The 56,617-nt window shown below is 67.2% G+C and carries 54 protein-coding genes (2 of these 54 cut by a window edge); 32 read left to right on the top strand and 22 right to left on the bottom strand.

The window, feature by feature from the left end:
- Window positions 1–578: the 3' portion of an FAD-binding oxidoreductase gene (locus ACIBK2_RS30650; RefSeq protein ID WP_357382029.1), read on the top strand. The gene continues 700 nt to the left of window position 1, outside the view; the window shows 578 of its 1,278 coding nt (coding positions 701–1,278); the start codon falls outside the window, past its left edge; the stop codon is at window positions 576–578.
- A gap of 342 nt (window positions 579–920) precedes the next feature.
- A complete protein-coding gene (locus ACIBK2_RS30655) occupies window positions 921–1,745 on the top strand; it encodes an SDR family NAD(P)-dependent oxidoreductase (RefSeq protein ID WP_396972137.1) in 825 nt (274 codons plus the stop codon).
- A 203-nt stretch (window positions 1,746–1,948) separates the two neighbouring features.
- On the opposite strand, the gene ACIBK2_RS30660 is transcribed toward ACIBK2_RS30655, so the two are convergent.
- Together ACIBK2_RS30660 and ACIBK2_RS30665 are read right to left on the bottom strand one after the other, a co-directional pair.
- Window positions 1,949–2,365 (bottom strand): cytochrome c oxidase subunit 4, encoded by a 417-nt coding sequence (locus ACIBK2_RS30660; RefSeq protein ID WP_396972139.1) that lies wholly within the window; start codon window positions 2,363–2,365, stop codon window positions 1,949–1,951.
- A gap of 14 nt (window positions 2,366–2,379) precedes the next feature.
- On the bottom strand, window positions 2,380–3,486 hold the full coding sequence (locus tag ACIBK2_RS30665; RefSeq protein WP_396972141.1) for a cytochrome c oxidase subunit II: 1,107 nt from the start codon (window positions 3,484–3,486) through the stop codon (window positions 2,380–2,382).
- Window positions 3,487–3,897: 411 nt separating this feature from the next.
- On the opposite strand from ACIBK2_RS30665, the gene asnB reads away from it, so the two are divergent.
- Entirely contained in the window at window positions 3,898–5,841 is a 1,944-nt protein-coding gene (gene asnB / locus ACIBK2_RS30670) for an asparagine synthase (glutamine-hydrolyzing) (RefSeq protein WP_396972143.1), read from the top strand.
- A gap of 223 nt (window positions 5,842–6,064) precedes the next feature.
- Here asnB and ACIBK2_RS30675 read toward each other — a convergent pair whose 3' ends face one another.
- Complete coding sequence (locus ACIBK2_RS30675) at window positions 6,065–7,033, bottom strand: carbohydrate kinase family protein (protein ID WP_396972146.1); 969 nt, start codon at window positions 7,031–7,033, stop codon at window positions 6,065–6,067.
- A gap of 373 nt (window positions 7,034–7,406) precedes the next feature.
- Window positions 7,407–7,763: an iron-sulfur cluster assembly accessory protein gene (locus ACIBK2_RS30680; protein WP_069165132.1), complete on the bottom strand. Its 357-nt coding sequence runs from the start codon at window positions 7,761–7,763 to the stop codon at window positions 7,407–7,409.
- Between the two features lie 258 nt (window positions 7,764–8,021).
- Here ACIBK2_RS30680 and ACIBK2_RS30685 point away from each other — a divergent pair, with 258 nt between their 5' ends.
- Window positions 8,022–8,630 carry a DUF3043 domain-containing protein gene (locus ACIBK2_RS30685; protein ID WP_396972508.1) on the top strand — a complete coding sequence of 203 codons (609 nt, stop codon included), beginning with the start codon at window positions 8,022–8,024 and terminating at the stop codon, window positions 8,628–8,630.
- Between the two features lie 280 nt (window positions 8,631–8,910).
- On the opposite strand, the gene ACIBK2_RS30690 is transcribed toward ACIBK2_RS30685, so the two are convergent.
- Window positions 8,911–9,069 carry a hypothetical protein gene (locus tag ACIBK2_RS30690; protein WP_396972148.1) on the bottom strand — a complete coding sequence of 53 codons (159 nt, stop codon included), beginning with the start codon at window positions 9,067–9,069 and terminating at the stop codon, window positions 8,911–8,913.
- Window positions 9,070–9,154: 85 nt separating this feature from the next.
- On the opposite strand from ACIBK2_RS30690, the gene ACIBK2_RS30695 reads away from it, so the two are divergent.
- From ACIBK2_RS30695 to ACIBK2_RS30715, 5 genes are all read left to right on the top strand, one after another.
- A complete protein-coding gene (locus ACIBK2_RS30695) occupies window positions 9,155–10,126 on the top strand; it encodes a helix-turn-helix domain-containing protein (protein ID WP_396972150.1) in 972 nt (323 codons plus the stop codon).
- A gap of 151 nt (window positions 10,127–10,277) precedes the next feature.
- Window positions 10,278–10,832, top strand: coding sequence for a bifunctional adenosylcobinamide kinase/adenosylcobinamide-phosphate guanylyltransferase (gene cobU / locus ACIBK2_RS30700; RefSeq protein ID WP_396972152.1), 555 nt, complete (start codon window positions 10,278–10,280; stop codon window positions 10,830–10,832).
- Window positions 10,833–11,146: 314 nt separating this feature from the next.
- A complete protein-coding gene (cobT, locus tag ACIBK2_RS30705) occupies window positions 11,147–12,271 on the top strand; it encodes a nicotinate-nucleotide--dimethylbenzimidazole phosphoribosyltransferase (protein WP_396972154.1) in 1,125 nt (374 codons plus the stop codon).
- 400 nt (window positions 12,272–12,671) lie between these two features.
- On the top strand, window positions 12,672–13,418 hold the full coding sequence (locus ACIBK2_RS30710) for an adenosylcobinamide-GDP ribazoletransferase (protein WP_396972156.1): 747 nt from the start codon (window positions 12,672–12,674) through the stop codon (window positions 13,416–13,418).
- 161 nt (window positions 13,419–13,579) lie between these two features.
- A complete protein-coding gene (locus ACIBK2_RS30715) occupies window positions 13,580–14,293 on the top strand; it encodes an MBL fold metallo-hydrolase (RefSeq protein WP_396972158.1) in 714 nt (237 codons plus the stop codon).
- A 40-nt stretch (window positions 14,294–14,333) separates the two neighbouring features.
- Here the strand turns inward: ACIBK2_RS30715 and ACIBK2_RS30720 are convergent, their stop codons facing one another.
- The 3 genes from ACIBK2_RS30720 to ACIBK2_RS30730 form a co-directional block, all read right to left on the bottom strand.
- Complete coding sequence (locus ACIBK2_RS30720; RefSeq protein ID WP_379287010.1) at window positions 14,334–15,431, bottom strand: branched-chain amino acid aminotransferase; 1,098 nt, start codon at window positions 15,429–15,431, stop codon at window positions 14,334–14,336.
- Between the two features lie 645 nt (window positions 15,432–16,076).
- Window positions 16,077–17,177, bottom strand: coding sequence for a glycine cleavage system aminomethyltransferase GcvT (gcvT, locus tag ACIBK2_RS30725; RefSeq protein WP_379287009.1), 1,101 nt, complete (start codon window positions 17,175–17,177; stop codon window positions 16,077–16,079).
- Window positions 17,178–17,415: 238 nt separating this feature from the next.
- Complete coding sequence (locus ACIBK2_RS30730) at window positions 17,416–18,021, bottom strand: GNAT family N-acetyltransferase (protein WP_396972160.1); 606 nt, start codon at window positions 18,019–18,021, stop codon at window positions 17,416–17,418.
- A 108-nt stretch (window positions 18,022–18,129) separates the two neighbouring features.
- On the opposite strand from ACIBK2_RS30730, the gene ACIBK2_RS30735 reads away from it, so the two are divergent.
- Window positions 18,130–18,930 carry a TetR family transcriptional regulator gene (locus ACIBK2_RS30735; RefSeq protein WP_396972162.1) on the top strand — a complete coding sequence of 267 codons (801 nt, stop codon included), beginning with the start codon at window positions 18,130–18,132 and terminating at the stop codon, window positions 18,928–18,930.
- The gene (locus ACIBK2_RS30740; RefSeq protein WP_396972164.1) at window positions 18,927–20,438 is read left to right on the top strand and encodes a leucyl aminopeptidase; all 1,512 of its coding nucleotides are present in this window, start codon (window positions 18,927–18,929) and stop codon (window positions 20,436–20,438) included. Before ACIBK2_RS30735 ends, ACIBK2_RS30740 begins: the two co-directional genes overlap by 4 nt.
- 113 nt (window positions 20,439–20,551) lie before the next feature.
- Here the strand turns inward: ACIBK2_RS30740 and ACIBK2_RS30745 are convergent, their stop codons facing one another.
- A complete protein-coding gene (locus tag ACIBK2_RS30745; RefSeq protein WP_396972166.1) occupies window positions 20,552–20,914 on the bottom strand; it encodes an oxidoreductase in 363 nt (120 codons plus the stop codon).
- A gap of 261 nt (window positions 20,915–21,175) precedes the next feature.
- Here ACIBK2_RS30745 and sucB point away from each other — a divergent pair, with 261 nt between their 5' ends.
- The 8 genes from sucB (at window position 21,176) to ACIBK2_RS30785 (ending at window position 31,529) form a co-directional block, all read left to right on the top strand.
- Window positions 21,176–22,951, top strand: a complete 1,776-nt coding sequence (gene sucB, locus ACIBK2_RS30750; RefSeq protein WP_396972168.1) for a 2-oxoglutarate dehydrogenase, E2 component, dihydrolipoamide succinyltransferase — start codon at window positions 21,176–21,178, stop codon at window positions 22,949–22,951.
- Between the two features lie 13 nt (window positions 22,952–22,964).
- Entirely contained in the window at window positions 22,965–23,873 is a 909-nt protein-coding gene (locus ACIBK2_RS30755) for a TIGR01777 family oxidoreductase (protein WP_396972170.1), read from the top strand.
- On the top strand, window positions 23,870–24,403 hold the full coding sequence (locus ACIBK2_RS30760) for a GNAT family N-acetyltransferase (protein WP_396972172.1): 534 nt from the start codon (window positions 23,870–23,872) through the stop codon (window positions 24,401–24,403). Before ACIBK2_RS30755 ends, ACIBK2_RS30760 begins: the two co-directional genes overlap by 4 nt.
- Before the next feature lie 324 nt (window positions 24,404–24,727).
- Window positions 24,728–25,459 carry a lipoyl(octanoyl) transferase LipB gene (lipB, locus tag ACIBK2_RS30765; RefSeq protein WP_396972175.1) on the top strand — a complete coding sequence of 244 codons (732 nt, stop codon included), beginning with the start codon at window positions 24,728–24,730 and terminating at the stop codon, window positions 25,457–25,459.
- A 24-nt stretch (window positions 25,460–25,483) separates the two neighbouring features.
- On the top strand, window positions 25,484–26,500 hold the full coding sequence (gene lipA / locus ACIBK2_RS30770; protein WP_396972177.1) for a lipoyl synthase: 1,017 nt from the start codon (window positions 25,484–25,486) through the stop codon (window positions 26,498–26,500).
- Between the two features lie 138 nt (window positions 26,501–26,638).
- The gene (locus ACIBK2_RS30775) at window positions 26,639–28,195 is read left to right on the top strand and encodes a serine hydrolase domain-containing protein (protein ID WP_396972179.1); all 1,557 of its coding nucleotides are present in this window, start codon (window positions 26,639–26,641) and stop codon (window positions 28,193–28,195) included.
- Window positions 28,196–28,341: 146 nt separating this feature from the next.
- Window positions 28,342–29,952 (top strand): restriction endonuclease, encoded by a 1,611-nt coding sequence (locus ACIBK2_RS30780; RefSeq protein WP_396972181.1) that lies wholly within the window; start codon window positions 28,342–28,344, stop codon window positions 29,950–29,952.
- Window positions 29,953–29,999: 47 nt separating this feature from the next.
- On the top strand, window positions 30,000–31,529 hold the full coding sequence (locus ACIBK2_RS30785; RefSeq protein ID WP_396972183.1) for a serine hydrolase domain-containing protein: 1,530 nt from the start codon (window positions 30,000–30,002) through the stop codon (window positions 31,527–31,529).
- A gap of 17 nt (window positions 31,530–31,546) precedes the next feature.
- Here ACIBK2_RS30785 and ACIBK2_RS30790 read toward each other — a convergent pair whose 3' ends face one another.
- Window positions 31,547–32,884 (bottom strand): MFS transporter, encoded by a 1,338-nt coding sequence (locus ACIBK2_RS30790; protein ID WP_396972185.1) that lies wholly within the window; start codon window positions 32,882–32,884, stop codon window positions 31,547–31,549.
- Between the two features lie 174 nt (window positions 32,885–33,058).
- Here ACIBK2_RS30790 and ACIBK2_RS30795 point away from each other — a divergent pair, with 174 nt between their 5' ends.
- Window positions 33,059–33,469: a RidA family protein gene (locus ACIBK2_RS30795; RefSeq protein WP_396972187.1), complete on the top strand. Its 411-nt coding sequence runs from the start codon at window positions 33,059–33,061 to the stop codon at window positions 33,467–33,469.
- A gap of 135 nt (window positions 33,470–33,604) precedes the next feature.
- Window positions 33,605–35,809, top strand: a complete 2,205-nt coding sequence (locus ACIBK2_RS30800) for an elongation factor G-like protein EF-G2 (protein ID WP_396972189.1) — start codon at window positions 33,605–33,607, stop codon at window positions 35,807–35,809.
- A 56-nt stretch (window positions 35,810–35,865) separates the two neighbouring features.
- Here the strand turns inward: ACIBK2_RS30800 and ACIBK2_RS30805 are convergent, their stop codons facing one another.
- The 4 genes from ACIBK2_RS30805 to glnA all read right to left on the bottom strand — a co-directional run bounded on the left by ACIBK2_RS30805 (window position 35,866) and on the right by glnA (window position 39,235).
- Window positions 35,866–36,702 (bottom strand): tyrosine-protein phosphatase, encoded by an 837-nt coding sequence (locus ACIBK2_RS30805; RefSeq protein WP_396972191.1) that lies wholly within the window; start codon window positions 36,700–36,702, stop codon window positions 35,866–35,868.
- A 276-nt stretch (window positions 36,703–36,978) separates the two neighbouring features.
- Window positions 36,979–37,419, bottom strand: coding sequence for a DNA-binding protein (locus ACIBK2_RS30810; protein ID WP_396972193.1), 441 nt, complete (start codon window positions 37,417–37,419; stop codon window positions 36,979–36,981).
- Window positions 37,401–37,688, bottom strand: a complete 288-nt coding sequence (locus ACIBK2_RS30815) for a hypothetical protein (RefSeq protein ID WP_396972195.1) — start codon at window positions 37,686–37,688, stop codon at window positions 37,401–37,403. Before ACIBK2_RS30815 ends, ACIBK2_RS30810 begins: the two co-directional genes overlap by 19 nt.
- A gap of 110 nt (window positions 37,689–37,798) precedes the next feature.
- Window positions 37,799–39,235, bottom strand: a complete 1,437-nt coding sequence (glnA, locus tag ACIBK2_RS30820; protein ID WP_396972197.1) for a type I glutamate--ammonia ligase — start codon at window positions 39,233–39,235, stop codon at window positions 37,799–37,801.
- 251 nt (window positions 39,236–39,486) lie between these two features.
- Here glnA and ACIBK2_RS30825 point away from each other — a divergent pair, with 251 nt between their 5' ends.
- Window positions 39,487–39,942, top strand: coding sequence for an RDD family protein (locus ACIBK2_RS30825; protein WP_379286980.1), 456 nt, complete (start codon window positions 39,487–39,489; stop codon window positions 39,940–39,942).
- Window positions 39,943–40,042: 100 nt separating this feature from the next.
- The gene (locus tag ACIBK2_RS30830) at window positions 40,043–40,411 is read left to right on the top strand and encodes a YrdB family protein (RefSeq protein WP_396972200.1); all 369 of its coding nucleotides are present in this window, start codon (window positions 40,043–40,045) and stop codon (window positions 40,409–40,411) included.
- Window positions 40,412–40,585: 174 nt separating this feature from the next.
- Here the strand turns inward: ACIBK2_RS30830 and ACIBK2_RS30835 are convergent, their stop codons facing one another.
- Together ACIBK2_RS30835 and ACIBK2_RS30840 are read right to left on the bottom strand one after the other, a co-directional pair.
- Entirely contained in the window at window positions 40,586–41,320 is a 735-nt protein-coding gene (locus tag ACIBK2_RS30835; protein WP_357382115.1) for a DUF4191 domain-containing protein, read from the bottom strand.
- Between the two features lie 77 nt (window positions 41,321–41,397).
- Complete coding sequence (locus tag ACIBK2_RS30840) at window positions 41,398–41,847, bottom strand: TY-Chap domain-containing protein (protein ID WP_396972202.1); 450 nt, start codon at window positions 41,845–41,847, stop codon at window positions 41,398–41,400.
- Between the two features lie 519 nt (window positions 41,848–42,366).
- Here ACIBK2_RS30840 and ACIBK2_RS30845 point away from each other — a divergent pair.
- Together ACIBK2_RS30845 and ACIBK2_RS30850 are read left to right on the top strand one after the other, a co-directional pair.
- Window positions 42,367–43,089: a DUF2334 domain-containing protein gene (locus ACIBK2_RS30845; protein WP_396972204.1), complete on the top strand. Its 723-nt coding sequence runs from the start codon at window positions 42,367–42,369 to the stop codon at window positions 43,087–43,089.
- Window positions 43,090–43,264: 175 nt separating this feature from the next.
- Window positions 43,265–44,377 (top strand): glycosyltransferase, encoded by a 1,113-nt coding sequence (locus ACIBK2_RS30850; RefSeq protein ID WP_396972206.1) that lies wholly within the window; start codon window positions 43,265–43,267, stop codon window positions 44,375–44,377.
- Window positions 44,378–44,425: 48 nt separating this feature from the next.
- Here the strand turns inward: ACIBK2_RS30850 and ACIBK2_RS30855 are convergent, their stop codons facing one another.
- On the bottom strand, window positions 44,426–45,361 hold the full coding sequence (locus ACIBK2_RS30855; RefSeq protein WP_396972208.1) for a DMT family transporter: 936 nt from the start codon (window positions 45,359–45,361) through the stop codon (window positions 44,426–44,428).
- A gap of 185 nt (window positions 45,362–45,546) precedes the next feature.
- Between ACIBK2_RS30855 and ACIBK2_RS30860 the strand changes: the two genes are divergently transcribed.
- From ACIBK2_RS30860 to ACIBK2_RS30875, 4 genes are read left to right on the top strand one after another with little or no spacing between them, the layout of a single operon-like run.
- The gene (locus ACIBK2_RS30860) at window positions 45,547–47,217 is read left to right on the top strand and encodes a CocE/NonD family hydrolase (protein WP_396972210.1); all 1,671 of its coding nucleotides are present in this window, start codon (window positions 45,547–45,549) and stop codon (window positions 47,215–47,217) included.
- A complete protein-coding gene (locus ACIBK2_RS30865; RefSeq protein WP_396972213.1) occupies window positions 47,214–48,590 on the top strand; it encodes a M20/M25/M40 family metallo-hydrolase in 1,377 nt (458 codons plus the stop codon). Before ACIBK2_RS30860 ends, ACIBK2_RS30865 begins: the two co-directional genes overlap by 4 nt.
- Entirely contained in the window at window positions 48,587–49,645 is a 1,059-nt protein-coding gene (locus ACIBK2_RS30870) for an alpha/beta fold hydrolase (protein WP_396972215.1), read from the top strand. Before ACIBK2_RS30865 ends, ACIBK2_RS30870 begins: the two co-directional genes overlap by 4 nt.
- Window positions 49,646–49,654: 9 nt before the next feature.
- Entirely contained in the window at window positions 49,655–50,107 is a 453-nt protein-coding gene (locus tag ACIBK2_RS30875; RefSeq protein ID WP_396972217.1) for a 6,7-dimethyl-8-ribityllumazine synthase, read from the top strand.
- Window positions 50,108–50,256: 149 nt separating this feature from the next.
- Here the strand turns inward: ACIBK2_RS30875 and ACIBK2_RS30880 are convergent, their stop codons facing one another.
- On the bottom strand, window positions 50,257–51,201 hold the full coding sequence (locus ACIBK2_RS30880; RefSeq protein WP_396972219.1) for an endonuclease/exonuclease/phosphatase family protein: 945 nt from the start codon (window positions 51,199–51,201) through the stop codon (window positions 50,257–50,259).
- Between the two features lie 114 nt (window positions 51,202–51,315).
- Here ACIBK2_RS30880 and ACIBK2_RS30885 point away from each other — a divergent pair, with 114 nt between their 5' ends.
- The gene (locus ACIBK2_RS30885) at window positions 51,316–51,594 is read left to right on the top strand and encodes a hypothetical protein (protein WP_396972221.1); all 279 of its coding nucleotides are present in this window, start codon (window positions 51,316–51,318) and stop codon (window positions 51,592–51,594) included.
- 68 nt (window positions 51,595–51,662) lie between these two features.
- On the opposite strand, the gene ACIBK2_RS30890 is transcribed toward ACIBK2_RS30885, so the two are convergent.
- Both ACIBK2_RS30890 and ACIBK2_RS30895 read right to left on the bottom strand, forming a co-directional pair.
- On the bottom strand, window positions 51,663–52,304 hold the full coding sequence (locus ACIBK2_RS30890) for a cysteine hydrolase (RefSeq protein WP_396972223.1): 642 nt from the start codon (window positions 52,302–52,304) through the stop codon (window positions 51,663–51,665).
- Window positions 52,305–52,314: 10 nt separating this feature from the next.
- The gene (locus ACIBK2_RS30895) at window positions 52,315–52,641 is read right to left on the bottom strand and encodes a hypothetical protein (protein WP_069165855.1); all 327 of its coding nucleotides are present in this window, start codon (window positions 52,639–52,641) and stop codon (window positions 52,315–52,317) included.
- 111 nt (window positions 52,642–52,752) lie between these two features.
- Here ACIBK2_RS30895 and ACIBK2_RS30900 point away from each other — a divergent pair, with 111 nt between their 5' ends.
- Complete coding sequence (locus ACIBK2_RS30900) at window positions 52,753–53,106, top strand: winged helix-turn-helix transcriptional regulator (RefSeq protein WP_379286948.1); 354 nt, start codon at window positions 52,753–52,755, stop codon at window positions 53,104–53,106.
- A gap of 58 nt (window positions 53,107–53,164) precedes the next feature.
- On the opposite strand, the gene ACIBK2_RS30905 is transcribed toward ACIBK2_RS30900, so the two are convergent.
- Entirely contained in the window at window positions 53,165–53,806 is a 642-nt protein-coding gene (locus ACIBK2_RS30905) for an FMN-dependent NADH-azoreductase (RefSeq protein ID WP_396972226.1), read from the bottom strand.
- 178 nt (window positions 53,807–53,984) lie between these two features.
- Here ACIBK2_RS30905 and ACIBK2_RS30910 point away from each other — a divergent pair, with 178 nt between their 5' ends.
- On the top strand, window positions 53,985–54,395 hold the full coding sequence (locus ACIBK2_RS30910) for a winged helix-turn-helix transcriptional regulator (protein WP_396972228.1): 411 nt from the start codon (window positions 53,985–53,987) through the stop codon (window positions 54,393–54,395).
- A gap of 149 nt (window positions 54,396–54,544) precedes the next feature.
- On the opposite strand, the gene ACIBK2_RS30915 is transcribed toward ACIBK2_RS30910, so the two are convergent.
- On the bottom strand, window positions 54,545–56,617 hold the 3' portion of the coding sequence (locus tag ACIBK2_RS30915) for a bifunctional [glutamine synthetase] adenylyltransferase/[glutamine synthetase]-adenylyl-L-tyrosine phosphorylase (RefSeq protein ID WP_396972230.1). It continues 939 nt past the right edge of the window; 2,073 of the gene's 3,012 nt are visible here — the last part of the coding sequence; its start codon lies off the right edge, out of view; it ends in the stop codon at window positions 54,545–54,547.

Here is a 56,617-nt window from a genome sequence, read left to right on the forward strand (position 1 = left end):
TGCAGTTGGGCACCGTGCGGTTCGGGCAGTGGTCGACGCTGCACCCCACCGCGCCGACCCGTTCGGTGCGGGCGCGACGCGAGGTGGGCTCGCGTGCGCGGAAGTCGCTGGGCGTCATCGCCTCCGCCGCCAGCGGCCCCGCGGGCATGCCGCTGCGTAATGCCGCCGCAGGCGCGGTGCTGTTCGCGCCGAAGGTGCAAACCCTGCGCGACGCCGAATACCTCGCCGACACCGCCCTCAGCTCGTCCGAGCGCGGACCCGCCTACCGGGTCGGCATTTTCGCGCCGCTGTCGAGCTACACGTCGGTGTTCTACCGCCTGCACGACCTGTTCGCCGGCCACCGCGAGCGCACCGGCTGCTTCACCGTCATCTCCGCGATGACCTACGGCGTCCGCTCCCGCTACCTGCGCTCCGAGTCCGCCGCCCGCGGCCTCTCCCCCGAAGACCACGGCCTGATCACCTTCACCAGCCGCCTCCGCCCCGCCGCCCTCCCCTCAGAACTGTTGCGCGACATAGTCTCCGGGATCGACGAGATCTGCCGCTCGGAGAACGCACTGCGCTACGAGTCGGAGGAGTAACCCCCTCCGCCCGCCCCGGCCCGAAGTCACTGCCAAAGATCTGCACTCTCACTCGGGATCGGCACTGACTTTAGGGCCCTATTCCGAGTGCCGATCCCGAGACAGAGTGCAGATCTTGGGGATACCGGCTCGGGGAGGGGCGGACGACGGCCTGGGTGCGGATTGTGGGGCGAGAGCTTGCTAGGGCATTTGGCGAACGGCTCCGTCAAATGGGCGGCAAACTCTATACTGTGACCGGCCGTGCATGGTCGCCAGAAGGTAGCGGCGGCATGTGGGTTCGGCACTGTCAGTGTGGTGCCGTGCGTGTGTTCAGCCCGTCCGCTTGTGAAGGTTGCTGTGCCGATGCCCGAATTTCGTGCTGTCCCGGTTGGATTCGTAGATCGTAAGCGGCACCGTCCGCCGGATCGAGCCCTGATCGGACAGCGCGTGCTGATCACCGATGCCGGCTCCGACATCGGCCGGGCCACCGCGAATGTGCTTGCCGCCCAAGGTGCCCAACTACTCTTGGTCGCGCGCGGCAGCGATGAGCTCATCAGCGCCTGCGAGGAGATCCGTTCGGACGGCGGCATCGCGGACTGGAATCGTTGCGACATCTCGGCACTCGGCGATGTCGATCAGCTCGTCACCTGGGTGCTCGGCGAATTCGGCACCGTCGACGTGCTGATCAACACCGCCGGTCGGCCGACCCGCAGACCGGTGACCCAGTCGCTGAACCGCTTCCGCGATTACCAGCAAATGATGGCCACCAACTACTTCGGCCCACTCCGCCTCACCCTCGGCCTACTACCCGCGATGCTGCGCTCCGGCTCGGGCCACGTCATCAACGTCGGCCCCTGGAACGCACACACCGGCGCCGCACCGAATTTCGCCTCCTACGCCAGCGCCCAAGCCGCCTGGACCACCTTCGGCCAATGCGCCGACGCCGAACTCGCCCCCCACGGCATCCAGGTAACCGCCGTCCACTACCCCGCCTTCCGCACCACCCCCGACTCGGCCACCTCCAGCGAAGAGTCCGCCCTAGAAGCCGACCAAACCGCCCACCACATCGAATCCGCCATCCACGCCAGATCCCCCCGCCTCGAACCCCGCTTCACCCGCACCCTCTACGCCCTAGCCGGCGTAGCCCCCCGCTCCACCGCCCGCCTAATGCACGCCTTCGGCATCTAACCGCCGAAGCCCCGCCCCCCACACCACGATCCGAATCCCGCGCAGGCGCTCTACGCACTCGTCCACCATCCCACTTGACGCACGTTGCATGCTCTTGACGTCTGCTACAGCATGCGTAAAGAGCACGCAACCTACGTCAAGTGCTGCTGGAACGACGAAAGCCCCCTCCGGCGGATGGCGGAGGGGGCTTTCGGGGTGCTGGGTCAGTGCTTTTCGGGGCCCAGGTAGTACTCGAAGACGAGGCCTGCGGCGGCGATGAGGATGCAGACTACGCCGAGGCCGATCAGCCAGAACTGGAAGAAGGCCAGGCCGAGGGCGGTGATGGCACCGGCACCGGCGAGGCTGATGGGCCAGAAGCTGCCGGGCGAGAAGAAGCCCAGATCGCCTGCGCCGTCGACGATCTCGGCGTCTTCGTAGTCTTCGGGGCGCAGGTCGAGGCGACGTGCGACGAAGCGGAAGTAGGTGCCGATGATCAGCGACAGGCCTGCGGTCAGCACCGTGGCGGTGGTACCGGCCCATTCCACGCCGGTGCGGGATACGCCGGTGAAGTAGCCGTAGACAATCGCGACGATGATGAAGAACACCGTCAGCAGTTCGAAAATCCGCGCTTCGATCTTCATATCAGATCAGTCCCTTACTTTGCCTCGGCCGCGGTCTTGGTCGTGCGATCGGTGTTGAACGGCCGGGTCGACGTGGCGACCGGCGATTCACCGATGGACTGCAGCGCTTCGGCGTTGGTCTGGCCCTTCTTGCGCGCATCCATGTACTTGGTGAACTTCTCCGGTGTAACCGCACGTACCTCGAAGTTCATCATCGAGTGGAACGTGCCGCACATCTCCGCGCAGCGGCCGACGAACGCACCTTCCTTCTCGATCTTGGTGATCTGGAAGATGTTGTCCGAATGGTTTTCCTTCGGATTCGGCATCACGTCGCGCTTGAACAGGAACTCCGGCACCCAGAACGCGTGCACCACGTCGGCGGCGGCGAGCTGGAATTCGATCACCTTGTTGGTCGGCAGCACCAGGACCGGCACCTCGGTGCTGGAACCGTAGGTCTCGACCTTGTCGTAGTGCAGGTAGGACAGGATGTCGTGCGCGGGCAGGCCGTTGTGCATCGGGCCCGGCTGCGGGTGACCGTCCTCGGTCCGTTCCTTGTACTCCTCGAGCTGCTCCTGGTTCGCGGCCTCACGAGTGGTGTCGATGCCGTCGTACTTGGCGCCATCCTTGAAGTCGACGCCGCGATAACCGAACTTCCAGTTCCACTGGAAGGCGGTCACGTCGACGGTGACGTCGGGATTGTCGACCTTCTCGTGCACGAAGTTCTGCACGACGACGGTGAAGTAGAACAGCACCGCGATGATGACGAACGGCACCGCCGTGTAGGTCAGCTCCAGCGGCACGTTGTAGCCGGTCTGCCGGGGAAACTCCGGGGAGTCGGCCTTCTTGCGGTGGAAGGCGACGGTCCAGAAGGTCAGACCCCACACCAGCACACCCATCACCAGGGCGGCCAGGACCGACCAGGTCCACAGCTCCCGCATCCGGGTGGCCTGCGGCGTGATGCCCGAGGGCCAGCCGAACCGCAGCCAAACATTGTCGATCGAGCAGCCCGAGACGAGCACCGCGGTAATCCCGAGGGACACCGCCAGCCCGGCCCGCCGAAGGATCCGTCCCCGGGCGGGACGTGCCCCGATCTCTTCGCTCGCCTTGTGCGCCACGCTCACGCCTTCCTGGTCGCCACACATTCCGACATTTGCACCGCCTGGGCTGCGACCGCCCTGGCGATACGTTCTAAGCACATGATCAGGCCGGTCCCCGGTCGAGCGCGTACGCCGCCTGAGAATGGCCTGAGTACTACGCAGCGTAGACCAAACGGGCGCCCTGTTTGTCGTCGGGTCGCATTCGACACTCCGCGCATCGCGCGCACCCGCGCATCCGTCCGCAAAAGCCCTGGACAGGGTGCGCGGTACGCGCGCGACGCGCGTGTGCGGCATACTCGGACACAACATTTCGGCCGCTGTGCTCACCGCGAGATCAGGCCCCGGCACCCACCGGAACAACCGCTCGCGGCAGACGCTGCGCACCGCCCCCGCAAGACTTTCGGACACGCCGATTTTCGGCCGTGTCCCGACCGGAGAAACGAGGTTGCCGACGCCGTGTGTGGACTGCTCGGGTTTCTGACATCTGACGAGGCAGCGCCTGGCGTGGTGGAGCAGGTGTACGACGCACTGCACTGCCTGCGACACCGCGGTCCCGACGACCGCGGCACCTGGCACGACGATCACCTGATCTTCGGGTTCAACCGCCTCGCGCTCATCGACCTGGAGCACTCGCATCAGCCGCTGCGCTGGGGTCCCCCGGAAAACCGGGAGCGCTACGCGCTGACCTTCAACGGCGAGATCTACAACTACCTCGAGCTGCGCAAGGAACTGGCCGAGGCGCACGGCGCCGAATTCGCCGACGGCTCGATCTTCTTCACCGAGGGCGACGGCGAGGCCATCGTCGCCGCGTTCCACTACTGGGGTCCGGAAGCCGTGCACAAGCTGCGCGGCATGTTCGCGTTCGCGATCTGGGACACCGAGACCAACGAGCTGTTCCTGGCGCGGGACCCGTTCGGCATCAAGCCGCTGTTCCTGGCCACCGGTCCCGGCGGCACGGCGTTCGGCAGCGAGAAGAAGAGCCTGCTGGCGCTGCTGTCCCCGCTCGGGTTGAGCGATGAGCTCGACCCGCGCGCACTGGAGCACTACACGGTGCTGCAGTACGTGCCGGAAGCGGAGACGCTGCACAAGGACATCAGGCGGCTGGAATCGGGCACCTACGCGACGGTCCGTCCGAGCGAGGCGCCGAAGACCACCCGGTACTTCCATCCGCAGTTCAAGGTCCGGCCCTTCGCGCCGGGCTCGGCGCCCGCTCGCTACCGCGAGATCGCCGAGGCGATGGAGGACTCGGTCGCCAAGCACATGCGCGCGGACGTCACCGTCGGCTCGTTCCTGTCCGGCGGCATCGACTCCACCGCCGTCGCGGCGCTGGCGATGCGGCACAACCCGAAGCTGATCACCTTCACCAGCTGCTTCGAACGCGAGGGCTACTCCGAGGCCGACGTCGCCGCCGAGACCGCCGCAGCGATCGGCGCCAGGCACATCATCAAGACCGTCTCCCCCGCCGAGTTCGCCGCCGCGATTCCCGAAATCGTCTGGTACCTCGACGATCCCGTGGCCGACCCGGCGCTGGTCCCGCTGTACTTCGTGGCGAAGGAAGCGCGCAAGCACGTCAAGGTGGTGCTGTCCGGCGAGGGTGCCGACGAGTTGTTCGGTGGATACACGATCTACCGGGAACCGTTGTCGCTCAAGCCCTTCGAGTACCTGCCCGGCGGGCTGCGCAAGCTGGCTGGCAAGCTTTCCGACCGTATTCCGGACGGCACCCGCGGCAAGAGCCTGCTACACCGCGGCTCGCTCAGCCTGGAGGAGCGCTACTACGGCAACGCGCGCAGCTTCAGCGACGCCCAATTGCGTTCCGTGCTACGCGAATTCCGGCCCGAGTGGACCCATCAGGACGTGACCGCGCCGATCTACGCGCAGTCGCGCGGCTGGGACCCGGTGGCGCGCATGCAGCACCTGGACCTGTTCACCTGGCTGCGCGGCGACATCCTGGTCAAGGCCGACAAGATCACCATGGCCAACTCGCTCGAATTGCGCGTGCCGTTCCTGGATTCCGAGGTGCTCAAGGTCGCCGAGGGGCTGCCGTTCGAGCAGAAGATCACCAAGGAAACCACGAAATACGCACTGCGCCAGGCCCTCGAGGGCATCGTGCCGCCGCATGTGCTGCACCGCGCCAAGCTCGGCTTCCCGGTCCCGCTGCGGCACTGGCTGCGCGGCACCGAACTCTACGACTGGGCCCACCAGCAGATCCTCGAATCACAGACCGACCACCTGCTGAACAAGGCCGCGATCAGCGACATGCTCGTCGCCCACCGCGCAGGAACCTCGGACCACAGCCGCCGGTTGTGGACCCTGCTTGTCTTCATGGTGTGGCACGGCATCTTCGTCGAGGACCGCATCAAGCCGGAAATCCAGGAGCCGGTCTACCCGGTCTCGCTGTAAGCCGACGCAAAAGTGCCCCTCACCGAAAGGTCGAGGGCACTTCGCCTCTGATGCCATCCCAGCGGAGTGCGCCACCGGTCGGCCGCGAACCGTGCTCGCGCGCACGCTTTCGCACGCCGCGCACGAAATTGCTGGCTAACTCGTGCGCGGGCCGCGAGTAGATGCGCGGCGTGCAGCAGGCCACGACGCCGCGGCAGCACAGCCTGTGCGCGGCAGCGTCAGCTCAGAGCAGGGGTTTGATTTCGGCGGCGGCTTCGGCGCCGTAGGCACCGGCGAGGCGCTCGAGGGCGGTCTCCTTGTTGAGGGTCCACTCCTGGGTGCCCATGGTTTCCAGGACCAGGACGGCGATGAGGGAGCCGAGCTGGGCGGAGCGCTCCAGGCTGAGGCCCGCGGTGTGGCCGGTGAGGAAACCGGCGCGGAACGCGTCGCCGACGCCGGTGGGCTCGACCTTGGTGGTCTCCGGGACGACGCCGACGGTGAGTTCGGTGCCGTCCTTGTCGACGATGTGCACACCGTCGGCGCCGAGCGTGGTCACCCGGATGCCGACGCGCTGGGCGATCTCGGCCTCGCTGAGACCGGTCTTCTGCAGCAGCAGCGCCCACTCGTACTTGTTGGTGAAAAGGTATGCGGCGCCGTCGATCAGCTGCACGGCCTGCTCACCGTCGAGGCGGGCCAGCTGCTGGGACGGGTCTGCGGCGAACGGGATGCCGAGCTCACGGCACTGGGCGGTGTGCACCAGCATCGCGTCGGGGTCGTTGGCGCCGACCAGCACCAGATCCAGCGAATGCGTCTTGGCGAGTTCGCCGATGGCGATGTCGCGGGCCTCGCTCATCGCGCCCGGGTAGAACGAGGCGATCTGGGCCATGTCGTCGTCGGTGGTGCAGACGAAACGCGCGGTATGCGCGCGCTCGGAGATCAGCACGCCGGAACAGTCGACGCCGTGCGATTCCAGCCACTGGCGGTACTCGGCGAAATCGGCGCCCACGGCACCGACGAGCAGGGGCGTGCGGTTCAAAAGGCCCATGGCGTAGGCGATGTTGCCTGCGACGCCACCGCGGCGGATCTGCAGATCGTCGACGAGGAAGCTGAGCGACACGTGATCGAGTTGATCGGCCAGCAGTGCGTCACGGAACCGTCCGGGAAAACGCATGAGATGGTCGGTGGCAATGGACGCGGAAACGGCGATGGACACGAGGCTGGCCCTTCAACGGTAGGCGGCAGGCGGTGCAGACCGGGAACGGAAGTCCCAGCATCACCGTACCAATGTTGAACGAAGGCTCGGCCCCCCTCAACGGGGGGACACGGTCGGCGAGATGCCCGGCGGCGCGCGATCGTTGGGCCGCGATGCCGATCTCAGTAGGTCGTCTAACCGCCAAATCCTTACGAAATCCGACGCCTTCGCACTGGCCGGGCCGCTCGGTCCACAGCGGCCGTTCGCCAATCGACCACGGCGCTATCGCGGACACGCCCGCCCAGGAAAACGCGCAAACCCCACGTGAAAACTTCTCACGTGGGGCCGGGCTGTTACGCGGTGAACCCGCTTACGACGAGTCGGACGGGTTCGGTCAGTTGAACGAATCGCCGCAGGCGCAGGAGCCGGTGGCGTTCGGGTTGTCGATGGTGAAGCCCTGCTTTTCGATGGTGTCGACGAAGTCGATGGAGGCACCCTGGATGTACGGGGCGCTCATCCGGTCGACGGCCAGCTTGACGCCGCTGAACTCGACAACGATGTCGCCGTCGAGCGAGCGATCGTCGAAGAAGAGCTGGTACCGCAGGCCGGCACAGCCGCCGGGCTGCACGGCGATCCGCAGCGCCAGGTCGTCGCGACCCTCCTGGTCCAGCAGCGCCTTCGCCTTGCTGGCGGCAGCGTCGGTCAGCACGGCACCGTGAGTTTCGGTGGCGGTCTCGTTCTGCACAGTCATGAACTCTCCTCGAGGAACCTGTCGTCGACCCGTGAACAGCGCACGGGTCGTGTCGGTCAACACCACTCGGCGGGCTGCTATTCCCCATCTTGCCACCACCGCGCCCGCAGGAACACGCAACCTACGTGACCCGGCACACCTGCGCGAATCGGACCGCATTTCCCGCCGCGTATTCCATCGAATAGCCTGGTCGATGTGAAATTGTTCCGTCGCGGCGAGTCCAGCACCACCGACGCGGCCGCCGATCAGACGGCGGTCGTGGACGGCGGCTCGGCCGCGGGCACCACTCGCACGGCGGTCACCGCCACCGCGAGCAAGGGCCGTCCCACCCCGAAACGCCGTGACGCACAAGGCAAGCGACGCGGCCCGATCGCGCCGGCACCGCTCACCGCGAAGGAGGCCCGCGCCCGGCGCAAGGCCACTCGCGGCAGCAAGGAGGAGCGCAAACAAGCCTCCGCCGAGCGCAAGGCGGCCGTCCAGGATCGGCGCACGCGCATGCTCGCCGGCGAGGACAAGTACCTGTTGCCCCGCGATCAGGGGCCGGTGCGTGCGTTCGTCCGCGACATCGTGGACGGTCGGCGCAACCTGGTCGGCCTGTTCATGCCGATGGCGCTCGTGCTGATCCTGTCGATGTTCGTGGCGCCCGCGCTGCAGACGATCGTCACGCTGGCGATGCTGGTGATGATGTTCTTCATGATCGCCGAGGGTTTCCTGCTCGGGCGGATCGTGAACGGGCGGGTCAGGGAGCGTTTCCCGGACTCCGAAGACACCGGTTACAAGCTCGGGTGGTACGCGTTCGTGCGTGCGTCGCAGATCCGGAAGATGCGGGCGCCGAAGCCTCAGGTCAGTCCGGGCGTCGCTATTTAGTTCGTCTGTCGCGGGTCGATGTGGGCCCGATCAGTCAGCGCGGCGGCTGAGACTGCGTTAACCGCCATTGACAGCCGCCCGACCGATTCAGGCTGTTGGCACTGTTGACACCTCAGCCGGTTGCCCCGACCTGAGTTGAGTGGGGATTGCCTGCCCGCCCGATTTCAACAGTCGGTTCCGCGCAGCTGATCGTTCAGCGTGGATCGGCGTCCCCTGAACATGATTGCGGCCCGGCTCGTGGACACGAGCCGGGCCGCTGCCGGTTGCGGGGACATCGGGGTCAGATGTTGGTGGTTCGGCCGTGCATCGCCGACAGGTCGGCCTGCAGACGCTGGACGTCGCGATCGATGATGTTGGACGAGCCCGCGGGTGCGTTGTAGTGCGTCACGAAGGTGGCGAAAGCGACGATGACTGCCAGGGTGATCAAGAAAGTAATCATGGCAGTAATTTTGCGCTCGATGAGTTACCGCCGAAAGTGGCTGAACTGCCACTGTTCGTAAAGATTCAGCCAGTACACTGGACGCATGCTGTCGAAGGTTGCGGTCGTGCTGTCCGACCACATGGCCATGTTCGAATTCGGGGTGGTCTGTGAGGTTTTCGGCCTCGACCGAACCGCCGACGGGCTGCCCGCGTTCGACTTCAAGGTGTGCAGTGCCACGCCGGGCAAGCCGCTGCACTCCAGGACACCCGGCATCACGGTCACCCCGGAGTACGGCCTCGACGAGCTCGCCAAGGCGGATCTGGTCGCCATTCCGGCCGCCTCGTCGAAAAACGGGTTCGATCCGCGCATCATCGACGCCGTCCGCGACGCCTCGGCGGCGGGCGCGATCGTGCTGACCGTCTGTTCGGGCGCGTTCCTCGCCGGTGCGGCCGGCCTGCTCGACGGCCGCAAATGCACCACCCACTGGACCTACGTCGACGAGCTCGCCGCGATGTACCCCGAGGCGACCGTCGATCCCGACGTGCTGTTCGTCGACGCGGGCAACCTGATCACCAGCGCGGGCACCGCCGCCGGCATCGACGCCTGCCTGCACCTGGTGCGCCGCGAACTCGGCAGCGCGGTGGCCAACGCGATCGCGCGCCGCATGGTCGTGCCGCCCCAGCGCGACGGCGGGCAGCGTCAGTTCATCGAGCGGCCGGTCGCCACCTGCACCTCCGACAGCCTCATCCCGACCCTGGAGTGGATGAACGCCAACCTCGACCTCCCGCACACCATCGAAGACCTGGCCGCGCGCTCGACCATGTCCACCCGCACCTTCGCCCGCCGCTTCGCCGCCGAAACCGGAACCACCCCGGTGAAATGGCTGACCAACCAGCGCGTCCTGCTCACCAAACAGCTGCTCGAGGAAACCGACCTCGGACTCGAGCAAATCGCCGCCCGCGCGGGCTTCGGCTCCGGCGCGCTGCTGCGGCACCACTTCCAACGCCTCGTCGGCATCGCACCCACCGAATACCGTCGCCGCTTCGGCGCGGAAATGGTCGAAACCCCCGCCTGACCGCACCCCGTGTCGGGATCCGCATCCCGGGAAGGCGTGCGGCCGTTGCCGACCGGACATCGTTCAAGATCATCGGGAACTGATGCTGTTGGCCTCGGCGTTGCCTGCACCAGTTCCTCATGATCATGAACGGCGTTGATACCGTGCAGACGTGTCGCACAGTGTCTCGTCGGTTGAGCCGCGCCGGACCCTCGTCCTCGGCGGCGCTCGGTCCGGTAAGTCGGGTTATGCCGAGGAGTTGGCCGCGAAGGCGCCCGGGCCGGTCCGCTATCTGGCGACCTCGATTCCCGATCCCGCCGACCTGGACTTCGCCGAACGCATCGCCACCCACCGCGACCGCAGGCCCGCCGACTGGACCGTGCTCGAAAGTGCCGACCCGGCAGCCGTTCTCGGCGCTCCGGGACCGGAGGGCACCACGCTGATCGATGACATCGGCACCTGGCTCACCGCGCGCATCGACGCCCGCGACGCCTGGGAATCCCCGCGCGGCACCGTCGCACCCGACGCCGACGCCCTGGTCGCCGCCGTCGCCGCCTACCCACACCGCCTGGTCATCGTGAGCCCCGAGGTCGGCATGGGCATCATCCCCGCCACCCGCTCCGGCCGCCTGTTCCGTGACGAGATCGGCACCCTGAACCAACGCCTCGCCCAAGCCTGCGACGAAGCATTCCTCGTCGTAGCCGGACTCCCCCTGCGCCTCAAGTGAATCCGCGCGGACACCTACCCGTCGCACCGGTCCGCCCGGCCCAAGTAGTCATCACTTCGCACAGCAGCTCTCCTCCTCACACAGGAACTGAACAGCTGTCGGGTTATCAGGCCGACGTGCCCAGCGGCTGGAGGCGGCCGGGGGTGGCGCTCACACCCACGCGGCACTTCGGACCAGTCCGCACTGGGCGCGACGGCGCACGTGGGCGACAACACCGGCGGGTTGGGGCGGGTGATGTGCGGGGCGAGGGGCTCGGCGGGCAAGATTGAGCGGCGTATGAGTGTTTGGACCGTCCTGACCGGAAAGGCTCGACAGTGACACACGGATTTGGACCGGTGACGCCACCTGACGCACAGGTTCGGGCGGCGGCCGAGCAGCGGCAGGCGCAGTTGACCAAACCCGGTGGGGCGCTCGGTCGGTTGGAGGAGCTCGGCAACTGGGTGGCGGCCTGTCAGGGTGTGTGCCCGCCGAAGCAGTTCGAGCGGGCCAGGGTGGTGGTGTTCGCCGGGGATCATGGCGTTGCGCGACACGGGGTTTCGGCGTATCCGAGTGAGGTCACCGCGCAGATGGTGGCGAACTTCCTCGGTGGCGGTGCGGCGGTGAACGCGCTCGCCGTGGTCGCGGGTGCCACCGTTCGGGTCGCGGATATTTCCGTCGACGGCGAGACCGATTCGCTCATCGCCAAACACAAGGTGCGCCGCTCCAGCGGGTCGATCGACCGCGAGGACGCGCTCACCGCCGAGGAGGTCGAGGCGGCACTCGCCGCGGGTAAGGCGATCGCCGACGAGGAGATCGACGCGGGCGCCGACATCCTCATCGCGGGCGATATGGGCATCGGCAACACCACTCCCGCCACGGCCCTCATCGCGACGCTCACCGACACCGAACCCGTTGCCGCCGTTGGCCGCGGCACCGGCGTCGACGACGCGGGCTGGGCGCGTAAGGTCGCCGCGATCCGCGACGCCATGCGCCGGGCTCGTCCGATCGTCAAGGACCCGGTCGAACTGTTGCGCGTCGCGGCGGGCGCCGACTTCGCGGCGATGGCAGCGTTTCTCGCTCAGGCCGCCGCACGCCGGACGCCGGTTATTCTCGACGGTGTGGTCGTCACGGCCGCCGCGCTGGTCGCCGAGGACCTGGCCGCGGGTGCCTCCGCCTGGTGGCTGGCGGGCCATCGCTCCACCGAACCCGCCCACAACCTGGCCCTGCAGCGCCTGCGCCTGGAACCGCTGCTCGATCTGCACATGCGCCTCGGTGAAGCGTCCGGCGCCCTCACCGCCCTGCCGATCCTGCGCGCCGCGGTCGCCACCCTCGCGGAGATGTCCACCTTCGCCGAAGCGGGCGTCAGCACCGCCGACACCGACACCGCCGAAAACACGGAACTCACTGTCCCGGCGGACAACCCGGACACTCCCCCGGCCACGCCGGACTTGCGGAAATGAGCGACCGGCCGTCGCTGGTCGAAACGCGCGCCCCCCGGGTCGGCGCGCCCATCGGCGACGGCCATGGCGGTTCCCTTGCGATACAGCGTCTTTCCACGTCGGCTTGGCTGCCATCGAACTCGAACTGGCTGCCATCGAACCAGCGCGACACTTCGCTGCCGCCGATCGGACCGCTGACGACTTCGCCGTGCGGCACAGCCACATTCGACGCGCCGGGAGGGGCCCGGCCATCTCGATCGACCAGGACGAGTGGATCGTTCGCCGCTTCGATAGTTGGCTCGCGCATAACAGCACCACCGGTGGCGGATGCGACTCTGCGGGGCTATTCGGCTGCGGTACAACGTGTTCCGAACGCCGTGCGATACGGCGTTGTGGAGCAGTACAACTCGGGCCCGCAGGGATGAACGGGCTGCGGCTCGCGGTGTCCTGGCTCACCGTCCTCCCGGTGCGTGGGCCGGAGAGTGTTGATCGGGCGGCGGCCGGGCGGGCAATTGCGTTGGCGCCGTTGGTCGGTGGGCTGCTCGGTGCGGGGGCGGCCGGGATGCTGTGGGTGCTGGTCTTGGCGGGAGCGAGTTCGGTGCTGGCCGGGCTGCTGGTGGTCGGGGCACTCGCGTTGATCACGCGGGGTATGCATCTGGACGGGCTCGCCGACACGATGGACGGGCTCGGCAGTTACGGTCCGCCCGAGCGCGCCAGGGAGATCATGAAGAGCGGTGGCGCGGGCCCCTTCGGTGTCGCCGCCATCGTGTTCGCCATTGGCGTCCAAGCGTTTTCGTTCGCGGCACTGGCCGAGGCGGACCGCTGGTTCGCTGTCGCCCTCGCGATCACCGTCGGCCGCGTCGCGGTAGTTCTCGCCTGCCGCACCGGAATCAACGCCGCGCCCGACGCCAACTTCGGCGCCCTCGTCGCAGGCACCCAGCCCCCACTCACCGCCGCTGCCTGGTCCATCGCCGCCCTCGCCGCCGCCCTCTTCGCCACCCCCGACCGCTGGCAAGGCCCCCTCGCCATCCTCCTCGCCCTGGCCGCATCGGCCGTCCTCGTCCGCCACTGCGTCCGCCGATTCGACGGCCTCTCCGGCGACACCCTCGGCGCCACCATCGAACTCACTGTCTCCCTCACCGCCGCCACCCTGTCCTTCTGCCTCTGAGCGGAACTTGTCAGCGGGACGCCACAATCGGCCTGCCGTTGAGCTTGGTCAGCCCCGAGTGGACAGATGTCCAGGTTCACGAGGGGTACGGACTTCGGCGCAGCAAACTATTTGCGGCGGCGGCGCGCGGATCGTCTGGGTCGGGCAATAAGGTGTGCGGTATGTCTTCTGAGCGCCTGTATTTTCGCCAGCTGTTGTCGGGGAGGGATTACGCCGTCGGCGATCCGATTGCGACGCAGATGCGGAATTTCGCGTATCTGATCGGCGATCAGGAAACCGGCGAGTGCTTGGTGGTCGATCCGGCGTACGCGGCGGGCGATCTGGTCGATATCGCCGAGGGCGACGGGCTACGGCTGACCGGGGTGCTCGCGACCCATCACCATCCGGACCATGTGGGCGGAACCATGCTCGGGTTCACTCTGGGCGGGGTGCGGGAATTGCTCGAAAAGACAAGCGTCCCAGTGCATATCAACGCGCAGGAGCTCTCCTGGGTGGCCAACGTCACCGGCATCGCGCCGAGCGAACTCACCGGCCACGAACACGGTGACAAGGTCAGCGTCGGCGCCTTCGACATCGAATTGCTGCACACCCCGGGGCACACGCCCGGCAGCCAATGCTTCCTGTTCGACGACCGCCTCATCGCAGGCGACACCCTGTTCGTCGACGGCTGTGGCCGCACCGACTTCCCCGGCGGCAACTCCGACGAAATGTTCCGCAGCCTGCGCTATTTAGCCGAATTGTCCGGCGACCCGGTCGTCTACCCCGGCCACTGGTATTCGGAGGAGCCTTACGCCCCGCTCTCCACTGTCCGGGACAAAAACTACGTGCTGCGCCCCAAAACCCTCGACGAGTGGCACGTTTTCATGCCCAGCTGAGCTCGAGTGGCACACCATGGCGGGTGTGCCACTCGATTGATCACATGCCGCGCATCCACCCGTGGATGTCGGCGAAGGTGCCGCGCTGGATGCCGGTGAGGGTGTCGCGCAGTGCCATGGTGACCTCGCCGGGCTCGCCGCCGCCGATGGTGAACTCGCCCTCGGCGGAGCGGACCCAGCCGACGGGGGTGATCACCGCGGCGGTGCCGCACGCGAAAACCTCGGTGATTTCACCGGATTCGGCACCCTTGCGCCATTCCTCGACCGACACCTTGCGCTCCTCGACCGGGTATCCGGAGTCGGCGGCGAGGGTGAGCAGCGAGTCGCGGGTGATGCCGGGCAGCAGCGAACCGGACAGTTCCGGGGTGACCAGGCGTGCCTCGGAGCCGGAGCCGAAGACGAAGAACAGGTTGTTGGTGCCCATCTCCTCGACGTAGCGGCGCTCGCACGCGTCCAGCCAGACCACCTGATCGCAGCCCTTTTCGGTCGCCTCCGCCTGCGCGAGCAGCGACGCGGCGTAGTTGCCCGCGACCTTGGCCTCGCCGGTGCCGCCGGGTGCGGCGCGCACGTACTCGGTCGACAACCACACCCGCACCGGCTTCACGCCGCGCGGGAAGTAGGCGCCGGCCGGGGAGGCCATCAGCAGGTACTTGTAGCCGGCGGCGGGCTTCACGCCGAGCCCGGCCTCGGTGGCGAACATGAAGGGGCGCAGGTACAGCGAGTCCTCGCCGCCCGCGGCGGGCACCCAGTCGCGATCCACCTCGAGCAGCTGACGCACGGATTCGATGAACAGTTCCTCCGGCAGTTCGGCCATCGCCATCCGGCGGGCGGACCTGCGGAACCGGGCGGCGTTCGCGTCGATGCGGAAACACGCGACGCTGCCGTCGCTGTGCCGGTACGCCTTCAGTCCCTCGAAGATGGCCTGCCCGTAGTGGAAGACCATGGTCGCGGGGTCGAGGGCCAGCGGGCCGTACGGTTCGACGCGCGCGTTGGTCCACTCGCCGTCGGTGTAGTCGATCGAAACCATGTGATCGGTGAAGAACCGCCCGAACCCGGGCGCCGCCAGTACCTCTTGTACCCGCTGCGCCGGGGCGGGCGCGGGATGCGGGACACGGGCAAACTGTGCAGCAACGGTCATGCGGTCGATCCTAACCAAGCCACTTTCCAGCTTCGCGGCCGATCGCCCCCCACACCGCAAAACTTCCCGCCACCCCAACCACTCGCGCACCAATATGCACCCCGCGCCCCAATTCGCCCCAGGAAATCGCGCCGACCGATACGCACCCTGCCCACTCGCAACCGCGCCACGCCGCGACTTGCCGCGCGACACGCCGTGTCGCGCGAGAGGACCACTGATGTGGCTCGCCGCGCACGTTCCGCGATCCGGCGCACTGACTCGCCGCACGACACACCGTGCCTTCCACAAGAACGTGCGCGCGGACCGAGGCTCTGCTGGGTTCGCCCAGCGGAGGCCCTCTGCAAACACGGTTCTCGTACAGGGCCTGATCATTGCCAACTAAGCCCACACCGCGCGATGCGTTCTCGCGTGAGGGCCACCAATCGCGCTCGCCGCGCACGTTCTGCGATCCCGCGCGCCGACTTGCCGCGCGACACGGCATGTCTCGCGCAACAATGCGCGCGCGGACAGGGCTGCTGCACCGCCAGCGCGGTTCGCACGGCGGAAGACCCCTGCGATACCACTAGCGCGGTGGTCGCAGAGGGCCTCTGTCCGTGCCGATGACGCACGCCGCGCGATGAATCCGCTCGCGCGGGCGACGGTGGTCTACTTCGTGTTCGTCTCCACGAACGGCGGGCGGATTACCTCGCAGCGGAGGCGGCGGCCTCGGACGTCCACCTCGACCTCGGTGCCGGGCTCGATGCCCGCTTCGGTGTCGAGGAGGGCGAGGGCGATGCCGATCTTGAGGGTGGGCGAGAAGGTGCCGGAGGTGGTTTCGCCGATCGGCTCGCCGTCACGCAGGACGTTCTGTCCTTGGCGCAGCACGCCGCGGTCGAGTGCCTTGAGGCCCAACAGGGTTCGGCGCGGGCCGGCCGACTTCTCCTGCTCCAGTGCGGCTTTGCCCCAGAACTCCGGCTTCTTCCAGCCGACGGCCCAACCCGTGCGGGCCTGGACCGGCGAGATCTCCAGGGACAGTTCGTGGCCGTGCAGTGGGTAGCCCATCTCAGTGCGCAGGGTGTCGCGGGCGCCGAGGCCGGCGGCCTGACCGTCGGCGGCACGCACCTGCGCGACGAGGGCGCGGAACAGCGGCTCGGCGTCGGCCCACCGAGGCAGCAGTTCGTAGCCGTGCTCACCGGTGTAGCCGGTGCGGCAGACGCGCACCGGGCGGCCGTCCCATTCGGCGTCGGCGTAGGCCATGTATTCCATCTCGGTCGGCAGGCCGAGCGCGGCGAGCACCTCGGTCGAGCGGGGGCCCTGCACGGCGAAGACGCCGTACTCGCGGTGCTCGTCGGTCACCGTGATGCCCTCGGGCGCCACCTTCTGCAGCTCCGCGACCACCGACGCGGTGTTGGCGGCATTGGGCACCAGGAAGATTTCGTCGTCGCTCACGTAGTAGGCGATCAGGTCGTCGATCACACCACCGTCGGGCGCGCAGCACAGCGTGTACTGCGCCTTGCCCGGCCGGATCCGGCCGAGGTCGTTGGTGAGCGCCGAATTCACGAACGCCGCCGCGCCCGCACCACGCACCGTCGCCTTGCCGAGATGGCTCACATCGAACAGGCCGACCGTGGTGCGGACCGACTGATGTTCGGCCACCGTCCCCTCGTACGAGACGGGCATCTCCCACCCGCCGAACGGTGCGAAAGTCGCCCCCAGCTCGACGTGTACACCATGGATAGGGCCTTGCAGCAGGTTCGAGTCGGTCACCCGGCGAGCTTATCCGCCGACCCCCAACTCCGGGCCCACTCCCTCCCGCCCACCGTCTGACCCTCCAGACGATCCCCCTCCCCGCACCCCCGCCAGCATCGAATCCAACCGTCCCGAGAATCACCGCCGCCCCATCGAGTCCAACCCCAGCCGGACCCCTCGCAGCCCCTCGCCGAACGGGTCATGGTGGAGCGCATTTTCCGCCACCATGACCCGTTCAACGCGACTCACGATCCGGTTAGCCGCGGAACCACATCGGACGCAACGTCGGTCCACCTTCGGGCAGGTCGTGGGTTGTGCCGGTTTGGGCGAAACCCATGCGGGTGTACAGGCGGGCGGAGCGGTCGGTGCTTGCTTCTAGGTAGGCCGGGACGCCTGCGGAGGAGGCCGCCTTCGTCTGGTTTGCGAGGATCGCGGCGCCTGCTCCCTTGCCGCGATGCTCCGGCACTGTGACGATCACCTGCAGATACCGATGTGGGAGTTCGTGGGGATGTGTGTGTGCGAGTAGGTCGGTGACCACGGTCATCCGCTGTAGCGGGCGTACGTCGGGCGCACCGTCGGCTGCAGCACGTGCCGCGTGCAGGTCGCTCGCGAAACGGTCTACCGAGTCCACGTGCTGCCAGATCGACACCGCCCAGATGTCCGAGTCCGCGCCTGCGAGCCAGATCTCGTCGTCACGCAGCGCGCGGTCGATCATTTCGGGGACGTAGAGCGGACCGAACTGTTCGAAGGGATGTCCCTCGAGCACCCAGGCCGTCACCGCCTCGTCGGGGCAGGCGAGGCTGAACGCCTCGATCACCGCGTCGCGATCTTGCTTGCCCGCCTGTCGAACCGTGATCTCCATCGCTGACCCTCTCGTTGTGAACGCTGTGTGTGATTGCCAAGGTAGGCAGGTCAAGGCAGTACAGCTACCATTTCGTCACACCTGTTCGTGTGTCGAAATGGAGACGACATGGCCTGCGGAATCTGCGGCGGCGCGCTCGCCCAACCGTCGCGCGGCCGCAAACGCCGGTACTGCTCACGCGCCTGCCAGGCCCGCGCCTATCGAGCCCGCCGCGACGAAGTGACCCCGGCGCCACGCACCGCGCGTCCGGCCAGGCTGACCACGATCGGCATCCTGCGCGCCGCCGTCGACCTGGCCGATCGCGACGGACTCGACGGCCTTTCCATGCGCCGACTGGCCAGCGAACTCGGCGCGGCGACCGCGGGCCTGTACCGCCACTTCCCCGATCGCGAGGCGCTGCTGGAAGGCATGGCCGAACTCGTGCTCGCCGAAATCCGCCCGCCCGCAACCGAACTCACCGACTGGCGGGCCAAGCTCAGCTACGAGGCACACGAGGAGTGGCAGCTGTACCAGCGTCACCCGTGGATGCTGCCGATCCTCGCGCGCACCCGCCCGCCGCTCGGCCCCGCGCTCGCCGACATCCTCGAACGTTCCTTCGCCGCGCTCGACCACCGCGGCCTGACCCGCGAGTCGATGCTCGCGATCTATCTGTCGTTCTCCGGTTTGGTGCAGGGCCTGGCACTGCTGACGAATTCCGAACGCGCCGACCGCCTGCGCGGCACCGGCGTCCCGGAGCTGCCCGCCGACCTCCCCGAGCTGCTCGACCCGGCCCTGCGCCCCGTCCTGCATCGGCTGTTCTCGGACGGCCCGCCGGGCCCCGACCTGGACTTGGACCGAATCCTCGACGCCGGACTCGCACTGCTCCTCGACGGAATCGCGATCGGACTGCCCAGTAGCCTGAGCCCATGACCGCTGTTGCAGATCGTCCACTAGGACCGGAACTCGCCCGCACGCAGACCATCAGCACGGACACCGATGTGCTCGTCCTCGGATTGACGTCATCCGAGAACGGCCCGGCCATCGTGCCCGAGGACCTGTTCGGCGACGTGCTCACCGCGGAGGTCCGTGCGGAACTGCTCGATCAGCTCGGCGCGGTCGGCGCGAAGGGCAAGTCCGAGGAACTGACCAGGGTGCCCGCCCCGGCCGGCCTGGACGGCGTGACCAGCGTGCTCGCCGTCGGCCTCGGCGCCGCCGAGAAGATCGACGCCGAGCAGGTCCGTCGCTCGGCCGGTGTCGCGGCCCGCGCGCTGTCCGGTACCGAGCTCGTGGTGACCACGCTGTCCGGCGTCGACCTCGGTGCCGCCGCCGAAGGTTTCTACTTGGGCGCGTACACCTTTACGCCCTTCAAGTCGGACAAGTCCGCGCCGAAGCCGGACGAGCGCCCGGTGGCGAGGGTCGAATTGCTGGTGCCCGAGCCGGAATTCGGCGAGGAGGAACTGTTCCGTGCCCAGCTGATCGCCGAAGCCGTCGCCACGGCAAGGGATTTCACCAACACTCCGCCCAGCCACCTCTACCCCGCCGAATTCGCCTCCCGCGCGCAGGAATTGGCGGAGGCCGCCGGGCTCGAGGTCGAGGTACTCGACGAAAATGCCCTGGACGCAGGCGGTTACGGCGGTGTGCTCGGCGTAGGCAAGGGTTCGTCGCGGCCGCCGCGGCTGGTCCGGATCAGCTATGCGGGCGGCCCGAAGAAGGTCGCGCTGGTCGGCAAGGGCATCACCTTCGACACCGGCGGCATCTCCATCAAGCCCGCGCAGAACATGGAGAACATGACCTCGGACATGGCCGGTGCCGCCGCGGTCGTGGCCACCGTGCTGCTCGCCGCGCGGCTGAGCCTGCCGGTCACGGTCACCGCGACCGTGCCGATGGCGGAGAACATGCCGTCGTCCACCGCGCAGCGCCCCGGTGACGTGCTCACCCAGTACGGCGGCACCACCGTCGAGGTGATCAACACCGACGCCGAGGGCCGCCTCATCCTGGCCGACGCGATCGTGCGGGCCGGCGAGGACGAGCCCGACTACCTGATCGACGTGGCCACCCTCACCGGCGCGCAGATGGTCGCGCTCGGCACCCGCACGCCCGGCGTGATGGGCACCGAGGCGTTCCGCGACCGGGTCGCCGCCATCTCTCGCGAGATCGGCGAGAACGGCTGGGCCATGCCGCTGCCCACCGAACTGCGCGCCGATCTGAACTCGAAGATCGCCGACCTGGCCAACGTCGCCCCGCACCGCTGGGGCGGCATGCTCTCGGCCGGACTGTTCCTGAAGGAGTTCGTCCCCGAGGGCGTGCAGTGGGCCCACCTCGACGTCGCGGGCCCGGCCTACAACACCGGCGGCCCGTTCGGCTACATCGGCAAGGGCGGCACCGGCGTCCCGGTCCGCACCCTGATCGCCGTCATCGAGGACATCGCCGCGGAGTGACACTCGCGTGCGCCGTCCGAAGCGATTTCGGACGGCGCACGCGTGCGTTTTCGCGCACGTCAAATCAGGACATCTGCGACACAAAACCGGGGTCGCTCGACGGTAGCCAGGGGCTATAAATCGCGGAGATCGGCCTCGAACGCGCGCTGACGTTCGATGCGTTTGCGAGCGTCGTAGTCCCGCATCCGCTGTGGATATCCGGTCTTGGCGACGTCATAAACGGGGATCCGCAAATCCTTGGCAAGCCGCTGCGCCCCGCGCTCGCCGACGATCCGGCGCGTCCATTCACCGTCTGCGGCGATCAACACGACAGTGACATCGGTCACCGTTGTTTTCGGCTCCAAATAACCTTCGACGCCGACGTGGGTGCGCACCCACTCGGCCAGATAACGGGCATCCTCGCTACCCCCGGAACCCGCACGTACCGCGCTACCACCCCGGGTCGCGCCGCCTCGGAAACGATCCAGCAAACCCAACGACGCGCACCTCCTTTCCAACCCCGATGCATCGTGCGCACCGGTCCCTCTATCTTGCCAGCTCCGGGAAGTTCACTGCCCTTGTGCTACGCGCCGTGCGGTCGAGTGCAAGGATGGATCGCGGTACAAGAACCACACAGATCTCCGGTGCCACGCACAATGATCGGTGGCTTTCGGACTCGCGCCGCAACCCGCGACGGGGGTCCGCCGAGAGATCAACTGTTGTAGAAACCCGTCGAGCAGTCAGAGGAGTCAGAGGACATGGCCTTCTCCGTCCAGATGCCAGCTCTTGGTGAGAGCGTCACCGAGGGAACGGTCACCCGGTGGCTGAAGCAGGAAGGAGACACGGTCGAGGTCGACGAGCCGCTGCTCGAGGTCTCCACCGACAAGGTCGACACGGAGATCCCGTCCCCGCAGGCGGGCGTGCTGTCGAAGATCGTCGCCCAAGAAGATGATGTGGTCGAGGTCGGTGGTGAGCTCGGCGTGATCAGCGATGCCGGCGAGGCGCCCGAGCCGAGCTCGGCTCCCGCCCCCGAAGCCGCTGCCGCGCCCGCGCAGGAAGCTCCCGCCGAGGAAGCCCCGGCCGCCGAGCCCGAGCCTGCCGCTCAGGAAGAAGCACCCGCCGCCGAAGCCGCGCCCGAGTCGTCGGGCGAGGGCACCTCGGTCAAGATGCCCGAACTGGGCGAGTCGGTCACCGAGGGCACCGTCACCCGGTGGCTCAAGGCCGTCGGCGACGACGTAGCCGTTGACGAGCCGTTGCTCGAGGTCTCCACCGACAAGGTCGACACCGAAATCCCTTCGCCGGTGGCGGGCAAGCTGCTCGAGATCACCGCGCAGGAAGACGATGTCGTCGCTGTGGGTGGACAGCTCGGCGTGATCGGCAGCGGTTCTCCCGCGGCCGCGGCACCGGCCCCCAAGGCGCCGGCGCCCGCCCCCGCACCCAAGCCCGAGCCGAAGCCGGAACCCAAGCCCGAACCGCAGCAGGCCGCCGCGCCCGCACCGGCACCGGCACCGGCACCGGCACCGAAGGCTCCTGCCGCACCGGCCCCGGCCGCCAAGGCTCCCGAGTCGGATTCCAGCGGCAACGGCGCGACCCCGTACGTCACCCCGCTTGTCCGCAAGCTGGCCGACGAGAACGGCGTCGACCTGTCCGCGCTCACCGGTTCCGGTGTCGGCGGACGCATCCGCAAGCAGGACGTGCTCGCCGCCGCGGAAGCCAAGAAGGCACCGGCTCCGGCCGCCGCCGCACCGGCCGCCGCACCCGCGGCCAAGGCCAAGGCCGCCCCCGCGGCCGCGAGCCCGCAGCTGGCCCACCTGCGCGGCACCGTGCAGAAGGCCAGCCGCATCCGCCAGATCACCGCGACCAAGACCCTGGAATCGCTGCGCACCACCGCACAGCTCACCCAGGTGCACGAGGCCGACGTCACCAAGATCGCGGCGCTGCGCACCCAGGCCAAGGCGGCGTTCAAGGAGCGCGAGGGTGTCAACCTGACGTTCCTGCCGTTCTTCGCCAAGGCCGTCGTCGAGGCGCTCGGCGTGCACCCGAACGTCAACGCCAGCTACGACGATTCGACCAAGGAACTCACCTACCACGCCGCGGTGCACCTCGGCATCGCCGTGGACACCGAGCAGGGCCTGCTCTCCCCGGTGATCCACAACGCGAGCGACCTGTCGCTGGCCGGCCTGGCTCGCGCCATCGCCGACATCGCCAACCGCGCGCGCAACGGTGGCCTCAAGCCGGACGAGTTGGCCGGTGGCACGTTCACCATCACCAACATCGGCAGCCAGGGCGCCCTGTTCGACACCCCGATCCTGCTGCCGCCGCAGGCGGGCATGCTCGGCACGGGTGCGATCGTCAAGCGCCCGGTGGTGGTCAAGGACGACACCGGCAGCGAGTCCATCGGCGTGCGTTCGATGTGCTACCTCCCGCTCACCTACGACCACCGCCTGATCGACGGCGCGGACGCGGGTCGCTTCCTCACCACGATCCGGCACCGGCTCGAGGAGGCCGCGTTCGAGGCCGACCTCGGGCTCTAACCGTCGTGCTCGCATGAAGGTCGTGATCGCCGGTTCGTCCGGGTTGATCGGGACAGCGCTCGTCGCGGCTCTGCGCCGCGACGGGCACGAGGTCGCCCGCCTGGTTCGCAGGCGGGCGGCGGGGCCGGACGAGTTCACCTGGGATCCGGTCCGGGCCGAACTGGACGAGCGGGCGTTGCGCGGTGCGGACGCGGTGGTCAACCTGTGCGGCGCGAGCATCGGGCGCCGCCGCTGGAACGGCAGTTTCAAGCAGGAACTGCGCGACAGCCGGATCACGCCGACCGACGTGCTGGCCGCGGCGGTCGTCAAGGCGAGCGTGCCGACGCTGCTGAATGCCAGCGGCGTGCACTTCTACGGTGGCGACACCGGCGACCGGGTAGTCGACGAAACCTCGCCCGCCGGTTCGGGTTTCCTCGGCACGCTCTGTCGCGACTGGGAGGCCGCGACCCGACCGGCCGCCGACGCGGGCGTGCGAACCGTCCTGTTGCGCAGCGCCGTCGTACTGTCCCGGCACGGCGGCCTGCTCAGCATGCTGCACCCGCTGTATTCGCTCGGCCTCGGCGGACGCCTCGGCAGCGGACGGCAGTACACGCCGTGGATCTCGCTGGCCGACGAGATCGGCGCGATCGTCTTCACCCTCGGCACCGACACTCTCGCCGGGCCGCTCAACGTCGTCGGCCCGGCGCCGGTCACCAACGCCGAATTCAGCCGTGCGCTCGGACGTTCCGTGCACCGGCCCACCCCGCTGGTGGTTCCCGCGTTCGCGTTGCGGGCACTCATCGGCGAGTTCGCGCAGGAGGCGATCCTGCACGGACCGCGCGCAATACCCACGGCCCTCGAGGAGGCGGGCTACGAGTTCCAGCACCCGACCATCGGCGCCGCACTGGCCGCGATGGTGGGACAACCCGGAGACGATCGATGACCGACCAGCTCGACACCCGCCCCACCCTCATCCGGGACGCGCACCGCGACGACCTGTCCGCGATCCTGGACATCCACAACGCGAATATCGCCACCTCGACCGCGATCTGGGATCTCGAGCAGGTCGGCCTCGACGAACGCCTCGCCTGGTTCGAGACGCGCACCGCGGCGAACTTGCCGATCCTCGTCGCCGAGATCGACGGCGTGGTCGCCGGATACGCCAGCTACGGTCCGTGGCGGCCCAAGGCGGGTTACCGCTTCACCGTGGAGAATTCGGTGTACGTCGACGAGCGGTTCCAGCGCCGCGGCATCGCGACCGCCCTGCTCACCGAGCTGCTCGAACGGGCACGACAGTCGGGTCACGTGCACGCGGTCATCGCGGGCATCGAATCCGGCAACACCGGCTCGATCCAATTGCATGAACGCTTCGGCTTCCGCATCATCGGCGAGTTCCCCGAAGTCGGCCACAAGTTCGGCCGCTGGATGAACCTGACCCTCATGCAGCTGACGTTGCCCGTCCACGCCCACTAGTACCCGGCCGAATCCACATTCAGCGGCACCGTGGCGCGGGCCTTCTCGACGCTTGCCGACACCTATGTGCCACTGAATGTGGATCGCTGACGGGCGGGCCCTCGATGTCCCACACACAGCGGGCAGCGATTCCGTGCCCGGGGAAATCGAGAGATGCACGGCTATCAGGCTCTCGCAGCGTGCAATCGGCGTGCGCCTGACGACGAGAGGCACGATCGACGGTTGACGCCCACCGACCCGGTCGACGGCAGTCCCGCTAACCTGTGGCACTCCCCACAGAGCGCAGCTGGAATAGAAGTGCCCGTCCGGCGTACCGTCGAGCACGTGAACGACACGCGCACCACGGCGTCCGCCCGATTCGATACGACCCCGATCGTGGTCGAGGATCTCGGACTCATCGACTACCACAACGCCTGGGAACTGCAGCGAACCATCGCCGCGGAGCGGGCCGACGGCATCGGATCCGATCGCCTGCTGCTGCTCGAGCACCCTGCGGTCTACACCGCGGGCCGCCGGACCGAGGCCGAGGATCTGCCGATCGACGGCAGCCCGGTGGTCGAGGTGGACCGCGGCGGCAAGATCACCTGGCACGGCCCGGGCCAGCTGGTCGGCTACCCGATCGTACGGCTCGCCGAGCCGGTCGACGTCGTGCATTACGTGCGGCGCCTCGAGGAAGCCCTCATCACCGTCTGCACCGACCTCGGCCTGAACTGCGGCCGGATCGAGGGCCGCTCCGGTGTCTGGCTGCCCGCGACCGACGTGTTCGCCGAGCGCAAGATCGCCGCGATCGGCGTGCGCGTGCAGCGCGGCGTTGCCCTGCACGGCATCTCGCTCAACTGCAACTCCGCCATGGACGGCTTCCAGGCGATCATCCCCTGCGGCATACGCGATGCCGGCGTCACCACGCTGTCGCGCGAGTTGGGCCGCGAGTTCACGGTCGCCGAGGCCAAGCCGCTCGTCGCCGATGCCATCGCCAGGGCGCTCAACGGCGAACTGCCGGTAACCGCTCACGATATTGCGCGCGTCACACCAGCAGGAGGGGCCGCGAACGCCTGATCGGGTAGGCGTAATGTCGATCTAGTGACCTCAGCTTCAGCACCGGCAGGACGCAAACTGCTACGCATCGAGGCGCGCAACGCGGAGACCCCGATCGAGCGCAAACCTCAATGGATTCGTACCAAGGCCAAGATGGGCCCGGAGTATTCCGAGCTCAAGGGCCTGGTCAAACGCGAGGGCTTGCACACGGTGTGCGAGGAGGCGGGCTGTCCCAACATCTTCGAATGCTGGGAAGACCGTGAGGCCACCTTCCTGATCGGCGGCGAGCAGTGCACCCGCCGCTGCGACTTCTGCCAGATCGACACCGGCAAACCGGCCGCACTCGATCGGGACGAGCCGCGCCGGGTCGCCGAGAGCGTGCAGGCGATGGGTCTGCGCTACTCGACCATCACCGGCGTCGCCCGCGACGACCTGGAAGACGGCGGTGCCTGGCTCTACGCCGAAACCGTGCGCGCCATCAAGCAACTCAACCCGAGCACCGGCGTCGAGCTGCTCATCCCCGACTTCAACGCCGTGCCCGACCAGCTGGCCGAGGTGTTCTCCTCGCGCCCGGAGGTGTTGGCGCACAACCTGGAAACGGTGCCGCGCATCTTCAAGCGCATCCGCCCCGCGTTCCGCTATGAGCGTTCCCTCTCGGTGCTCACCGCCGCGCGTGAGGCGGGTCTGGTCACCAAGTCCAACCTGATCCTCGGCATGGGCGAGACCCCCGAAGAGGTCACCCAGGCGATGCGCGACCTGCACGAGGCAGGCTGCGACATCCTCACCATCACCCAGTACCTGCGCCCCTCCCCCCGCCACCACCCGGTGGACCGCTGGGTGAAGCCGCAGGAATTCGTCGACCACTCGAAGATGGCCGAGGAAATCGGCTTCGCGGGCGTGATGGCCGGACCGCTGGTCCGCTCGTCCTACCGCGCGGGTCGCCTCTACAGCCAGGCCATGACCCACCACGGTCGCGAGATCGCGCCCGCCATGGCGCATCTCGCCGAGGGTGGCGCGGCATCCCAGGAAGCGTCATCCGTCCTGGCCCGCTTCGGCAACTGACCACGGTTCGTATACCGGGCGTGCTCTCGAGTGCGCCCGGTACGTGGGTTGGTGGACCCACCGATCGTCGTAAACGCGCCCGGTAGTTCGGCCGATATACAGATGTGCAGATCCACAGAACACCGGGGGGATCGAAATATGCTCGGCCGTAATATCTTCGCTCGGCTCACGCGCGCCGGTGCCGGTGCGCTCGCCGTGGCGGTGGTCACCACCGTGCTGGTCGGCTGTACGACCGATAAAGAGTGCGGGCCCCGTGACAGCTGCGCCATCGTCATGCTTCCGGCAGATGCGCAGAGCAAGATCGATGAAATCGTTCGCAAGAACATCGACGCCGGCCTGATCCCCGGTGCGCTGGTCTCAGTGAACGCCCCCGATCGCGGCATCTACACGAAGGCGTACGGCGTCGCCGATCTCGCCACCGGACGCCCGATGACGGTCGACGATCACGTCCGAATCGGCAGCGTCACCAAGACATTCACCGCCACCGCAGTCCTTCGGGCCGCCGACGAAGGCAAACTCTCCCTCGACGACACGCTGGGCAAATACGTCCCCGACGTACCCAACGGCGACATCATCACCCTGCGGGATCTGCTCGGCATGCGCGGCGGCGTCTGGGATCTGGTGGGCGACACCGATTTCGCCGCTCAGGTGGTGGCGAAGACTCCGGGCGAATGGCATGACGGCGACCGGCTGCGCGCGCTCGCCGCGCATCCAGAGAAGGCGAAACCGCCACGCACCAGTACCGAATACTCCAACTCCGAATACTTCCTGCTCGGTCTGGTGCTGGAGAAGGTGCTCGGCAAGCCGGTCCACGAGGTCCTCGACGAACTCGCACAGGCCCACGGCCTGCACGAAACCACCTACCCCGCCGACGCCACCCTGCCGACGCCGGCCAGCGAGGGCTACAGCTACTTCGACGAGACCGCCACGAACGTCACCGCCCGCAACACCCCGGCGATCTTCGGCGCCGCGGGCTCGATGGTGTCGACCATCTCCGACCTCACCGCATACGCGCCCCTACTCGCCAACGGCGACCTGCTGAAACCTGAAACGCTTCAGGCCAGACAGCAATTCACCAGCGGAACCGCGGGCGGTGGCCCCGTCAACTACGGCCTCGGACTACAGCGGTTCGGCCCGTGGCTCGGCCACACCGGCGGCGTGCTCGGCTACACCACCCACGTCGCATACCTGCCGGACCATCGGGCAACTATCGCGGTAGCGGTCAACCAATACACCATCCCACCAACGCTCCTGCGGATCAGCGCATCCGACATCTGGGCAGCCATCGTCGAGCAGCTGTTCCCCGACTCGCTCCCCGGCGACCAGCCGACACCGCCGACTCCACCCCTGGCCCTCCCCGACTCCGCGAGCCTCGCCACCCAACTCCAGCAGGCGTTCGACACACAGCTCCCCGCCACACAGAAAACGTTGCGTATCGCAGCCGACGACAAAGACCCCGAACTGATCACCAAACTGGCGAAGGTCTACGCCGGATACCCGATGACCTTCCAGGTGGACAAACTCACCGACCTGGACGGCACCACTCTTCTCGCGACCACAACAGTCACCGCCGCCGACGGCAAACGCCGCATGGTGATCCCTTTCACCGCCCGCGACAACACCTGGCGTCTCGACACCAGCTGGGTCTGTGAATCTCTCCTACTCGGCGGCGAATCCTCCCCCGCCTGCAGCTGACCCACCGAGTCCTCGCATGTCCCCTACCTTTCCGCTGGATATGCGAAGACCCAAGCATTTGTGCGAAGACTGCGCACCGGCCGCGGAAATCGATTTACCGTTGACGAACACGATCAAGAACTTGGGGCAGGCGTGAGGGGGCGGCTGTGGGTTCGAAGGGTTTCTTCCACGAGATTCAACGGCAGCGGCGGCTGGCCGCGCAGGAGGCGCTGCGCCGCGAACGTGCGATAGAACGCGACCGCAAACAGGCCGAGCGGGCGCAGGCCGCCTACGAGAAGCAGCTCCGGCTCGAATACACGCAGACCCGCAAGGCGGGGGTCGAAGCGCTCAATCGAAATCTGGCTCAGTGGATCGAGCAGGTCACGAGCATCTTGGTCGAGGGGGTGCACTACTCGCCGTGGATCGATCTGGACGCCGACCGCACCACGCCCGCGCTGCCACCACTAGATCTCGGGCAGTATGCACATCCGTGTCCTGCCCCACAGTGGACCGCACCATCCGAACCTGGTCGCCTGTCACGAATGTTCGGCGGCGAAGACAAGTATCTGGCCCGTGTCGAGGAAGAGCGGGCGCGCTTCGACGCGGCGATCATGGAGCACGCGCGCCAAGAACAGCATCGCCAGGAACAGGTCGCGCGACTGACCGCGGCACATGCCGACGAAATCGCCCGGATCGAACAGCGGGCGGCTGAGCGGAACGCGGTCGTAGACGCCCGCGCCGCCGGTCTCGAAGCCCGCAACCCACCGGAGGTGGAATGGCTCGCCGGCCGGGTACTGGCCCGGACTCCCCTTCCTGACACGTTTCCGCGGGCAACGGAATTCGCCTTCGATCCGCGCCGCGAACTGCTCGCGGTGCGATTCGAACTGCCGGGGCACGATGTGATCCCGTCCGATCGCGAATTCAAGTACATCGCAAACAAAGACGAGCAACGGGCGGTGCCGCGAACCAAGGCTCAGCTCGACGAGCTGTACCGCGAAGTAATCGCCCAGACGACGCTCCTGTGCGTCCGCGATCTTCTCGGCGCCGACCCCGCCCTGCACTCGGTCCATTTCGACGGCTATGTCCGCCAACACAATCCGGCCACCGGAGAAATGGACGACCCGACCATCGTCAGTACCTCCGTCGAACGTGCCCAGCTACCACCGGACACCAACCTGATGAATGTCGCACCGCAGGTGTGCCTGCGCAGCTTCGACACCCTCATCTCGGGCCATCCATACGAGGTCGAGCCGATCGCCTCGACACTCGACTTCGACTGGAACCGTTACCGATTCGTCAAGGAGTTCGACGCGGCGGCCACGCTCGACTCCCGGCCCGACCTGATGGACATGACACCGACCCAGTTCGAGCATCTGGTGCGTCAGATATTTCAGGCGCAGGGCGCCGAGGGCTGGACAACCCAGCAATCCAACGACGACGGTGTCGACGCCGTCATTGCCAAACGCACGCCGCTCATCGGCGGCCTGGCCATCGTGCAGGCCAAGCAATATCGAAACGTCATCGGCGTCAACCACGTCCGCGAGCTCGCCGGTGCGATGGAAGAGAAGAAGGCGGGCTGGGGCATCCTCATCACCACCTCGTGGTTCACCACCGGATGCGAGCGCAAGGCCCGCGAACACGGCCGGATGGAACTCATCGACGGCCAGCAACTGGTCCATCTGATCGAGGAGCATCTGCACAAGCGCGTGCTCATCGGCATTCAAAAGCGTCCGCGCAGAAGGGGACCCGTGGCACCGCAAGGTCCAGTGGTCTCCTGAATCCACTGCGATACTCTGGTGCGCAGGTTCGCAGGGGGGAGCGAAACATGCTCGGCAGCAGTGGGCTCGGCCGGTTCGCGCGAGGCTGTGCCGTTGGTCTGGTGTTCGTCTCGCTGGCAACGACGATCGCGGGGTGCGGGTCCAGGGTCGATGCGCCCGCCTTGTCGGCGCCGGTGACGAGCGAGATCGACGAGCTTGTTCGCAGGCAGATGGAGGCGGGGCTCATTCCCGGAGTGCTTGTCGCGGTGCGAGATCCGGAACAGGGCAGCTTCACCAAGGCCTACGGCCGCGCCGATGTGCGCGCCGAACGCGCGATGACCGTCGACGACCACGTCCGGATCGGTAGTGTCACCAAGTCGTTCACCGCGACCGCGGTCCTTCGAGCCGCCGACGAGGGCAAGCTCTCGCTCGACGATCCGTTGAGCAGGTACGTGCCGACCGTGCCCAATGCGGAGAACATCACTGTCCGGGACCTACTCGGTATGCGGGGCGGCGTCTGGGGTGTGGACGACGACAACGACTTCGCGTCGCAGCTCTATTCGAAGACACCCGCCGAATGGCACGACGGCGATCGAGTGCGTTCGCTCATCGCTCATCCTGAGCGAGCACGCCCGCCACGAACCCGCACCGAATACTCCAACTCCGAATACTTCCTGCTGGGTCTGGTGCTGGAAAAAGTCACCGGCAGGCCGGTACCCGACGTACTCACCGGTGTCGCGACCGCGCACGGCCTGCACGAGACGACATATCCGGCCGACGCCACCATGCCCAGTCCGGCAGCCCGCGGCTACACCTACTTCGACGAGACCCCGACCGATGTCACCGCACGCACAGGCCCGGCAATTTTCGGCGCGGCGGGCTCAATGGTGTCGACGATCTCGGACCTGGCCCAGTACGCCTCGCTACTCGCTCGCGGTGATCTGTTGAAGCCCGAAACTCTCCGGACCCGAACGCAGTTCACGTCCGGCACGTTCGGGCGAGATCCGATCGACTACGGCCTCGGACTCATGCGATGGGGTACCTGGCTGGGGCACAGCGGATCCGTGCTCGGGTACACCACCCAGGTTGCCTACCTGCCTGAGCGTGGGGCAAGCATCGCGGTTGCCGTGAACCAGCACACCATGCCCCCGGCGTTGCTGCGGTTCAACGCGTTTTCACTGTGGCTGGCGATCGCGCGATATCTCTACCCTGATTCGTTGGGCGGCAACGTCACTTCTACTGTTCCGTCGCCTCCCTTACCCATCCCCGAAAACTTGACTACGCAACTACAGCAAGCATTCGACCCCGCGATTCCGCTCGTCCAGAAAAGCCTGCGGGTGATGGATGACGACAAGGACCCTGAGCTGATCACTCGCCTCGCGTCGACCTTGGCCACGCACCCGATGACATTTCAGGTGGACCGAGTCACCCAACTCGCCGACGACACGCTGTTCGCGACTACAACCGCGACCTTCGCCGGCGGCAAACGACCGATGGTGATCCCCTTTTCCGCCCGCGACAACACCTGGCGCCTGGCCACCAGCTGGGTCTGCGAATCCCTCCTGCTAGGCGGCGAATCCTCCCCCGCTTGCAGCTGATCGGTCAGCGGCGGCACTTACTCCTTCTTCAACGAGACCGAATCCTCCTGCGCACCAACGCTGGTCCGTCTCCACAGCACCAGCGCGCCGATCGCCGAGCCGACCATCGCGAACCCGACAACCCACAGTCCCGCGCGCTGTGATCCGGTCCAATCCTTCAGTCCGCCAGTGATATACGGTGCGGCGAAGCCGCTGATGTTGCCGATCGAGTTGATCAGGGCGATACCGCCCGCGGCGGCGGCGCCGGTGAGGAAGGCGCTGGGGAGGGCCCAGAAGGTGGGGAGGGCGGCGAGAACGCCGACGGCGCAGACGGTTACGGCGGCCATAGCGGCGATCGGATTCCCGAGGTAGAGGGCGATCGGGATGGCCAGTCCGCCGAGTAGCGCGGGAAGGGCTACGTGCCAGGGACGTTCGCCGGTTCGGTCGCCGTGCCTGCTCCACCAGATCATCACGAAGGCACCGATGACGTAGGGCACCGCGTTGATCAGTCCGCGCTGCACCACCGAGTAGTGCGTCCCGTACTGCTGCTGGAATCCGTTGATGATCGTCGGCAGGAAGAAGCCCAAAGCGTAGAGCCCGTAAACGATTCCGCCGTACACGAGCGCGAGGCCGATCACCCGCACGTCGGTGAGCGCCTTGCGCAACGTCCAGTGCTCCCCCTTCTCCACCGCGGCCTGCTCGGCGGCGAGTTCGGTACTGAGCCACTGACGTTCGGCGCTGGTCAGCCACTTCGCCTGAGCCGGACTGTCGGTGAGGAAGAACCATGTCACCACGGCGAGCAGCAGCGCGGGCACTCCCTCTACGAGGAACATGAATCGCCAGCCGCTGAGCCCGAATACGCCGTGCCCGTACTGGATGATCAGACTCGACATGGTCGAGCCGAGCGCGGTCGAGATCGGCACGGCGACCATGAACAGCGCGACGAACTTCGCCCGCTGCTTCTGCGGGAACCAATACGTGAGGTACAGCAGGATGCCGGGAAAGAACCCCGCCTCCGCCACCCCGAGCGCGAATCGCAGGACGTACAGCACGGTTTCGTTGGGCACGAACGCCATCGCGGTCGCGATCACGCCCCAGCTGGCCAGGATCCGGGCGATCCAGCGGCGCGCGCCGAACTTGTGCAGCGCCAGATTGCTCGGTACCTCGAGCACCAGGTAGCCGAGGAAGAAGATCCCGGACGCGAACCCGAACGCCGTCTCGGTGAGCCCGAGATCGGCCTTCATCCCGCTGGGCCCGGCGAAGCCGATGTTGACCCGATCCAGGTAATTGACGAAATACAGCAGCCCGAGAAACGGCACCAGGCGAAGCGTGACCTTGCGCAGCGTCGCGCGCGGCACGTCCTGTGTGACAACCATGCGCGCACTCTCGCCCGGCAGGCCCCCGCCGGTCAAGCCCCCAACCGGGGGGCACCGCAGCTCGACCTGTCCGCGGCGAGGAGCTCTCGCGTCCGCCGGAGACGCGTAAGTCATAGCAGGACTGCAAGATTCAGACCCTCCTCGATGTTCGGAAAGCCCGTCTACGCTGTGCCCATGGCGAAGATCAACGAACGACTCACCGACATCCCCGACGTCGCGCCCGGCTTCGGATACGCCCACGCGGTGACCACCTCCAACGGTCTCGCGTATGTGTCCGGCCAGATCGCGGTGGACGCCGACGGCAACCTGGTCGGCCCGGACGACCTGGCCGCACAGACCAGGCAGGCGCTCACCAACCTGCAGAACGTGCTGCACGCCCTCGGCACCGACTGGACCAACCTGGTCAAGCTCACCTGGTTCGTCACCGACACCAGCAGGCTGCCGGACCTCCGCGACGTCCGCGACGAGTTCCTCCGCCCCGCACTCGGCGACCTGCCCAACCCCGCCAGCTCCCTCATCCAGGTGGCCGGACTGTTCCGACCGGAGTTCCTGGTCGAGGTGGAGGCCGTGGTCGCGCTCGACTGAGACCGCCCTGCGTCGGGCCGGACACGGACCGGATAGTCCGTAGCACCGGATCTTCCGATCCGTGGACGCGCGGTGACCGCCGGTGGGAAGCTCGAAGGACCGCAGGTGTCGGGGCGCGAGGAAGCGAGACGCACAGTGGACAAGACGAGTGGAACCGTAGGGGGCAACGGCAGAGTGGTTGCGGCCGAGCGGCCGGAACAGATTCGAAATGTGGTGCTGGTCGGGCACAGCGGGTCGGGGAAGACGACACTGGTCGAGGCGATGGCGCTGACCACGGGGACGGTGAATCGGGCGGGGCGGGTCGAGGACGGAACCTCTCTCTCGGATTATGACGAGATCGAACATCGGCAGCACCGCTCGGTGCAATTGTCGGTGGTCCCGCTGGCCTGGTCGGGGATGAAGATCAATCTGCTGGATACGCCCGGATACGCGGATTTCGTCGGCGAGTTGCGGGCGGGGTTGCGGGCGGCGGACGCGGCGCTGTTCGTCATCTCGGCGGCGGAGGGTGCGGAGGGTGTCAGCGGGGCGACCCGCGCGCTGTGGGAGGAATGCGCGGCGGTCGGGATGCCGCGAGCGATCGTGCTCTCGCACCTGGACACCGCGCGGGCGGACTTCGAGGAGATGACCGAAACCTGTCGCACCATCCTCAGCGGCGGTGCCTCGGAAAACGTTCTCCCCCTGCATCTTCCGGTCTACGGCCCGAAGAGCGCGGACGGTCACCGCCCGGTCACCGGGCTGATCGAGCTGCTGCCGAACTGCGTGGTCGACTACTCCTCCGGCGAACGGGTGGAAACCGCGCCGACCCCCGAGCAGCAGCCGATGCTCGACGAGGCGCGCAACCGGCTCATCGAGGGCATCATCGCCGAAAGCGAAGACGAAACCCTGATGGACCGCTATCTCAGCGGTGAGGAAATCGAACTCGCCACCCTCGTCACCGATCTCGAACGGGCCGTGGCCAGGGGCAGCTTCCATCCCGTGCTGTTCGGCGCGCCCGCGCCGGAGGGCGCCAAGCAGGGCTTGGGCACGGTCGAGCTGCTCGACCTGATCACCGGTGGGTTCCCGACGCCGTCGGAACACATCGTCTCCGCCGTCACCGCCGCGGGCGGCAACACCCGGCGCGAACTCGACTGCGATCCGGACGGCGTGCTGGCGGCGGAGGTGATCCGCACCGCGTCGGACCCGTACGTCGGCCGGGTGTCGCTGGTCCGGGTGTTCTCCGGCACGCTGCGCGCCGACGACACGGTGCACGTCTGCGGCCACGGTCTGGAGGAGCGCGGCCACGAGAGTCACGACGTCGACGAGCGGATCGGCGCGGTCTCGGCGCCGTTCGGCAAGGGGCAGCGCCCGCTCGGTCAGGCCATCGCCGGCGATATCGCCTACGTCACCAAGCTGAGTCGCGCGGAAACCGGCGACACCCTCTCCGGCACCGACAAACCGCTGCTGATCGAGCCGTGGCTGATGCCGGATCCGTTGCTGCCCATCGCCATTACCGCGCACAGCAAGGCCGACGAGGACAAGCTCTCGCAAAGCCTGGCCCGGTTGTCGGCCGAGGATCCGGCGGTGCGGCTCGAGCACAACGCGAATACCCATCAGCTGGTGCTGTGGTGTCTCGGCGAGGCGCATCGCGATGTCGCGCTGGAGCGATTGCGGAGCCGGTTCGGGGTGCAGGTCGATGTGGTCGATCATCAGGTCGCGTTGCGAGAAACGTTCGCGAGCAAGGCGAATGGGCGTGGCAGGCATGTGAAGCAGTCCGGCGGGCACGGTCAGTATGCCGTGTGTGAGATCGAGGTCGAGCCGCTGCCCGGCGGGTCCGGCATCGAGTTCGTGGACCGGGTGGTCGGCGGAGTTGTTCCGCGCCAGTTCATTCCGTCGGTGGAGAAGGGCGTACGCGCGCAGGCGACGCGCGGTGTCGCGGCCGGATATCCACTGGTGGATGTGCGGGTGACGCTGTTCGACGGCAAGGCGCATTCGGTCGACTCCTCCGACGCCGCCTTCCAAACCGCGGGTGCGCTCGCGTTGCGCGAGGCGGCGGCGAGCGCGGGTGTCGCCCTGCTCGAGCCGATCGCCGAGGTGTGGGTACTCGTCGCCGACGACTATGTCGGCCCGGTGCTCAGCGACCTGTCCAGCCGCCGCGGTCGCGTGCTCGGCACCGAACCGCACGGCGTCGGCCGCACCCGAATCCACGCCGAGGTACCGGAACTCGAACTCAGCCGCTACGCCATCGATCTGCGCTCCCTCTCGCACGGCACCGGCGACTTCACCCGCTCCTACACCCGTCATGAACCGATGCCCGGCCAGCTCTCCGCCGCGCTGCGCAATCAGGCGAAAAAGCAGTCCTAGCAACGACATCAGACCCATCCACCGGTAAGTGGATGGGCCTGAATACCTTTCAATGCCTAGCTGACCAGATTCTTACGCAGCTTCAGGATGGTGCCTGCGTCCAGGCCGAGCCCCTTGGTGAGGAACTTGCCGAGATCGCCGTAGTCCTGCTCCATCTTGTTGACCGCGGCGTCCAGGTACGCGTCCCGGACCTCCTGCAGCGGGATGAGCAGATCGGGGTTCTGCATCAGGCCCGCCTGTTGCACCTGCTGGCGCAGCGCGGCGTCCGCGGCGGCGCGATACTGGTTCGACAGCAGATAGTCCTGCCGCGCAGTGCCTTCCGGCACACCGACCGCGCGCAACAGCACGTAGGTCAGCCAGCCGGTGCGGTCCTTTCCCGCGGTGCAGTGGTACAGCGTGGCCTTGTCGGTGTTCGCGAGATCCTTGATCGTCTGCCCGAACGCCGTGCGTGACTCCGGACGGCTGATGAACGTGGTGTACATGTTCAGCATGATCTGCTCGGCCTTACCGTTGCCGAGTGCGTCCTGCTGCTTCTGCGGATCGCGGGTCTGGATCACCGCCAGCATCTGCTGGAACAGCCCGGTGTCGTCGATCGGCCGCGCCACCGCCTGCGCGCCCGGAATCGCCTTGTCCGCACCGGCGAACTGGATCTCCCCCGGCGTGCGCAGGTCGATCACCGCCTTCACGTTCAGACCCGCCAGTTTCTGCACATCGGCATCGGTCAACTTCTCCAACGAGTCGGACCGAATAGCCTTGCCCGTCTTCGTCTTCGCCCCGTCATAGGTCCGATACCCGCCGATATCACGGGTATTCACCGCCCCCTGCAAACTGATCTTCCCGCCAACGGCCGCCAACTCGGCCTCGGGCTGGGCGCCGGCTAGCGGTGGAGCCATCGACATCGTCACGGCGAATATCGCCAAAGCAGCAGTTATCAATGAAATTAACGAAATCTTCATGACGCGAGACAGTAGAACCTGTTTCAGTCGGGTATCGCCGTTCGCCCCCACCCCGCCGCATTTACCCCGCTCACCGAGACTCCCCAGGCAGTCAACGAGATTCGCCCTGGACAACCAGCCAGATCGCCCTAGCCTGCACAGGGGTGCCGACGAAATCCTGCTGCTCGACGGCGAATACGACCCTCGATTACCGCGATCGTTCAGTTCGTTGATCTATGTCGCGATCAGACGAACAGCCTCGCCACACAACTTACCCATGTCATCGATTTCACTGGTGAGCATGACCACCGGAACCTGCTGCCGCAGCGCCATTTCGGCAATAACGGCGTCGATCGCGTACTTGTGTCCATACAGTCCGGCATCTAGCAGCAGCGCCGACGCAGCCTTCGCGGACGCCTCGTCGACTTGCTCGACCCGCAAAGCCGACAACAGCCAGGCGAGTCTGGCCTTCTCGGTCTTGCGGTGGTTCGCCTCGACGATGGTGAGCGCACTGATCACGACTTCCATGCCGCGCGAACGCGCTTCGGCGACGATCGCGACGACCGACTCGGAATCATCGACCAGGCGGGACAATCCGTCGCAGTCCAGTACCAGCGTCCCTTGCTGCCCGTTCGTCGGATTGTCGCGCCCCGATTTCAGCTTGCCGCGTGCCACAACCCGGACTCACCGAGAGCATGATCGAACAGATCCCTGGCGCGTTGCCGTTCCGCCTCGGACACCGGCCCATTGCGCCGTTCATGATCGGCGATGTACTCATCGAGCAGCATTCCACGCAACTCGCGCTCGACGGCCGAGGTGACAAACGACGAGAACTCACGCTTACCCACCCGGCGGCGGATCGCCTCGGCGGTGCCTTCCGGCAACGACAGACTCACCCGCGTTGCGGGGCCTTCGCCGATCCGATGCTCGAGTTCATCGCTCACCGTCCAAAATTATCAATCGAAGTAGGAAAACTCGACCACCAGAAACGGGCAACGGCCCACCCGCGGAATCGCGGATGGGCCGTTGCTGAACGACTCGATGTACGAACGACTTACACGTCGTAGTACAGCTCGAATTCGTAGGGGTGCGGGCGCAGGTTGACGGGGGCGATTTCCTGCTCGCGCTTGATGCTGATCCAGGTCTCGATCAGGTCGTCGGTGAAGACGTTGCCTTCGGTCAGGTAGTCGTGATCCTGCTCGAGGCGGTCGATGACGGTGGCCAGGCTGGTGGGGGCCTGCGGGATGTTCTTGGCCTCCTCCGGCGGGAGCTCGTAGAGGTCCTTGTCGACCGGGGCCAGCGGCTCGATCTTGTTCTTGATGCCGTCCAGGCCGGCCATCATCATGGCGGCGAAGGCCAGGTACGGGTTGCCCGAGGAGTCCGGCGCGCGGAACTCGATGCGCTTGGCCTTCGGGTTGTTGCCGGTCACCGGGATACGCACGGCCGCAGAGCGGTTGCGCTGCGAGTACACCAGGTTGATCGGCGCCTCGTAGCCCGGAACCAGGCGGTGGTAGGAGTTCACGGTCGGGTTGGTGAACGCCAGCAGCGACGGCGCGTGGTGCAGGATGCCGCCGATGTAGTGGCGCGCCAGATCCGAGAGACCGCCGTAGCCGGCCTCGTCGTGGAACAGCGGCTTGCCGTCCTTCCACAGCGACTGGTGCACGTGCATGCCCGAGCCGTTGTCACCGAAGAGCGGCTTCGGCATGAAGGTGACGGACTTGCCCTCGGCCCACGCGGTGTTCTTCACGATGTACTTGAACAGCTGCAGGTCGTCGGCCGCACCGAGCAGCGTGCCGAACTTGTAGTTGATCTCGGCCTGACCGGCGGTGCCGACCTCGTGGTGGCCGCGCTCCAGCTCGAAGCCCGCGTTCTGCAGGTTGGTCGAGATCTTGTCGCGCAGGTCGACGTAGTGGTCGTACGGGGCGACCGGGAAGTAACCGCCCTTGTTGCGAACCTTGTAGCCGAGGTTCGGGGAGCCGTCCGGGTTGGACTTGGCGCCGGTGTTCCAGGAGCCCGAGACCGAATCGATCTCGTAGAAGGCGCCGTTCATCTTCGAGTCGTAGCGGATCGAGTCGAAGATGTAGAACTCCGCCTCGGCGCCGAAGTACGCGGTGTCGGCGATGCCGGTCGAGCGCAGGTACTCCTCGGCCTTACGCGCGATGTTGCGCGGGTCGCGGCTGTAGGCCTCGCGGGTGAACGGGTCGTGCACGAAAAAGTTGAGGTTCAGCGTCTTGGCGGCGCGGAACGGGTCCAGGCGCGCGGTGCTGAAGTCGGGCAGCAGGAGCATGTCCGACTCGTCGATCGACTGGAAGCCACGGACGGAAGAGCCGTCGAACGCTAGCCCTTCCTCTGCGAGGTCGGTCGTGAAGGCCTTCGCCGGGATCGAGAAATGCTGCTGAACGCCGGGAAGGTCGCTGAAGCGGATGTCGACATACTCGACCTCTTCATCAGCGAGGAATTTGATGACCTCGTCGGCCGTGCTGAACGTCACTTGTTCTCCTTACGGATCGGTTCCCAGCGAGTGTCGATTGCATGGGTTCGTCGCGTCCAGACGGTATGGACGCGGTGTTTCCCGGCAGTCAAGTCTGTGTTTCGCCAGTGTTACACGTACGGCTGGCCGGGTGACTAGGCCCACCCGGACTCGAACAGCATGGTAATCCTGCCATCCGTGCCGATGCGCGCTGACGTGAACTCCCCTTATGCGGTGCCGGGCGGCCGGTCGGCCCCGCATATTGTGGGGGCATGGCACGCATGACGGGATCGTGGCTCTCCGGCCCTTCGGAGGGCGCCAGCGATCCGGCAACCCCCGAGTTCCCCGGCGAACACCTGGGACTGCCGAAGTCCGGTGCGGGATCGTTATCCGGGATGGCTCGACGGATCGCGGCACTGTTCGTGGACTGGCTGATCGCGCTCGGCATCGCGGCGCTGATCATGCGCGGCGGGTCGGCGTCCAGCCTGACGTTGCTGATCTGGTTCGTGATCGGGGTTGCCGCGGTGACGCTGTTCGGGTTCACGCCCGGGCAGTACTTTCTGCGGCTGCGGACTGTGCGGATCGATGCGCCGGTGACCGTTGGGTTCGTGCGGGCGTTGGCGCGGCAGGCGTTGCTGGTGTTCGTGGTGCCTGCGCTGTTCACGGATGCCGATGGGCGTGGGATGCATGATCGCGCGACCGGGACCGCACTCGTTCACTCCCGCTGACACCTAGCCCTTCGGCAGGGCGTTGCTCCCGGCCGAATCGTCGCGCGAACCACGGAAAAAGCGTCTGACACAGGACTACCGCGCCGGTTACGCTCCGGCGGTGTCACTCAATCCGGCGATGCTCGCGATCCGGTTTCTGCTCGAGCTCGTCGCTATTGCTTCCTTTGGCATCTACGGTTGGCGAGCGTTCGATTCACCGTGGAAGTTCCTGCTCGTAGTCCTGTTGCCGCTGGCCGCCGCGACGCTGTGGGGCACGTTGGCCGTGCCTGGCGATCCGAGTCGCAATGGCGAAGCGCCCGTCTCGGTGCCCGGCGTGGTGCGCCTGGCGGTCGAAATCGGTGTCTTCTTCGGCGGTGCCGCAGCACTCTGGGCGGCCAGTTTGCCCAGGTGGGCGCTGGTTTCCGTCGCGGTGCTCGTGATCTACCAAGCCCTGGCCTACGACCGGATCGCCTGGCTCGTTAAAACATGATCGAGGGGAATTGATGCTGGCATCCGCCCCGAGTAGCGAACAGCATCAGTTCCCCATGATCTTGAAGTCGGGCGACCTCGACCAGAAACTCGGCGACGCCAGTGCACGCCGTGACCAGGCGAGACATACGAAAGGCCCGTGTCCTGGGGACACGGGCCTTCGTGGTGGTCTAGCTCAACGCCGGCGAATCGTGCGCTGCACGCCGCGCATCTTGGCGCCCGCGGGCATCGGGCCCTTCGGCAGGGCCGGGCCGGTGCGCGAGCTCAGCGCGGTCAGCCGGCCCTCGATGAGGTCCATGCGCTTGGCGTCGATGTTGCGGGGCAGCTTGGTCAGGTATCGCTGCAGCTCCTTCAACGGCACCTGCCCCTCGTCGTTGCCGATGACAACGTCGTAGATCGGGGTGTCGCCGATGAGCCGGGCGGTGCGCTTCTTCTCCTGCGCGAGCAGCGATTTCACCCGCTGCGGGGCGCCCTCGGCGACCAGCACCACGCCGGGCAGGCCGATCACCCGGTGCACCGCGTCGAGCTGGGTGGTCGCGGCGATGCCGTTGGACACCCGCCACTTACCCTGCAGGTTGTCCAGCACCCAGGCCGCCGCGCCCGCTTGGCCCTCGGCCTTGCCGTAGACGCTCTTCTGCACCCGTCGACCGAAGATGATGAACGCGGCCAGCGCGCCGAGTACCACGCCGAGCGGGACGAGGAACCAGGTCAGACCGAAGATCAGGCCGATGACCAGGAAGACGGCGGTGATGCCGAGCAAGGCGCCGATCATCAACGGCAGCAGCAGCTTGTCTTCCTTGCGCTGCATCTGGAACGCCTGCCAGAGCTGCTGCCTGCGCTCTTTCGACTGCTGCTTGCGGGCCGCTTTCGCCGCGGCCTTCGCTTCCTTGGTGGGCTTACCTGCTGCCATGTCACTCAGGATAGTGCCCATGTCGTGCGGATTTCGCCACGCCTACCTCGGCGGCGGTTATTACCGTCGCGGCGGCGTCAATTCCAACCGCGCCTGGCCATCGATCCGAGCACGGTGAGATCCAAATCACCGGACGCCTCGGTCCACCCCATCGCCCGCAATTCCACCGGCGCGGCCACGCCGAGCGCGTCACGGAAACCGATGGCGACCGAGCGGGCGAAGTCGATCAGGCTGCGCGGCGAGATGGGCCAGAACATGGTCTTGGTCCAGTTGTCCACCTCGCGGCGCAGCATCGGCTCGTTCCAGCCGAGATCGCGTAGCTCCTGCGCGGCAGCATCCGGAATGGGCTGCGTCAGATAATGATTACCGGCCAGCTCGGCGGACAATTTGATGTCGTACTGCATGAACTGGACGTACCGATTACCGGGCGCCGCGATGATCAACGTGGCGCGCGAAGGTAGCTCAGACAGACACTGCGCCAGTGCTTGAACGAACTGTTCCCAGTCCGCGGTCACCGGCTCGTTCATTCTTCCCCCGGGCGCTCGCACTGGCCCGATCATACGCCGCCGCGCCTCAGACACCAGGTGAATCATGTTGTAGCCCCGAATACTTCGCGACCCCCATAGCAAACACCAATGGCCCGCCGTTCGCTGGAACGAGGACCCATTTCACCGCCGACCTGCTACGCCACCGACACCACCCGACCGGCACTCGTCCCGACTCCAGTGCCCGTCAGCAATCGCCCTCCTCCAGGCGCAAACCCCCCAACTAGTCGCCAGCGAACCATGGCCGCATGGGGCACGACCTCGACGAGCCGCAGGCGGCCATGCTGCCATTTCCCCGTCCGACGAGCGGCCGAGCCCGAAGCCGCGCAGACGGCACCCCGAACGGGACGTGGTGGCGGCGAATTGCGGGTGATCGCGCCGTGATGTCCCGTTCGGTGTGGAGTCGGGGCTGGTACTGATCCGTTGGGTAGCGGCACCGTGCTGTTCAGCTGGTGGCCACCGGGCGGTGTTAGTTTGCGGTGCGTGTGTGCGCGGTTGGTGGTGAGCATCCATGACGTCGCGCCGGGTAGTGCGGCGGAGACGGCGCGCTGGTGTGCTGATGCTGATGGGTTCGGGATTCCGGTGTCGCTGCTGGTGATTCCTGGCCCGTGGCGCGGTTCGTCGTTGGCGGAGCGTCCGGATTATGCGAGTTTTCTGCGGGAGCGGCGTGCCGGTGGGGACGAGATCATGGTGCACGGATGGTCGCATCGGGCCGGGCCGGAAGGTGGATGGCCGCGGCGAGCGCTCGGACGAGCGGTGGCGCGCGGTGCCGCCGAATTCGCTGCGCTCGATATCGACGAGGCCGCAGCGAAGCTACGGGACGCCACGGCGGTGATGGCCGAATCCGGGCTGTCTACAACAGGTTTCACTCCGCCCGGCTGGCTTGCCTCGCCCGCGGCGGAACAAGCTCTGCGCGCCGCAGGGTTCTCCCACACCACGGACCACTTCGGTGCCAAAGACCTGCGGACCGGCCGCCGACACCGCGGCTTCGCACTCTCGCACCGCCCCGGCGGCGGCTGGCCCGAACGCTTCGGCGCCGCCATGCTGGAAACCATGGCCCGCCACAACACCGCACGCGGCGGCCTGGTCCGCCTCGCCCTACACCCCGACGACCTGCACCATCCCGGCCTCCGCGAAGCCACCCTGCGCGCCATCGACACCGCCCTCCAAGCAGGCGCCCACGCCACCACCTACGCCGACCTCGTCGGATCGGCGGTCAAATGATGCCAACAGCCAACTGCCACAAGGCAACCCTCGGTGCGGGCACCCACACAACCGCCTGTCCCCGACCCGGTCGCAGCAATGGCCAATCAACGCGAGCCGTCAACCGCCGCACCGCAGCCGTCGGCACGACTACTTACCCCGACCCGGCTGGACAGGGGGTCCGCTAGTGCGCATCGTGCAGATTGCCAACTTCTACACTCCCGCTTCCGGGGGACTGCGTACTTGTCTCGACGAGATCGGGCGGGGGTACCTCGCGGCGGGGCATAGTCGGGTGCTGGTGGTTCCTGGGCCTGATGATGGGGATGAGTTGACCGGGTCCGGGCGGCGGATCACGGTGCACAGTCCCAAGTTCGGGGCGGGTGGGTATCACGTGTTGACGGCGCGCAGGACTCGGGCGATTCTCGATCGGTTGCGGCCCGATGTGCTCGAGTGCAGTGACAAGTTGAGTGTTCGGTGGCTTGCGCCGTGGGCGCGGGGGGCCGGGGTGCCGCTGGTGTTGTTCTCGCACGAACGTATCGATGCGATCCTGCGAACTCGGGTGCCACCGGGTTTTCCGTTGACAACGGCTGCTGATCTGGCCAATCGGCGTCTGTGTGTTCGGGCCGAAAAGGTAGTGGTCACTTCGAGTTTCGCGACGGCGGAGTTCTCTCGCATCGGCGCGACCAATGTGCGGCGCGTGCCGCTCGGCGTCGACCTGACGACCTTCCGTCCGATCGATCCGGCGGACGAAACACCGTGGGCCGCAGACGAGCCGGTGCGATTGGTGCTGGTGAGCAGGCTGTCGAAGGAGAAGCGAGCCGAACGCGCCATCGAGGCGGTGCGCGTGCTGGTCGAGTCCGGTCTGCGCTGCGAACTGTCCGTCATCGGCGATGGCCCGCTGCGCCCTCGGCTCGAGCGCCTCGCCGCCGGACTCCCGGTGATCTTCCACGGTCACCTCACCGACCGCGCCACCATGGCCAACCTGGTCGCCGAAGCCGATATCGCCGTATTCCCCTCCCCCGCCGAGACTTTCGGCCTCGCCGTGCTGGAGGCCCTCGCCTGCGGCACTCCCGTGGTCGTCCCGGACGAGGGCGCCGCAAACGAACTCGTCGGCGCACCTGGCTCCGGCATCGTCTCCGACGGCTCCCCGCACGGCCTGGCCGAAGGCGTCCGAGAACTCCTCACCGTCCCCGCCGCCCAGCGCCGCCACGCCGCCCGCTCATCAGCAGAACGCTTCCCCTGGTCAGCCACCGTCGCAGGCATGCTCGCCCTCTACGCCGACTACGAATCCCCCGCCCGCACAGCCTGACCCGCCACCACGATCAACGACACACGGTGGCGACCGCGGGATCCGTGTCTACGAAACACCCTCGCGCACGGGCTGTTTCGGTGGCGCCGACTGCGACTGGTCCAGTTCGTCGTGCAGGGTCGGCGAGTTCGCGAGCAGGGCGATCCCGCTGATCACCAGCGCTGCCGCGAGGACCAGCAGGACCGGGCGTGGGTGGATGGTCACCGCGAACAGAGTCAGGCCTGCCGTGTAGCTGAGGACCGGGTCGGTGATCGTCATCGCGGTGAGTGCGGTGGGGAGTGAGCCGCGAGCGTAGGCCTCCTGGGTGAGGAGGCCGCCGAGCACGGTGGATACCGGGATGCCGAGCAGTGCCCAGCTCAGGTGGGGTAGCGCTGATGTCGAGATGACCACCAGTACCGCCGTGGTCGAGAAGCAACAGCCCGCCGCGACCGCGACCAGCGCCGAGCGCAGTTGGGGCGAGTGGGTCAGTCGCGAGAGGGCGATCAGGGTGAGGATCGCGACGAAGACTCCCGCGCCGACGCCCGGCAGCAACTGCGGTCGCACGTCCGCGTGCCCGGGCGCGCTCTGCCCGACGAGCAGGATCAGCCCGCCGCACACGAAAACCGTCCCCGCCCAATCCCGTCCGAGCAGCGATCGTTTGCGCCGCGCCGCCGCGAACGGCAACGCGAACAGCAACTGCACCACCAGCAGCGCCTGCACCACCGCGATCGCCCCGAGCCGCAGCGCGACAGCGTGCACCGCGAACCCGGCCACATTGGCACCCTGCCCGGCCAACCAGCGCCGATCGGTGATCAACCGACGCGCGATGCCCACGATCACCAGGAACCGACCTTGCGTGGCCTCCGTCGCAGCCTGCCGCGCCGCCCCCTGCTGCAACGCCGCCGAGACGGCGAACAAGAGCGCGGCGAACAGCGCGAGGGAGATCGTCCCCACCGCGAGCGCGTCCACCGACGCACTACCGAGCATGTCGGCGGCATCCGGCATACCGCCCATGCTTGCGGGCCGCAGTGAACACCGGATGGCATCCACCCGGCGGCTCGGCAACAGCTCGGCGGGCCACTCTGGAACGGGTCGGCGCACGACTCGGTTGCTCGATGCCCGGTGCGGTCGTCAACCCACTACCCCGGTTCCAGGGGCTGGACGGTGGTCCGGGCACACTCGATAGTCCTATGGTGAGCGAACGGAACGTCCTGGTGCGGGCGCTGTGTGGGTTGCTGATGCTGGTGGGGCTGGCTACCCCGGTGACCGCGACGGCGGAGCCGCTCGGGGTGGGGTTTCAGTGGAAGCAGGCGTTCATCGATGCGCCGGATGGCACTCGGTTGCATGCGGATGTACTGCGGCCGGAGGGTGTCGCCGATGACGTGCGTACGCCGGTGATTCTTACTGTTAGCCCGTATCGCGCGCACCTGGCTTATCTGAGTGAGCCGCGGCTGGCCGGTGGGCCGTCTACCGACAACCTGCAGGCAGACATGTTTCTGCGGGCCGGGTACACCTACGTCATCGTCGATCTGCGGGGGTTCGGCGGGTCGTCGGGTTGTCCCGATTTCGGCGGGTCCGGGGAGCGGTCCGATGTTGCGACGGCGGTGGAATGGTCGGCGAACCAGCCGTGGTCGACCGGGAAAGTGGGGATGTTCGGCGTCTCGTATGAGGCGTGGACCGGGCTGATGGGGTTGGCGGGGAAGCCGAAGGGGTTGGCGGCGGTCGCGTCGTTCGAGCCGGTGGTCGATCCGTATTCGTATCTGTACATGCAGGGTGTGTCGTGGAAGTTCTCCGGGAAGCCGGTTACCGAGAATGGTGTTCGCCCAGCGGATTTCGCGGGTTTCGAGCATTTGCTGATCGCGTCGACTCCGGGACGCCCGGACGATTCGCCCGAATATCAGGCTGACGCAGCACAATTGCCGCTGCAGTGTTATCAGCAGTATCTGGCCGATATGACCAACCATGACGGCAACTCCGCCTTCTGGCGTGACCGCGATCTCATTCCTCGGCTGCGCGGCAACACGATTCCGCTGTTCCTCGGCCAGGGTTTCGTCGACTACAACACCCGCCCGTACCGAGTTTTCGACCTGTGGAACGGTCTCGGCCCCGGCGAGCACAAGGCGTGGTTCGGCCAGTGGGGTCACCGCACCTGCCACGACAAATGCGACACACCGAATTTCGACACCGAACTACTCGCCTTCTTCGACAAGCATGTCGCGGGCCGTGACGTCCAGGTGCCGGGACCACGAATCACGGTGGGCCAGTTCGACGGCCGTTGGCGCGCCGAAACCGCTTGGCCGCCTGCCGATGCCACCCGGGTGCCGGTCGAGTTGCGCCCCGGCGGCTACACCGATCGCGGCCTGCTGCCGGGACCGGATCGCGAATTCTGGTCCGTCTCCGAACCTTTGACGCAGGACCAGCACCTGTCCGGCCTGCCGTCCGTGTCCATGCGCGTGAGCGGACCCGCCAATGCCACGGTCGCCGTGGAGCTCTACGACATCGGACCCGATCAACTGGCCACCGTCATCACCCGCGGCATCGCCCCGATCAGCGGAGACACCGCCGAAGTCCGCCTGCTCGCCCAGGATTGGCCGATCCCGGCGGGTCACCGAATCGGCGTACGCATCACCGATGTCGTCGACGACGTGTGGTCGCACTCCCCCGCCTTCGCCCCGGTCACCGTGACCGAGGCCCGTCTCGAGCTCCCGATGCTGACCGCACCGCGCACCCCGGACCTGTCGGGCGGGGTCACCGAGGGCATCGTGAAGTGGCGAAACGAAAAGACCATACCGGTGAGCCCGGACATGCTGAACAATGCAATGGTGTCCATGAATTTGCCGAACCGCACCGGTAACCGATGACGGACCCCGTCGACGACCTAACCGCCGAACGCCTTGCCGTCGCATTGCGCTGCGCAACCGTGTCCACGGACAAACGAGGCGAGGTCGACGACCAGGCCTTCGCACAACTCTCCGCACACCTGGAGCAATCCTTCCCGCTGGTGCACGCCGAGCTGGAGTTGGAGCGATTCGGCCACAGCAGGCTCTACCGGTGGCCAGGCATCGAGCCGACGGGCGTCGCCGCGATCCTGCTCGCCCATCAGGATGTGGTCCCGGTCGACGACCCGCACCGGTGGACCCATCCGCCGTTCGCGGGCGTAGTCGACGACGAATTCATCTGGGGCCGTGGCGCGATCGACGACAAGAGCCGGGTGCTCGCGATCCTGGAGGCCGTCGAATCGGCCCTGTCCGAGGGAACTCGACCGCGGCACACCATCTTTCTCGCGTTCGGCCACGACGAGGAGGTGTTCGGCGACACCGGCGCGGTGCACATGGCGGACCGCCTGCGCGAGCTCGGCATGCACGCCGAGCTACTGCTCGATGAGGGCGGCATGATCACCGAGGGCGTAGCCGACGGGTTCGACCAGCCGGTCGCCAACATCATGCTCGGCGAAAAGGGTTATGCGACAGTACAACTGTCGGTCACCGAGGTGGGCGGCCATTCGTCGATGCCCGGCAAGCAGACCGCGGTCGGCCGGATCGCCCGCGCGGTGAGCCGCATCCAGGATCATCCGATGCCACTGCGGATGACACCGGTGACCGCCGACATGCTGGCCCGGCTGCGGCAGTACATGCCCGCGCCGCGCCGCCGCCTGCTCAGCGTGGCCGGTATCGCCGCACCGCTGATCATCCGGCTGATGGCGATGCGGCCGCAGACCGAGGCGATGGTGCGCACCACCACCGCGCCCACCGTGATCCGGGGCGGCGTGAAGTCGAACGTGCTCCCCCAGCACGCCGAGGCGTTCGTCAATTTCCGCATCCTGCCCGGCGATTCGGTCCATTCGGTACTGGAACACTGCCGGAAGGTGGTGCGCGACAACGGTGTTCATATCGAAGCCGAAGGCATGGCCTCCGAGCCGACGGTGAACACCGAGCCCGGCCCGGCGTTCGAAATGATCGCGGATATCGCCAGGGCCATGGTGCCCGGCACCATCGTCACCACCGGCATCGTCCCCGGCGCCACCGACTCCCGGCACTACCACGACCTCGCGAGCACCCGCTGCAACTTCGCCCCCATCGTGCTCGGCGAACGCGATCTGGCCTCGATCCACGGAACCGACGAGCGCCTGTCCCGTCTCAACTACGCTCGACTCATCGAGTTCAACCGCAGGCTGATCGCGCACTTCGCGCAGTCGCCGAACACCGCGCCGCAGACATCAGGAGCCAATGGATGACCGCCGAGCCCGAGCCGACCGGAAATCCTGAGCAGGCGACCGCCGTCGAGCCGAGCGTCGCATCGAGCACCGACGCCACGCCCAGCGCCGACACCAAGCCGCAATCCAGCGATGGCACCGAGCCGCAGCCGAACACCACCGCCCAGCCGCAACCAAGCGCCGAACCGCAGACAGCCGCCGTCGAATCAGCGAATGGCGGCGATGCGACCAACCCGCAGATCCATACCAAGACCGGCCGATTCGATGGCACCGGCAGCGGGATCGCTTGGCGTGCATGGCTTCCCGACTCTCCCGCGCGCGGCGTCATCGTCCTTGTACACGGCGTAGCCGAACACTCCGGTCGCTACGTCCACGTCGGCCAAACCCTCGCCGCGGCCGGGTTCGCCGTCTACGCCCTCGACCACATCGGCCACGGCAAATCCGCTGGTAGCAAGGCCAATATCGGCTCGATGGACGGTGCCGCCGACAATGTGGCCGCGATGCTCGACATCGCGACCCGCGAACATCCCGGCGTGCCCCGCTTCCTGGTCGCCCATTCGATGGGCAGCCTCATCACGCTGCACCTGGCCACCCGCGCGCCGATCGATGTCGACGGCATCGTGCTCTCCGCACCGCCGCTGGACATCTCCGCCGGGAACGCCGTGCAACGCGCACTCGCCCCGATCCTCACCAGGCTCACCCCGAATCTCGGTGTGCTCAAACTGGATTCGTCGCACATCAGCCGCGATCCCGCGGTGATCCGCGCCTACGACAACGATCCACTGGTGTACCGCGGCGCGCTCCCGGCCCGCACCGCCACCGAGATCCTCAACACGACCGTCCTCGTCAAGGGCCGTCTGGCCAAGCTCACCGTTCCTGTCCTGGTGCTGCACGGCACAGCCGACGCACTGGCCGCCCCGTCCAGCACGGACCTCATCGAGCAGGGCGCGGGCTCGAAGGACCTGACCGCGATCCGCTACGAGGGCCTCTACCACGAGATCTTCAACGAACCCGAGAAGGACAAGGTGCTCGGCGACGTGCTGGACTGGCTGGAAACGCACGTTACCGGCAAGTAAGATTCGGGGATGGGAACCACCGGATCCGTCGCGTTCATTCGCGCCAGCTGGCACAGCAACATCGTCGGCAAGGCCTACGAGGGCTTCACCGCGGAGTACGCCGACCTCGGCTACGACCCGGCCGCCGTCGAGGTTTTCGACGTGCCCGGCGCGTTCGAGATCCCACTGCACGCGCAGCGCCTCGCCCGCTCGGGCAGGTACGCGGCGGTCGTCGCGGCGGCGCTGGTCGTGGACGGCGGCATCTACCGGCACGATTTCGTCGCGTCCGCGGTGATCGACGGCCTGATGCGGGTGCAGCTCGACACCGACGTCCCGGTGTTCTCGGTGGTGCTCACCCCGCACCACTTCCACGAGCACAGCGAGCACGTCACCTACTTCACCGAGCACTTCGTGACCAAGGGAGCCGAGGCCGCCCGCGCGCTGGCGACGACGCTCAACTCCCTGCGGTCGCTGCCGGTGTAGCGGTCACTTGTAGCGAGCCAGGCAAACCTGCTCGCCTTCCAGCACTCCGGTGCGGAACGCCTCCACGCGCTGATAGCCGCTCGGCACCACTTTGCCGTTCACATCGCTGGCGGCAAGCCCCTACGCGCAGTAAGCCCGTACCTACGAGATCAATTCAACCGCACTCGCGCGATCAACGCGCGGTGATCGGATCCCGGAATGCTCAACGTGTGCAGCTCTTGTGCCGTGGCATCGGCGAGCAGGACGTGATCGATGCCGATGAGCGGTCCCCAGCTGCGGTCGTTGGGATACGTCGGCAGTAGTCCAGCGCCCACCTGATCCGCCGCGGCGGCGAAACGGCCGTGCAGCAGTTCGCGGAAGGCCGCGTGATCGCGCGTCGCGTTGAAGTCCGCACCGACGATCACTGGACCCTGTTGCGCGTCGAGGATCTCGCGAATCTTGCGCATTTCCACGAGCCAGTCCGCGAAGTTGAACGGCGGCGGGACCGGGTGGAAGGCGAACACCGTGATGGGTCCGCGGTCGGGATGGTCCATCGTCGCGGACACCTGCTCGAGGATGAAGCCGTCGTATTTCTTGGTGTCGCGCAATGGGTATCGGCTGTAGATGCCGGTGCCGCCGCCACCGTCGGTGGTCGGCCGGAGGTACGAGTACGGCAGCAGGGTGCCGAGCTCCGCCGCCGCCAGCCGGTCGACCGCGCCCTTCGTCAGCTCGTCCACGGTGAGCACGTCGATGTGGTTGTCCCGCACCGCCCGCACCACCGCGTCGACGTCGGCCTGCCCGAACAACAGATTGGACTGCATCACCATTATCTCGGGCCCACTGGCCGCGCGCCCCTCGGGAACGAACGCAGGCACCAACGTCCACGCCACCACGCCGACCACCACCGCCGCCACGCCCGCACTGCGCCAACCCTGCGCGATCAGGAAAATCACCAGCCCGACGACCGAGCCGATCATCAAATACGACGCCCCCGACTGCAGCAGGACCAGCGGCCGATGCTGCCAAGCTCCGAAATGCAGCACGACCCCGGCGAGCCCCGCCGCCAGCGCACACCATCCCACCCCGAGCACTACTCGTTCCAACCAATTCGGCATGCCCCGACCCTAGGTGGCGAATATGGAGATGTTGTGCGCCGACCGTGGAGTTCCCGAGGTCTTCATGAGCATTGCCGCCGCTTAAAATGGGCCGCAGGCGACGGAGGAGGCCGGATGTACGTCGAAGAGTTCCGCATCGCGAGCCCACTCACCACCGACAGCGCCGAAGAACTCCTGCTGACGATGATGGGATACACCTCACGAATCACCGTCAGCAGCAACGGACGCAGCGTGAACGCACCGTTGCTGCCAACCTGCTCGGACGTGCTGCGACTGCGCGCAGGCAGCGTGGTGACGGTGACCGTCGAACACGGCCAACATCCGGAACTCGACGAGGACCGCCAGGCGATTCGTGAATTCGTCGACCGCTTCCAAGAACTCACCGCCGGGTAATCCCTAGCGCACAGGCACATCCCTCGACCCCACAACGGATCGTTGTGGGGTGCCTGTGCGCTAGGGAGTCAGGGCCGTGTCATCAGATCGGTCAGGGTGGCGGTGTCGGTCATCAGTGACCCGCCCGCGAATTCCAAAGTAGCGTAGGACCTTTGCGCCGCCGCCGGATGTCCCGCGCCGCACGCGTCGGTGACCATGATCGGCAGGTAGCCGAGGTCGAGGCTGTGCCGGACGGTGGGTTCGATCCCGACCTCCATGGCGATGCCCGCGATCGCGTAGGAGTCGATTCCGCAGTCGCGCAACGCGATATCGAGCGGCGTGGCCGCGAAGGCGGACATGGTGATCTTGTCGAAGACCACCTCGTTCGCATCGGGTGTCAGCTCCGGCGTGAGCTGGTATTGCGGCGATCCCTGCGGAAAGCTGGCGTGCAGCTCGTCCAGGTCGGCCACCCGCTGCCATTGCATGGCGGTGCGCAGCTGGGCGACGCCGGACGCGGCGATCGGCAGCGACACATGCCGGGTGTAGAAGACCCGGAACCCGTTGGCCCGAGCGGCATCTCGCAACTGCACGCACGCCCGCACGATCTTGTCACCGTCGGGAATCTGTCCGACGATGCCGACCTGCATGTCGTAGATCAGCAACGCCATCCGCGTGGGATCGCACGCGTCCGCCACGGTTTCCGGAATGCTGAGACCGAAGCCGTTTCGCATCGCAGCGCCCTCACTTGGTCCGGTCGTAGGGCTCGGCGACGTCGACCTTCGGATCCATCAGCGCCTCCAGCGGCAGCGGAGCCTGCACCGGGACGTAGGTCCACTCCAGGTAGCCGGCCTTGGTGAGCGGGAAGTCGGCGACGTACTGCTGTGCCTCCTCGACGCTGTCCACCTCGAACACGATCACCACGCCCGGCTCGTCGGCGCGCGCGTAGTTCTCCCGCACGATGCCCGCCTTCCACAGCCGCCACACATTGGCGACCTCCTCGGGCAGATACGGGTTGATGGTCTCCAAGGTCACGCCGGGCTTGAAACGGTCGAAAACGATGACCTTCATAGGGATTCGGGCTCCATGTCTGCAGTAGGAATGCGGTACTCCACCCATGGAATCGCGATGATTACAGTGTTACAAGAACGCACTTTTTAGTGAGTACCCGAAAGGCGTGCAATGCCCGAGAAGCGCTATCACTGCGCGGTGGAGGTGACCGTCGACCTCATCGGCGGCAAATGGAAGCCGGTGATCCTCGCCCACCTCAAGGAAGGCGTGCGACGCTACGGTGAGCTGCGCAGGCAGATGCCGACGACCAGCGAGAAGATGCTCGTTCAGCAGTTGCGCGAGCTGGAAGCCGACGGGCTGGTCCGCCGCACCGTGTTCGACACCGTGCCACCGCAGGTCGAATACGACCTCACCGACGAAGGCTGGAGCCTCGTCCCCGCCCTCACCGCGCTGTACGAGTGGGGCGAAAAGCGTGCTGAGCGAACAGGTCTGCTCATCGAGCCCGCGCCCTCGGTCACGAACTAGTTCGACCGCATCACCCCGGTGCCGCACTCGTGTCAGTGCGGCAAGCCGGGATGTGGCGTCAGGCGGCTCGGGTGGGGCTGAGGGTCGTGGCGAGGTGACGCGCCTGCTCGTGGCTGGCGGCCAGCGACGCCTTGTGCAGCGGAAGTAGCGGGGCGAGGGCCTCCGAGTGCGGGGCCATCGTCAGTTCGGGGATCACCGCGGTCACGTTCAGGCCCAGGATGCCGTGGCCGAGGACGGCCTCGAGCGTGGGCACCACGAAGTCCAGGCCGTGTTTAGGGGTGCCGGGCCCGTAGCCGCCGCCACGGGGCGAGATCAGCACGGCCGGGCGGCCCGCGGCCGGGGAAGCGCCGGAGAAGAAGAGGGTGCGGTCGGTGACGATGATCTGGTCCAGCCACGCCTTGAACACCGACGGCATCGACAGGTTGTACATCGGCGCGGTGAACAGGTATGCGTCCGCACCGAGGAACTCTTCGATCAGCTCATCCTGGAGAGCGGCGGCCGTCGCCTGCTCCGGGGTGTGGCGGGCCGGGTCGATGCTGCGGGCGGCGATGCCCGCGGCGGTCAGGTGCGGCACCGGGTTCGCGGCGAGATCGCGGTGGACGACCGGGCCCTGCCACTGATCGCGGAAGGACAGCGCGACCTGGCGGGAGACCGAGGCCGCACCGGGCGCGGCGGAATCGACGTGCAGCAGATACGACATAGCGGTTGTGCCTTTCCTAGATGCGAGACGAGGAGGTGCGGTCAGGGACCGGGCCCAGATCGCTACCTTCATCGACTCGACCTCGATTCATACTATTTGTGCGTAGCGACATGATGCGTCAGAATCGAGGGCGGTACAAAAGGCACACCGGTGTGCGCGACGGAGAGGAATGGGCGCTATGCAGGACAACGCTGGTGTGGAGATGGCGGCCGCGATCGGGCCGTGCGCGAACATCCCCGCCGACCACATGGCCTTCATCCGGCAGGTGCTGGACCGGGTCGGCGACAAATGGAGCATGCTGATCGTCGCCATCCTGCAGGACGGCCCGCTGCGCTACACGGACCTGCAGCGCCGGATCCCCGGCATCTCCCAGCGCATGCTCACCCACACCCTGCAGCAGCTCCAGCAGGACGGCCTGATCACGCGGACCGCCTACGCCGAGGTGCCACCGCGGGTCGAGTACGCACTCGCGCCCCTCGGCCACGGCCTGCACGACATCGTCATGCAGCTGATCGGCTGGGCCGCCGACCACCACGACGAGATCCGCGCCAACCACGACCGCGCCGACACCGTTTCGCGCCGGTCCTGAACGGCGAACCTCGAACTCAGGCCGCCGGTGCCGCCGTCAGCTCGAACAGCTAGCGGAAGTGGCTCGGCCACAACCGTTTTCGGCGGGCACGAGCCCGGACGCACTGGCAGGCATCGAACTCGGATGCACTGCGGCTTCAGCACCCGCGACTACTGCCCGAAGACTCGCTCCACCACCGCTTTTGCCCGCCTGGTGACGCGCATGTAGTGATCGAGGAACTCGCTACCGTCGTCGTTGGGCCAGCCCGCCACCCGGGCGACCGCGGACAACAACCGCCCAGGCCCGGGCAACTGGTCGGCAGGTTTGCCGCGCACCAACACCAGCGCGTTGCGGGCCTTCGTCGCGGTGAGCCAGGCGTCCCGCAGCAGCGCGACATCGGACGCGTCGAGCAGCTTGGTCTCCTCGATCACGTTGAGCGACTCCAACGTTGAGGTGTTGTGCAAGCCCAGCACGTCGTGCGCGTACCGCAGCTGCATCAGCTGCACCGTCCACTCGATATCCGCGAGACCGCCACGACCGAGCTTGGTGTGCGTGGCGGGATTGGCGTTGCGCGGCAGTCGTTCGGCGTCGATGCGCGCCTTGATCCGCCGGATCTCACGCACCGCTTCGGTCGATACCCCACCCTCCGGATAACGCACCTTGTCGATGACGTGCAAGAAGCGCACACCGAGCTGCTGGTCACCCGCCACCTGATGAGCCCGCAGCAGCGCCTGCACCTCCCACGACTGCGCCCATTGCTGGTAGTAGGCGTCGTAGGCCGCCAGCGTGCGAACCAGCGCGCCGTTGCGTCCCTCGGGCCGCAGCCCGGCATCCACCAGCAGCGGCGGGTCGACGCTCGGTGCGCCGAGCAATTTCTGCACCCTGTCGGCGACGTTGCTCGCCCACTTCACGGCCTTGGTCTCGTCCTCGCCCGGCCGCGGATCGCAGACGAACAACACGTCGGCGTCGGACCCGTAGCCGAGTTCCTTGCCGCCGAGCCTGCCCATGCCGATCACCGCGAAGTCGGCGGGTGCGGGCGCGCCCATTTCGGCCTCGCTGGCCCGAATCACCGCTGCGAGTGAGGCTTCCAGCACCGCGACCCACACCGAGGACAGCGCACGGCAGACCTGCTGGACGTCGAGCATGCCGAGCAGATCCGCCGACGCGACCCGGGCCAGCTCGTGCCTGCGCAGCGAACGTGCCGCCGCCACAGCGCGTTTCGGGTCGTTATAGCGTCCGGCGGCCCGCATGATCCCGCGTGCGACGTCTTCCGGCTGCGGGCTGAGCAGCAGCGGACCGCCCGGCCCGTCGGCGTACATCCGAATGGTGTCGGGCGCGTTGATCAGCAGATCGGGCAGGTACTCCGAGGAGCCGAGCACGATCATCAGCCGCTGCGCGATGGCACCCTCGTCGCGCAGTTCGCGCAGGAACCAGGTCTGGTCGCCGAGCCCCTCCGACACCCGCCGGTACGCGAGCAGGCCCGCGTCGGGATTCGGTGTCTCGCCGAGCCATTCGAGCAGCGTCGGCAGCAGCAGTGCCTGGATCCGACCCTTACGCGACACTCCACTGGTGAGCGCCTTGAGGTGCCCGAGCGCGTGTTCGGGAGCCTGGTAGCCCAGCGCGGCCAACTGCCGGACCGCCGCGTCCGGACTGAGCCGCAGTGCTTCGGGTTCCAGCTTCACTATCGATTCGAGCAGCGGACGATAGAACAGCTTGGCGTGTAATCGCCGCACCCGTACGGCATTTCGGCGGATCTCGTTGGCCAGCACGCCGACCGCGTCCTGCCTGCCGTCCGCCCGGATGTGCGCGGCGCGGGCCAGCCAGCGCATGCCCTCCTCGTCGTCCGAGGCGGGCAGCGTGTGCGTGCGCCGCAGGCGTTGCAGCTGCAGGCGATGTTCGAGCAGTCGCAGGAACTCATACGACGCAGTGAGATTCGCGGCATCGTCGCGGCCGATGTAGCCGCCGGCGGCCAACGCGGTCAGCGCCTCGACGGTGCCCTGCACGTGCAGCGACTCGTCCACCCGGCCGTGCACCAATTGCAGGAGCTGGACGGCGAATTCGACGTCGCGCAGGCTGCCGTGCCCCAATTTCAGTTCGCGCTCGCGCATGTCGGCGGGGACCAGGTCTTCCACCCGGCGGCGCATCGCCTGCACGTCGGCGACGAAGTCGGGGCGCTCGGAGGCGGTCCACACCATCGGCATCAGCGCGGCCTTGTACTCCTCGCCGAGCTCGAGGTCGCCGGT

It is taken from the genome of Nocardia sp. NPDC050175 (genome assembly GCF_044459885.1).
Classification (GTDB): Bacteria; Actinomycetota; Actinomycetes; order Mycobacteriales; family Mycobacteriaceae; genus Nocardia.

Bases quoted from the DNA above. Each gene is read 5' to 3' on its own strand.
- ACIBK2_RS30885 (WP_396972221.1), top strand. From the start codon at position 51,316: ATGTACGTCGAAGAGTTCCGCATCGCGAGCCCACTCACCACCGACAGC.
- ACIBK2_RS30795 (WP_396972187.1), top strand. From the start codon at position 33,059: ATGGCGAAGATCAACGAACGACTCACCGACATCCCCGACGTCGCGCCC.
- ACIBK2_RS30665 (WP_396972141.1), bottom strand. From the start codon at position 3,486: ATGTGTGGCGACCAGGAAGGCGTGAGCGTGGCGCACAAGGCGAGCGAA.
- ACIBK2_RS30740 (WP_396972164.1), top strand. From the start codon at position 18,927: ATGACCGCTGTTGCAGATCGTCCACTAGGACCGGAACTCGCCCGCACG.
- ACIBK2_RS30910 (WP_396972228.1), top strand. From the start codon at position 53,985: ATGCAGGACAACGCTGGTGTGGAGATGGCGGCCGCGATCGGGCCGTGC.
- ACIBK2_RS30710 (WP_396972156.1), top strand. From the start codon at position 12,672: ATGAACGGGCTGCGGCTCGCGGTGTCCTGGCTCACCGTCCTCCCGGTG.
- ACIBK2_RS30895 (WP_069165855.1), bottom strand. From the start codon at position 52,641: ATGAAGGTCATCGTTTTCGACCGTTTCAAGCCCGGCGTGACCTTGGAG.
- ACIBK2_RS30785 (WP_396972183.1), top strand. From the start codon at position 30,000: ATGCTCGGCAGCAGTGGGCTCGGCCGGTTCGCGCGAGGCTGTGCCGTT.
- ACIBK2_RS30855 (WP_396972208.1), bottom strand. From the start codon at position 45,361: ATGCCGGATGCCGCCGACATGCTCGGTAGTGCGTCGGTGGACGCGCTC.
- ACIBK2_RS30735 (WP_396972162.1), top strand. From the start codon at position 18,130: ATGGCCTGCGGAATCTGCGGCGGCGCGCTCGCCCAACCGTCGCGCGGC.
- ACIBK2_RS30755 (WP_396972170.1), top strand. From the start codon at position 22,965: ATGAAGGTCGTGATCGCCGGTTCGTCCGGGTTGATCGGGACAGCGCTC.
- ACIBK2_RS30655 (WP_396972137.1), top strand. From the start codon at position 921: ATGCCCGAATTTCGTGCTGTCCCGGTTGGATTCGTAGATCGTAAGCGG.
- ACIBK2_RS30715 (WP_396972158.1), top strand. From the start codon at position 13,580: ATGTCTTCTGAGCGCCTGTATTTTCGCCAGCTGTTGTCGGGGAGGGAT.
- ACIBK2_RS30835 (WP_357382115.1), bottom strand. From the start codon at position 41,320: ATGGCAGCAGGTAAGCCCACCAAGGAAGCGAAGGCCGCGGCGAAAGCG.
- ACIBK2_RS30695 (WP_396972150.1), top strand. From the start codon at position 9,155: ATGCTGTCGAAGGTTGCGGTCGTGCTGTCCGACCACATGGCCATGTTC.
- ACIBK2_RS30660 (WP_396972139.1), bottom strand. From the start codon at position 2,365: ATGAAGATCGAAGCGCGGATTTTCGAACTGCTGACGGTGTTCTTCATC.
- ACIBK2_RS30680 (WP_069165132.1), bottom strand. From the start codon at position 7,763: ATGACTGTGCAGAACGAGACCGCCACCGAAACTCACGGTGCCGTGCTG.
- ACIBK2_RS30900 (WP_379286948.1), top strand. From the start codon at position 52,753: ATGCCCGAGAAGCGCTATCACTGCGCGGTGGAGGTGACCGTCGACCTC.
- ACIBK2_RS30720 (WP_379287010.1), bottom strand. From the start codon at position 15,431: ATGACCGTTGCTGCACAGTTTGCCCGTGTCCCGCATCCCGCGCCCGCC.
- ACIBK2_RS30870 (WP_396972215.1), top strand. From the start codon at position 48,587: ATGACCGCCGAGCCCGAGCCGACCGGAAATCCTGAGCAGGCGACCGCC.
- ACIBK2_RS30790 (WP_396972185.1), bottom strand. From the start codon at position 32,884: ATGGTTGTCACACAGGACGTGCCGCGCGCGACGCTGCGCAAGGTCACG.
- ACIBK2_RS30775 (WP_396972179.1), top strand. From the start codon at position 26,639: ATGCTCGGCCGTAATATCTTCGCTCGGCTCACGCGCGCCGGTGCCGGT.
- ACIBK2_RS30890 (WP_396972223.1), bottom strand. From the start codon at position 52,304: ATGCGAAACGGCTTCGGTCTCAGCATTCCGGAAACCGTGGCGGACGCG.
- ACIBK2_RS30760 (WP_396972172.1), top strand. From the start codon at position 23,870: ATGACCGACCAGCTCGACACCCGCCCCACCCTCATCCGGGACGCGCAC.
- sucB (WP_396972168.1), top strand. From the start codon at position 21,176: ATGGCCTTCTCCGTCCAGATGCCAGCTCTTGGTGAGAGCGTCACCGAG.
- ACIBK2_RS30880 (WP_396972219.1), bottom strand. From the start codon at position 51,201: ATGCCGAATTGGTTGGAACGAGTAGTGCTCGGGGTGGGATGGTGTGCG.
- ACIBK2_RS30860 (WP_396972210.1), top strand. From the start codon at position 45,547: ATGGTGAGCGAACGGAACGTCCTGGTGCGGGCGCTGTGTGGGTTGCTG.
- ACIBK2_RS30840 (WP_396972202.1), bottom strand. From the start codon at position 41,847: ATGAACGAGCCGGTGACCGCGGACTGGGAACAGTTCGTTCAAGCACTG.
- ACIBK2_RS30805 (WP_396972191.1), bottom strand. From the start codon at position 36,702: ATGGCTCCACCGCTAGCCGGCGCCCAGCCCGAGGCCGAGTTGGCGGCC.
- ACIBK2_RS30865 (WP_396972213.1), top strand. From the start codon at position 47,214: ATGACGGACCCCGTCGACGACCTAACCGCCGAACGCCTTGCCGTCGCA.
- ACIBK2_RS30690 (WP_396972148.1), bottom strand. From the start codon at position 9,069: ATGATTACTTTCTTGATCACCCTGGCAGTCATCGTCGCTTTCGCCACC.
- ACIBK2_RS30905 (WP_396972226.1), bottom strand. From the start codon at position 53,806: ATGTCGTATCTGCTGCACGTCGATTCCGCCGCGCCCGGTGCGGCCTCG.
- ACIBK2_RS30875 (WP_396972217.1), top strand. From the start codon at position 49,655: ATGGGAACCACCGGATCCGTCGCGTTCATTCGCGCCAGCTGGCACAGC.
- ACIBK2_RS30825 (WP_379286980.1), top strand. From the start codon at position 39,487: ATGGCACGCATGACGGGATCGTGGCTCTCCGGCCCTTCGGAGGGCGCC.
- ACIBK2_RS30730 (WP_396972160.1), bottom strand. From the start codon at position 18,021: ATGGAGATCACGGTTCGACAGGCGGGCAAGCAAGATCGCGACGCGGTG.